This window comes from Mesorhizobium sp. M5C.F.Ca.ET.164.01.1.1, assembly GCF_004792125.1.
GTDB lineage: Bacteria > Pseudomonadota > Alphaproteobacteria > Rhizobiales > Rhizobiaceae > Mesorhizobium > Mesorhizobium wenxiniae.
The window spans coordinates 1-57671 of sequence record NZ_SRTG01000010.1 but is presented as its reverse complement, the minus strand read 5'-3'; the positions used below and the strand labels follow the sequence as shown (position 1 = coordinate 57671).

The following is a 57671-nucleotide window of genomic DNA, read 5'->3' as shown; positions in this document are numbered from 1 at the left end:
GCTTTCTCGGACTGCCGGATCACCGTCTCGATACATTTGTCGGCTGGGCGAAAGATCTGCTCCACGGCGACGATGTGAGACGGCCGGCGGCGGCTCGGACGATCGTGTCGTTCATTGACGAACTGGCGGCGATGCGCCGCAAAAAGCCCGTCGACGATTTCATGAGCTTCATCGTGCAGGCACAGGTCGAGGGTCGCGGCCTGACAGACGAGGAGGTCCGGGGCATTGGCGTGCTTATCTTCGTGGCGGGGCTCGACACGGTCGCTGCAGCCATAGGCTTTGACTTGGCCTATCTCGCGCGCAACCTGAAAGATCAGGAATTGCTGCGCAACGAACCGGACCGGATCGTGCTCGCAGCCGAAGAATTGCTGCGCGCCTATCCAAGCGTTCAGATGATCCGCGTGGCAAGGAAAGATGTCGATTTCGAAGGCGCGCCGATCCGCAAGGGAGACTATGTTTCCTGCGCCACGATGATTGCAAATCGTGATCCGACGGAATTCCAATCCCCCAATACGGTCGATCTGACGCGAGAGGACAACCGCCACGCCGCCTTTGGCTATGGTCCCCACCGTTGCCTTGGCTCACACCTTGCCCGGCGGGAGATTGTCATTGGCCTGGAGGAGTGGCTGGCGCGCATACCGCCCTTTCGGATCAAGGAGGGAACAGCACCCATCACCCATGGCGGCCATGTGTTCGGGATCGAAAATCTGGTCCTGGACTGGGCTTGAGTAACCCCCCGCCCTGAGCCGGGCCACAGACGTTGGAGGTAGCTGTGCGCATTATCGTTCACAAAGCCAGATGCGAGGGTCATACGCGATGCGCGGCGCGAGCACCGGCAGTCTTCAGGCTCGATGAGACGGGCTACATCTTACCAGGTAACATTGATGTTGCGGATGGGGAGCAACTGCTGGCCTCAGATGGCGTGCGATCCTGCCCCGAACTTGCGCTGGAACTCGATGATCCACCCGCCGCGCGAATCCTATCGGAGGCCACCCGCAAACCGACGGCCGGCGTCCCGGAGCACCTCAGAACCACGGAAGAGCCGATGGACCAAGCGAAAATTACCGAATTACTCAACCGTGAGGCGATCCGTGACTGCCTTTATCGGTACAGCCGCGGGATAGACCGCGCCGATGAGGCGGCACTGCGCAGCGCGTACTGGCCTGATGCGCATGACAGTCATGGGGCCTATCGCGGCTCAGCCGAGGGCTTCGTTCGGTTTGCGCTCGGTGTCTTCAAGACCGGACTGCGCAACGTCCATCAAATCACGAACATCCTGATTGAATTTATCAACCCGGCAGAAGCTGCTGTCGAGAGCTATTTCTCCGCGCTCCAGCGCGGGCCAGACAATGACGGAGAAGTACGCCAGATGCTGCTATGCGGCCGTTACTGCGATCTGTTTCAGAAGAGGGAAGGGGAGTGGCGGATTGCCGAACGGACGGTGGTCTACGATTGGGTCGAGGAGCAGATCCCACCGGCGGTACTTGAGACAGAACGGTTCGGGCCGCGACAGCCCATTGGAGCACCGCACCCGGACGATCCGGTCTACGCGCTCGGGAAGCGTCGCATTGCTTCCCGCGACGATGCCTTGTCAGCTTCCGAACGGGAGATACGCATCAGTGGGGACGACGGGCTATGACAACTTTGCAACGCCAAAGCGGTCCCCAAGACCAACCCTGCCCGGTGAAAGATGCGGCCGGCAGGGTTGCCTTTCCGCCCGCGACAGCGTGACCGCGACAGCGATCCGCTCTACCGCCACGAGCGCGCCGAGGACGTCGGTCTGCCTCGATTGGCTGGACCTAGGCAGCGCCGCTCATCGAGGTAAGCGTCTGTACCTCGAGGGGCCCCTTATCACTTTCGGCTATCCAACCGGGAGTTGGACTGCAGCCGAAGCGGACGACCTCTATCCGGTAACGCAACCGACCGTCACCAGCACATATTGCTCTACTGCGGCGCATCGATCCGCACGCACAACATCGAGGGCAGAGATTCTGAGCCTCCTGGAGAAAGTTCTCATGACGCAGGCAGGACGCATCGTCATCGTAACAGGCGCCGCTGGCGGGATCGGCCGTGCCCTGGTCAATATTCTTGCCGCAGACACTGTTATTGCGGTGGACCTCCCGGGGAGCGGCGTGGTTGAACTGGCCCGTGGTCTCGGCGAGCCGCATCTCGGCCTCGAGTGCGATGTCTCGCGAGAGGAAGATATCGTCGCGCTCTATGGCCGGGTCGAAGCACAGTTGGGGCAAATCAGCGTCCTCATCAACAACGCCGGAGTGGGACCCACTATGGCCGCCACTGTCGACACCGATGTCGATGACTTCCGACGCGGCTTGGCGGTAAACCTGATTGGGCCGTTCCTCATGGCGCGCGGAGGGGCGAGACGCATGAGGCCGGGCGGTGCCATCGTGAAGCGCAATGCGTACGCAGCCTCGAAAGCGGGCCTGATCTCGTTGACGAAGTCGCTTGCATGCGAGTGGGCTTCTCGCGGTATCCGGGTGGCTGCGGTAGCGCCGGGCTGCGTGCGCACGCCGATGATTGCAGAACTGGGCCGAGCGGGCAAAATTGACCTCGCGGCGATGCGCCGTCGTGTGCCGATGGGGCGCCTGGCTCGTCCCGACGAAATCGCAAGGGTTGTGAGTTTTCTGGCCAGCGTGCAGGCATGCTACGTCACTGGATCGGTGCTGGCGGTCGACGGCGGCTGGATGTCATTCAACCAACCCGGGGATGCCAGCCCTGAGGTGGAAGGAGCCCTCAGAACCGAACTCTCCCGTCCGGACGAACGCACCGACGCGCGAGTCGTGCTCGTCACGTGCGGCGCAAACGGTATAGGCGCCGCTGTTGCTCTCCGTTTTGCCGCGAACGGTGACACTGTCGTGATCGCCGATAAAGATAGCGCCGCAGCGACACTCCTGGCTGCATTGCTCGGCGGAAAGAACACAGCGAAATCCGTCGATGTGGCGATCGAGAGCGAGGTGGTGGCTCTGTTTGAGGGGCTGCGGGGGCGCTTCGGCCGCCTTGATATCCTTGTCAACGGTGCTTCTATCGACGCTTTTGCGGCGGGCGTCGAACAAATGCCTGCAGAGATCGAACGTGTCCTGCATGTCAATCTCACCGGCGCCTTCACTTGCGCGCGTGAAGCGATCAAGATGATGCGCCCCGGCGGCGTGATCCTCAACCTAGGATCGATCAACAGCTTTCCGCCCTTCGCATGCCTATGGCGCCTCGAAGGCGGGGATGGACATGCTGACCCGCTGCATGGCGGCCGAACTGGGGCCAATCGGCATTCGCACAGCCACCGTCGCTCCCGGCTACATCCGCACGCCTGCCATTCGTGAGTTGGCGAAGGCCCGCCGCATCGACACGAAAACGATCGGACAGCAGATCCCCTTGGGTAGGATGGGACGGCCGGAAGGTGTTGCAGATGCTGCTTTTTTCCTGGCTTCGTCCGACGCCTCATACATCAACGGCTCGATCCTCTATGTGGACGGCGGCTGGACCGCGTTCGGTGACGCAGGAAGCGCCAGCCAACTCTACGACGAATGCTTTGCGGAGGCCGCTGGTTGAACATCGACCATTCGCCAGGCGACCGGGTGCCGTTCATGAAAGCGGAGGCCCCGGCTTGGGGGCGCCCGCAGCGCGGCCCCAATCGAAGATGTCGGCGGGGCAACGTCCCTCGGGATGGGGACAAGCTCTCCGGGCGTGCCCGCAACCGCGAATCGCACAGGGGCCTAGAGCAACGCGGTGCTCTGCCAGGCGCCTGATCCGAGGCAATCGGTGTCTCGGACGAGCGCATTTCCAGATCCGCCAACCAGCAGCAAACAAGGAAACACAGTGGAATTCGCCACCTTCATCCTGGCCGCCCAACGTGGCTATCATCAATCCCCCGACATCGTCATCCGAAACTCCATCGAACAGGCCGTCGTTTCGGAGCAGGCCGGCTTCGGCACAACCTGGTTCGCAGAACACCACTTCAACAATTACAGCCTGATTCCGTCGCCTTTGATGATGGTGGCGCACTGCGCCGGCGTGACGAGCACCATTCGCCTCGGCACTGCCGTCTGCGTGCTGCCGCTCTACAAACCGCAGCGCCTGCTCTCCGAGATCGGCTTCGCCGGTATCGTTGCGAACGGTCGCCGGGATCTCGGCGTCGGCTCGGGATACCAGCAGTTCGAGTTTGAGCGCTTCGGCGTCAATATCGATGAGGCGCCGGCCATCTTTTCGGAATACTTGGACATCCTTCTGAAGGGTCTCAACCACAATATCTTCGAGCACGATGGCCCCTACGAGAAGATACCTCCGACGGCGATTTCGGTACGCACCGTCCAAAGGCCTGCCCCGCCGATCTGGATGGCCGGCGGGCCGGCCCCATGAAACGGGCCTACCGCGAGGGCCACAATTACTTTGTCACGGCATTCCACGACGGCCTGGAGACTTTGAGAACGTTGCGCGGAGCGATCGAGAAGGCAGCGGCTTCCGAGGAGCGGAATGTCGCAGATGCCAAGGTATCGCTGCTGCGTTGCTGCTATGCCAGCGACAACGAGGAGGAGATCAACAGCTATCTCGACAACGCCCGTTTCCAGCGCCGCCTGTCGGAGGCGCTGCATCAGCGCCGCCAGCAGAGCCATGACGGCTATCTCCTGCGGGAAACGCCCACCCAGCAGGATCTATCGCTCGAGGCAATGCGCAAGAACCTGCCGATCGGCAGTGTGAATCGCGTGATTGATCGCTTGCTGGAAGAGATCGACATTCTGAAAACGGATCAGATCGCAGTCCAGACCCAGTTGGGAGATTTCGACCAGAAGACAATGCTGCGCCAGCTCGAACTTTGGGGAGACAAGATCATTCCCGCGATCAACAAGGCGATGGGTAATGCGCGGGTTTGAATTCGCGATGGGTTATGCTCCTTGCCCGCAGCTGTTAGTCGTTCAGGTGGCATAACGCACGTTCAACGGCCGGCTCATGAATGGAACTTGTATGCTTTCGATGAGTAGCGCTTTCGTTACCCTGGACGGCTCCAGGTGGTGCCCGAATATCTCACCTTTCGAGGGCTCCGCTTGTCCGGGCTAAGGCCGCTCTGCTGGAAAGTCTGCTCGCGCGCAGCGCTTTCACGGCGTCGTTTTTCTGGTGAAATCCTCGCACTTGCGACGGGTAGCGCGGTGACTTCGAAGGCGAGCTAAATCGCATAATTATGGCGCCGACCCCGTCGGCCGCTGCACTGGGGTTGAGCCTGCGCAGCGTGTGCCCGAAAGACTGCCAGACCATGTTGCTGCTGGCAGAGCCGCTGTGGACGAGACAAACCAGGAGAACGGGACCATGTCCGCTCAAAACGATGTGTGTGTCGGCGCCGGCCAACGGCCTGCGATCGGGCCGGAGAAGGGGTTCGACGAGCATGTGCTTGCCTGCGTCCTCTCGTGTGCGCTCAAGGAGGTCGAGGCCGGCGAGGCGACAGCGACGGAGTCAACCGGCCTTTCCCTTACCGAGCTGCGCGAGATCCTGCCCCGCAGTTTCCCCGCTGCCGCTATGGCAGCCTTGGCCTTCAAAGACGTCAGCGACCCTGAGCCGCTTATGGAGGAAGAACTTCTGCGCGGCCTGCTGCTGGCGCATGCCCGGCCAAGCGACCCGGCGAGCGCCCGCTTCGCTAAGATCCTCGCCCGGCGCGCTATGCGCAATGGCCATCTGTGGCAAGACCTTGGGCTTCTCAACCGGGCCGAGCTCAACCGCCTGCTTGCTATGCATTTTCCGACGCTAGCGGCGGGCAACGCCCAAAACATGAAATGGAAGAAGTACTTTTATCGCAAACTCTGCGAGGCCGAAGGGTTCTCGCTATGCGCTGCGCCCAATTGCCGCGAATGCAGTGATTTCGAAAGTTGCTTCGGCCCGGAGGAAGGCGAATGCGAAGAACGCGTCACATTGATTTAAGGGCCGCTTTCGTCACGAGGCCTTGAGGCCTCGATCGCCGTCGCGCCACAAGCGCTTTTCCCTGCGCCGCTGTATGGAGGAGGGGATATTCATCGCCTCGCGATATTTAGTGACGGTGCGGCGAGCGAGATGGATGCCGCATTCCTTGAGCCGGTCAGCGATGTCATCGTCCGAAAGCACGTTATCAAGGGATTCTTCGGCGACCATCGCTTTGATCCGATGGCGGACGGCTTCGGCGGAGTGCGCGTCACCGCCTTCGCAGGAGGCGATCGCGACAGTGAAAAAGTACTTAAGTTCGAACACCCCGCGTGGGGTAACCATGTACTTGTTCGACGTCACCCGGCTTACAGTCGACTCGTGCATGTTGATCGCGTCAGCGACCGTCCTGAGATTGAGGGGTCGTAGGTGGGCGACGCCATATTCCAGAAAGGCCTCCTGCTGGCGCACGATTTCGGTCGCGACCTTAAGGATGGTCTTGGCTCGCTGATCGAGGCTGCGGATTAACCAGTTCGCGTTTTGCAAGCATTCGTTGATAAATGTCATGTCTTTCGATTTTTTGGCGGCTCGGCATGAAACCTCCGCGACATAGCTTTGGTTGATCAGCACCCTGGGCAGCGTGTTCGGATCGAGCTCGATCTGCCATCCACCTCCGGGCGAGGGCGTGACCCAGACGTCCGGTACAACGCATTCCGGCGCGCCCGATTGGAATGCGTTTCCAGGCTTGGGATCGAGCGCACGGATTTCCTGCAGCATATCGAGAAGATCCTCTTCATCGACGCCGCAACGCTGCTTCAACGTCTGAAAATCGCGTTGCGCAAGCATCTCAAGGTTGGCAATCAAAACCGCCATCGCCGGGTCGAACCGGTTTCGCTGGCGCAGCTGTATCTCAAGACATTCGCCGAGAGTTCGTGCGAAAATTCCCGGCGGATCGAAGTGCTGCAAGGTACCTAGAACCCGTTCCACATCGGCCGGAGGAATGTTCTTGTACCCAGCCAGGTCCGAAGGACTTGCCTGAAGATAGCCAGTGTCATCCAGATGACCGGCAAGCTGACTAGCAATCAGCCGCTCGTGCGGTGTGAAGGCAGTGAGGGAGATCTGACGAGCGACATGGTCGTGCAAAGTTTCGGCTAAGGCGACAAACTCCTCGAAGGCAGGACGATCACCAGGCGCGGTGTTGGTCTCGTTCGGCTGGGATTTCCCTTGCCGGGGATGGTCCGGGGGCCCGCTCCAGGTCGGTCCTGCAGCCTCGCCAGACAGCCCGTCGTCGTTTGGCGCATGCTCCAGAAGCGGATTCTTCTCGAGCTCCTGGTCCACGAACTGATGCAGTTCGGCATGCGTCAGTTGCAGCAAGCGAATCGACTCGATGAGTTGAGGCGATGCTGCAAGAGACTGTTTCTGAAGTAGGCCAAACGATGATTTCATGGTCAGCTCGGTATTCCTGTCAAAGAAGCTCTTGGCCGCGGCTAATTGGATCTCTCACAGGTCGACGCTTCTGACGCGCGTCACGTTTGGACACCTCACGGGACGCGCCTTAGAGTTTCGCCTTTTGTGCTCGGTCTCGTCCAAGACACCGCTGCACATGGTCGATGTACACCAGGTCATGCAGCGGTCTTCAATTTGTGAAGGACGTTCTGCGGGGATGAGACGCCATAGGGATCGGTCTCGCAGTTGTCGGAGAAACCTTCCTCCTCAAACCACTGCTCCACCACGCCATCATTGACCAGAGCCGCGTAGCGCCAGGAGCGCATACCGAAGCCGAGATTGTCCTTGGCAACCAGCATGCCCATTTTGCGCGTGAACTCGCCTGAACCGTCCGGGATCAACTCGACCTTCTGCAGCCCCAAGGACTTCCCCCATGCATTCATGACAAAAGCATCGTTGACGGAGAGGCAATAGACCGCGTCAACTCCTTCCTTCTTAAATTCCTCATAGAGATCTTCGAAATTTGGCAGCTGGTAGGTCGAGCAGGTCGGGGTGAAAGCGCCAGGGAGCGAGAACAGGATGACGCGCTTGCCGGCGAAGTAGTCGTCGGATGTTCTTTCCTCCCAGCGGTATGGATTTGGCCCCTGGACTGAATCATCGCGAACACGCGTGAGAAACGTGACGAAGGGAACCTTCTTTTGACCGGTCATCAACTTGCTCCTTTAGAAAAAACTGGCGCACCGGATTTTGGCTGAGGCTGGCGCCACCGCGCCAGGGCCCGCATGCCGGTCACGAGGTGAGATCCTCGCGGCTCCAAATCTCACTTCCCCATCCGGGTGTATGAGAACGGCCCGGCTCACCAGCCATCCGCAAAGCAGGTACCAACAACTGACCACGCAACAGACCGGCGCGACTGAACTGGTTCAGCGCAATTGTCTGGACTTTTGCCGCTGCCCCTTGCTCGGCCTCGGGCGATCGTAGAGAGCTTCGTGTGTCAGCCATGGTTCGGCAAATAGCTTTCTTGTGATTTGATGGGCTCTAGCCACGAGCAGCAAGCGGCATGCCATTTCCAATGAAGCTGCTCCCGCACCAACGCTTTCGCTTCAGGACGACGTCTTCGCCAAGCCGGATACGCGCTATAACCGTCGCGTCATCACACTGAACAAAAGTCCTGTGTAACGCGGATACTCACGCTCCGCACCGGCTGGCAAAGGACGGACCAGACAGCGCAAGCCGATGCAATACCGCACACCGGCGGGCACTGCAGCAACTGCATAGTGTCTGCCCCGGCGTGTTTTTGTGCGACTAACGCCAACGCAGGCCCGGGGCAGCAAGCCGTGGGCATCGGGGATCGCCCTGGTCCAGAGTCGATGAGGATCGAATTCGAATCGGATACGATTTTTACATGCTTGGCGTTCCAATTAGTCTCGCCGAGCGTCTCTATCGAAACCTCTCGTGTCGGAAACTCGACAAGAATTGTCGCAACCGACCGAAAGGTCGCCAAGCCGCTGGTTAGCGGGAAGCGGTGGAACGCAACGGAGCGCCAACCGGGCACGCAAATTGCTCCGATGATCTTATCGGTGGGACGTCCGCAATTCGAGGGAGATCGGCGGCGCCGCAACGACGCTCGATGCAGGAGCGCATTGATCTCCCGCTCAACTCGACCCGCAGAGGATTCTGCTGTGACCGATATCGATCGCTTTGCCTGGCAGGCGGCTCGGCGACCCAAGTCTGTGGTTTCCGTAGGCTATAGCCTTGAAACAAAACACAAATTTCTGTCGCCGGCTCGACTGCCAGATTGGCACGAGCTTTGCTCCCTTCGGGGCGAGACGACGGCAGCAGCCGACCGGCCCTCCTGTCGCGGGTCCCGCGATAGACAGATGGAAGGAACCCACCATGGCACGGCCGCACCGCACCCTCCACAATGGGTTGCGAGATGGGTGGGCTGCAGCTCGGCCGGTCAGCATCGACCTTGCTCGCGGCTTGGCTGTCTTCGGCATGTTTGCCGTGCATGTCGGTCCCGACAGCGGCGAAGGACTGGTCGGGCGTGTGATGGAATTCGCCTATGGGCGCTCGTCCGTCCTGTTTGCCGTGTTAACGGGTTTTTCGCTCATCTTGATTACCGGCCGCAACGCGCCGAAATCGGGGGTAGCCAGTAGACAGGCCATTGCCAAAGTCGCAGTTCGTGCCCTTATTCTGCTCGCCCTTGGCTCAACCCTGAAATACCTCGATGTGGCGTACGAGCCCATCCTGGCATACTACGGGGTCTGCTTCATGTTGGTCCTGCCGCTCTATCGGCTCAGCGCACAGCAACTCGGTTTGCTCGCCGCGGCGACAGCATTGGTTCTCCCGCAAGTGCGCTTCCTGCTTCTCCCAATGTTTGGCTCCGAGAGCTCGGCCCCCGAGGTGTTCAAGCTCTTGGTCAGCGGCGACTATCCCGCGTTGACCTGGGTTCCTTTTTTGATCGCAGGCATGGCCATTGCGCGCTTTGACCTTCGCAAGCGCGCAATGCATTGGTGCCTTGGTCTAGCTGGCGTCGCGCTGGCCGTGTTAGGCTTTGGGGGATTCTCGCTCGCGCTGCATTTGCTGCCTGGTGTAAGCGCCGATGGCCGATTTGCAGGAACTTGGCCTGGCTCCCGACTTCTGGTGGCAGCACCTGCACGCTCTCAAAGCGAGTTGGCTATGGCATGCCTCACCTCATAGCGACCCGACGTTCTGGATCCTTGGCAGCACCGGTTGCGCAATGTTCGTCTTGGCGGCTTGCTCGCTCGCTATGGAAGCGCTCCCGCTTGTGCGAAAGCTGGTCTCGCCAATAGTCGCGGTAGGCTCGATGCCTTTACGGCCTATCTCCTGCACTTTCAGGGAATCTACCTGCTCGGAGAACCTCACTCGCTGTCCGCGCTCCTTGGCTTTATCGTGGTTGTAAGCGCTTTTGCGGTGCTTTGGCTGCGCTTCTTCCAGCGAGGACCGATGGAAGCGCTGGTGGGTAGGATCGCAAATCTGGCGCGTCACTCCCCTGAGCCCCACGTCGCCCCCGACCTCCGGATCGCAGTGACGCTCGCCAAAGAAAGCGCCTGACCGAGGTCCGACATAGCTGATAATACAATGTCGCGCTTCGTCGGTATCATCCTGGGTGCCACCGCCGAGCCTTGCGACCATTGCCGTTCGCGCGGCTTTTGAGGACACGAAATCCGAGTACTCTGGCGGCGATGTATTTGATTTCATCGCCATAAAGTCCCTTACTTTCCGTCCGAACGCAGACCTGTCGATCTCCACGATGGGAGGCTGTGAAACTAGCGAGCACGGCCGTGCCGACGCTGAAGACGAACTCGCATTGAGATCAGGCTGCGCCATGTGCGCAAGTGCTTGCCAAAGCCGTCGCTGTCCTTTGACCGCACCCGCGTCATTAGCTTGGCTGAGCTTGCGGATGAGCCACCGATCCGATCCGTACATGGCATTCGTTCCCTTCTTTGGCGGAAGTCTTTCGACATGAGTTTGACCTTATTAGATCGCTCTCGAGGAGAGGTACTCGAACGAGCTGACAGAGAGCTGAGGCGCCGTAAGTTCGTTCCGGCGGGCGACGCGCATTTTGCGTGCGCTTTTTCCCTCAGGGCCGTCGAATTCCTTGGTCTTCAGCACTCGCGGCACATCGCGGGTTGGAAAACTTTCGGGTGATGCAGGCGTACTGTCGGGAATGCCGCCCTCTCAGCGACTACGCACGTTGATGGTGGCGGGTGGCCGGCCCGGCGTTTCTCGGGGCGGGATTTCCAATCGAGACTAGAACAAGTCGACGCTCCAAGAACGGCGCCCGGTCACCCATCAGCTGCCAAGCGCGATCCGAGCTCGCCCGGGATGCGTAACCTGACCAACTCCGCCCGGCCCGCTCCCTGTAGAATCAGCGCTGAGCTGAAGGCCCCCGTCAGGAGATCAGGTTTGCGCGTTTCGGGCCGAGTAGGAACACTGTGAGGGCGGCGAGGAACGTGGCACCCGCGCTGTAGGCAAGGACACTCGTGACGCCGGCATTTTTCACAAGCAGTCCGCCAAAAATCGCGCCGGCTGCGATGGCAACCTGGAACGTTGAGGTCATTAGCACACCGGCGCTTTCGGCCTGCTCGGGAACAGCGCGCAGCACCGTCCACGTCTGTAGCCCCACCGGTACCGCGCCGAAGGCAAAGCTCCATATGACAATCGCAATCGCCCAGGCCCAGGCCGATGGTCCCAGCATCAGCAACGAGATAGCGGCTATCGCCATGAGCAGGGATGGCAGGGCCGCGACTGCCTTGAGGCTGTGTGGGGCCAGGAATGCGCCGGCTAAATTGCCGAAGAAGCCGCCTATGCCAGAAACGAGCAACAGTAGCGAGATCATCTCGATATTCAACGCGGGAACCTTCTCGAGGAAGGCCCGGATATAGGTGAAGCTGGCGAAGTGCCCAGAAGCGACCAGGACTATGACTAAAAGGGCGACCTTGATGGTCGGCTTTTTGGCCACATCTAGCAGACTTCGGCAATCCAGCCATTTCAACCGGAGGCATCGTTACGAGTTGCACCAGCAGTGTAATGGCATTGACGACCGCAGTGATCATGAAGGGCGTTCGCCATCCCCAGATGTCGCCGACATAGGCGCCGATTGGAGGCGCGCATACGACAGCGACCGAAACGCCGGTGAGGATGATTGACATGGCGCGCGGCAGAAGGTGATTTGGAACGAGCCGCATCGCCAGCGATGCCGAAATCGACCAGAAGCCTCCGAGCGCAATGCCGAGCACGACACGTGCCGCCAGGAAGACCGGAAGCGACCACGCGACTTCCGCCAGAAGGTTGGACAGGATCTGAAGCAGCATCATCGCACACAGGACGATCCTGCGGTCCAGGCGCTTTGTGATGATGGCCATCGTCGGCGCCGAGATCGCCGCAGCAATCGCCGTCGCTGTCATCGTCTGTCCAGCGGCGCCCTCTGTGATACCGAGATCATGCGCGAGCGGCGTCAGCACGCTGGCAGGCAGAAACTCTGCCGTCACCAGCCCGAAGGTGCCCAAGGCAAGCGAAATGACCGCACCCCATGCGGGACGAGACCGTTGATCCGGCTTTTCTGGGTCGTGCTGAACAGCACCCATGAAGCCTGTCGCGGATCCGGTCATGAATAAGCCCCGCCAGTTTGGGTGCCCTGCAACATGGGTTGGCTGCGTTGACCCGCGTTAAAGACAGAGGGGCCGCCGTTGCCGGCGGCGTTGCACGAAGATGAATGTTCATCGCTGCCCGACACGTTGTAATAGTGCGGCGTGCAACATTGGTGCCGGTTACTCCGAGCCGGATGAGGATGTCATCGTCGGAGGCATCCCATCAGGCTAATCCATCCGACTTCGCCGGTCGGTCTCGAACCAGGCACGCGCAAAGCAGCTACCGAGCACCGACGTCTGATGTACGGCGGCGGGAACAGGCAGGGTGTCCTCAAACGCCTCTGCGGCAAAGCGGCGGGAGGTCAGGGTCGCCCCACTCCCCTCGTTCAGGTCACCCGCACCTTAGCCTGGGTCGTGTCGGCGAGAACCCGCTCCAGCCATTCCAATGCGACGCGCGCCCTCCAGGGCGGGATCGGCTCCGCAAAGTCGTTCGTTGATGAGGGCGCTATATTCAGCGTCCTACCGTGGAAGCCGCCGCAAATCGATCGCTGGCCAGAGTAGTGTCGTGGATCCTTTGGAGCAGGGCTACTTCTCGCAAATGACCGGTAGCGTTGCTAAGGCGCTGGGGCTGCGAGGCACCGCGGCCGTAGCCGGAGCACACCAGCTCCGCGAGCCATTGCTCAACCCGAAATAGTGCCGACAGCGGATGTGAAGGGTAACCGACTCCTCAATTAGCGCTCATGCAAATAGCGGCACATTCTTTCGACGCCGTTCGGTGGCGGCCCGTGTTTAATCTACCGCTCAGATGGATACCAGCTGCTGCACGGACTGCAGGGCCGATTCCCCTGTAGCCGTTTCCCTACCAAGTCGCCTCGGCGCTGCCCCATTAGTCAGCCGTAGCGGCCTCGAGGATCGCTATCCGACGCTTTGTGTCGGGCATTGTCGGGTCCGCTACACGGCTTGTTCCGACAATCACCTATTCTGGCAGCAAGCACTTGTTAGAGCTCAAGCTAACTCGCGGAAGAGAAAAGACAAAAATTCTTGTTGGCTATCAATCGGTCAAGTTGGCACGGGTCTTGAGACCCTTCGGTGTGAGGCGGCAAGAGCTGCCCATCGGCATTCATGTCGCGGGCAGCCGTGACGGATGGAACGAAGGAAGGAAAGCTATAATGTCAGGTCTGCGTCAGATCGCCTTTTACGGCAAGGGCGGCATCGGCAAGTCCACCACCTCCCAAAATACGCTCGCCGCCCTTGTCGACCTCGGGCAGAGAATCCTCATCGTCGGCTGCGACCCCAAAGCCGACTCCACCCGCCTGATCCTGAACTCGAAGGCTCAGGATACGGTCCTGCATCTCGCGGCACAGGAAGGTTCGGTCGAAGACCTCGAGCTCCAGGACGTGCTCAAGGTTGGCTATAGAGGCATCAAATGCGTGGAATCCGGCGGCCCGGAGCCGGGTGTTGGCTGCGCCGGTCGCGGCGTTATCACCTCGATCAACTTCCTTGAGGAGAACGGCGCCTATGACGATGTCGACTATGTCTCCTACGACGTGCTCGGGGACGTGGTGTGCGGCGGTTTCGCGATGCCGATCCGCGAGGGCAAGGCGCAGGAAATCTACATCGTCATGTCCGGGGAGATGATGGCGCTCTATGCCGCCAACAACATCGCCAAGGGCATCCTGAAATATGCCCATTCGGGCGGCGTGCGGCTCGGCGGACTGATCTGCAACGAGCGTCAGACCGACCGTGAGCTCGACCTGGCCGAAGCACTGGCTTCCAGGCTCAATTCCAAGCTCATCCACTTCGTGCCGCGCGACAACATCGTCCAGCACGCCGAACTCAGAAAGATGTCAGTGATCCAATATGCGCCCGACTCCAAGCAGGCCGGCGAGTATCGCGCGCTGGCCGAAAAGATCCATGCCAATTCGGGCCAGGGCACCATCCCGACACCGATCACCATGGAGGAGCTCGAGGAAATGCTCCTCGACTTCGGCATCATGAAGACCGACGAGCAGATGCTTGCCGAGCTTCAGGCCAAGGAAGCGGCGAAGGCGGCCGCCCAGTAACGACGATATTGGGCGCCTCCTTGAGTTGGCGCGCCTTGCAAAAAACGGCGCCTCGTCGGTGAGGCGTCACCAGACACCTTGAAAGGGGTCCCATGAGCCTGGAATACGAGAATGATGGTGCTCTCCATGCGAAGCTTATTGAGGATGTACTATCGCAATATCCCGACAAAGCGGCGAAGCGCCGCAAAAAGCATCTCAGCGTCGCAAAGAGCGGAGACGAGGCTGGCGAGGAAAGTGAAGTCATTTCCGAATGCGACGTCAAATCGAACATCAAGTCCATTCCTGGTGTGATGACCATACGCGGCTGCGCCTATGCCGGCTCAAAGGGCGTGGTTTGGGGCCCAGTCAAGGACATGGTCCATATCTCGCACGGGCCCGTCGGTTGCGGCCAATATTCCTGGTCACAGCGCCGCAACTACTACGTCGGCACAACGGGCATCGACACGTTCGGGACAATGCAGTTCACCTCCGATTTCCAGGAGAAGGACATTGTCTTCGGCGGCGACAAGAAACTGGAACAGATCATCGATGAGATCGAGGTACTGTTTCCGTTGAACAAGGGCATCACCGTGCAATCCGAATGCCCGATTGGTCTCATTGGCGATGACACCGAGGCAGTTTCTCGCAAAAAGGCCAAGGAGCACGAAAAGACTATCGTGCCAGTGCGCTGCGAGGGCTTCCGCGGCGTTTCGCAATCACTCGGCCACCACATCGCCAATGACTCGATCCGCGACTGGGTCTTCGACAAGAAGGACGTCGAGTTCGAGGCTGGTGCCTATGACGTGAACGTGATCGGCGACTACAATATTGGCGGCGACGCCTGGGCCTCGCGCATCTTGCTTGAGGAGATAGGATTGCGCGTGGTCGGCAACTGGTCGGGCGACGCCACACTCGCCGAGATCGAGCGCGCACCAAAGGCTAAGCTCAATCTCATCCACTGCTACCGGTCGATGAACTACATCTGCCGGCACATGGAGGAAAAGTATGGCGTCGCCTGGATGGAGTACAATTTCTTCGGACCGTCCCAGATCGAAGCTTCCCTCCGCAACATCGCCAAGCATTTCGGGCCGGAAATCGAGGAGAAGGCCGAGAAGGTCATCGCCAAGTACAGACCGCTTGTTGACGCGGTCATCTCCAAGTACCGACCGCGCCTCGAAGGCAACACCGTCATGCTCTACGTCGGCGGCCTGCGCCCCCGTCACGTCATCACAGCTTACGAGGACCTCGGCATGGTCATTGTCGGCACCGGCTACGAGTTCGCCCATAACGACGACTATCAGCGCACCGGCCATTACGTAAAGAACGGCACACTGATTTATGACGACGTTACCGGCTACGAGTTGGAGAAGTTCATCGAGGGAGTTCGCCCCAACCTCGTTGGCTCTGGCATCAAGGAAAAATACCCGGTGCAGAAGATGGGCATTCCGTTCCGCCAGATGCACTCGTGGGACTATTCGGGACCTTATCACGGCTATGACGGCTTTGCCATTTTCGCGCGCGACGTGGATCTTGCCATCAACAATCCGGTCTGGGGCCTCTACCAGGCGCCTTGGAAAGAAAGCCCGCCCCATGGGCAGGCGATAGCTGCCGAATAGACGCCCGTCCCCTGGCCTATTCTCCCCCCAGAGAGACGATGAACCCCCGCGGCTTGTGAGCCTCGGGAAACCGCAAACGTCTCGACGTACCTGAGCTGCCGTATGGCGCGGCCAGATGTAAAAGAGGTAACACCAATGCCGCAGTCGGCTGAAGAGATTCTCGACCACGCTCCCCTGTTCCGCGAGCCGGAATACAGGCAGATGCTTGCCGAGAAGAAGCTGAATTTCGAATGTCCGCACCCGGATCAGATCGTTACCGATCAAGGCGAATTCACCAAGACCTGGGAATACCGCGAAAAGAACCTCGCCCGAGAAGCGCTTGTGATAAATCCCGCCAAGGCCTGCCAGCCGCTCGGCGCGGTGTTCGCGGCCGCGGGCTTCGAGCGGACCATGTCCTTCGTCCACGGCAGCCAGGGCTGCGTAGCCTACTACCGCTCGCACCTGTCGCGCCATTTCAAGGAGCCTGCTTCGGCGGTTTCCTCCTCGATGACCGAGGACGCGGCGGTATTCGGCGGCCTGAAGAACCTGGTAGACGGGCTCGCCAACACCTACCAACTTTACGACCCGAAGATGATCGCAGTCTCGACGACTTGTATGGCGGAAGTCATCGGCGACGACCTGCACAGCTTCATCGAGAACGCCAAGGACGAAAATTCGGTCCCGCGCGATTTTGACGTGCCCTTTGCCCACACGCCGGCCTTCGTCGGTAGCCATGTCGATGGCTATGACGGCATGCTCAAAGGCATTCTGGAGCACTTCTGGAAAGGCCAGCAGCGCACGGAAGCCAAGGGAACCATCAACGTCATTCCGGGCTTCGACGGCTTCTGCGTTGGCAACAACCGGGAACTCAAACGCCTGCTCGATGTGATGGGCGTGTCCTACACCTTCATCCAGGACGCGTCTGACCAGTTCGACACGCCATCGGACGGGGAATACCGCATGTATGACGGTGGCACGAAGATCGAAGAGGTGAAGGGAGCACTCGACGCCGAGGCGACGCTTTCACTGCAGCACTACAACACCCGAAAAACCCTGGACTACTGCCAGCAAGTCGGGCAGGCCACGGCTTCGTTCCATTATCCGCTCGGCGTCCAGGCGACTGACGAATTCCTGATGAAGGTCTCGGCCCTTTCCGGGAAGGAAATCCCCGAGGCAATCCGCCTGGAGCGCGGCCGACTGGTTGATGCCATGGCGGACAGCCAGTCCTGGCTGCACGGGAAGAAATACGCGATCTACGGCGATCCGGATTTCGTGTACGCCATGGCCCGCTTCGTCATGGAAACCGGCGGCGAGCCGACACATTGCCTCGCCACCAACGGCACCTCGGCGTGGGAAGCCGAGTTGAAGGAATTGCTTGCATCGTCGCCCTTCGGCAAGGACGCTCAGGTCTGGCCGGGCAAGGACCTTTGGGCGATGCGGTCGCTGCTCTTCACCGAGCCAGTGGACCTGCTGATCGGCAATTCCTATGGCAAGTATCTGGAGCGCGACACCGGCACGCCGCTGGTCCGGCTGACGTTTCCAATCTTCGACCGGCACCACCACCATCGCTTTGCGCTCATGGGCTACCAGGGCGGGTTACGCGTGCTGACGACGATCCTCGACAAGATCTTCGACAAGCTCGATCGCGAGACGAGCCAGACGGGTGTGACGGACTATTCTTATGACCTCACCCGCTAGAAGACACTGCCGGCTATTCGCCCAGGTCCGTTCATTGCCGAATGGACTTTGGGGACTGACCCAATGACCTCGCTAAGTGCCAAGATCCAGGACGTTTTCGACGAGCCCGCCTGCGATAAGAACCGTGGCAAGGATGCTAAGGCGCGTAAGGAAGGCTGCGCACGGCCGCTGACGCCGGGAGCGGCAGCGGGCGGTTGCGCCTTCGACGGGGCCAAGATCGTCCTGCAGCCGATCACTGACGTTGCGCACCTGGTCCATGCGCCGCTCGCCTGCGAAGGCAATTCCTGGGACAACCGCGGTGCAGCTTCGTCCGGGCCAACCTTGTGGCGCACAAGCTTCACGACCGACCTTACCGAACTCGACGTGGTGATGGGGCAGGGCGAGCGGAAGCTCTTCAAGGCGATCCGCGAAATCAAGGAAACTTATGCGCCGCCGGCGGTCTTCGTCTATTCGACCTGCGTGACGGCGCTCATCGGCGACGATATCGAGGCCGTCTGCAAACGCGCCGCCGAAAAATTCGGCTTGGCCGTGGTTCCGGTCAATGCGCCGGGACTGGCCGGCTCCAAGAACCTTGGCAACAAGCTCGCCGCCGAGGCGTTGCTCGACCACGTCATCGGCACGGTGGAACCCGACGACACCGGGCCGTACGACATCAACGTCCTTGGAGAGTTCAACCTTTCCGGCGAATTCTGGCTGATAAAGCCGCTCCTTGATCGGCTCGGGATCCGGGTGCGCGCCTGCATTCCGGGCGACGCGCGCTATCTCGACGTTGCTTCCGCGCACCGCGCCCGGGCGGCTATGGTGGTGTGCTCGACGGCCCTCATTAATCTGGCCCGCAAGATGGACGAGCGCTGGGACATCCCTTTCTTTGAGGGCTCCTTCTACGGCATCTCGGACACGTCGCAAGCACTCCGAAGCATTGCTCAGCTGCTGGTGAGGAAGGGCGCCGATCCGGAGATCCTAGACCGCACAGAGACGCTGATCGTCGAGCAGGAGGCGGTGGCATGGAAAAAGCTCGAAGCCTACCGGCGGGGGCTGCAAGGCAAGCGCGTGCTGCTCAACACGGGCGGTGTGAAGTCCTGGTCGGTCGTCCATGCGCTGATGGAGATCGGCATGGAGATCGTGGGCACCTCGGTCAAGAAATCCACGGTCGAAGACAAGGAGCGGATCAAACAGATCCTAAAGGACGACAACCACATGTTCGAGCAGATGGCAGCGCGCGACCTTTACGCCATGCTCTCAGAAGGCAAGGCCGATATCTTGCTGTCGGGTGGGCGCACGCAATTCGTCGCGCTCAAGGCCAAGACGCCCTGGCTCGACATCAACCAGGAGCGCCAACACCCTTACGCCGGTTATGACGGCATGGTGGAACTCGTACGCCAGATCGACCTCGCCATTCACAACCCGATCTGGTGCCAGGTGCGCGAGCGGCCCCCGTGGGATTGCCAGCCCAATGGGAAGGACGAATTGCCGAGCACCAAGAATGACACGACGACAATGCGCGCTGTCCAGGAATTCGCGGGCACGATGCCGACGATTTCGGCTGGTGTTGAGGAAATTCGATGACCCGCATCCTTTCCCAGACCAAATCAGCCTCGGTAAACCCACTGAAATCATCACAGCCGCTGGGTGCCGCCCTGGCATTCCTCGGAGTCGAGGGCGCAGTGCCGCTGCTCCACGGCAGCCAGGGCTGCACCAGCTTCGCGCTCGTGCTCTTAGTGCGGCATTTCAAGGAAACGATCTCCCTACAGACCACCGCGATGGATGAAGTGGCGACCATCCTCGGCGGGGCGGACAATCTGGAAGAGGCGATCATGAATCTCAAGACTCGCACGAAGCCAAAGCTGATCGGGGTCTGCACGACGGCCCTGGTGGAAACCCGTGGCGAGGATTCCGCAGGCGACATCGCCGACATCAGGCTGAAACGGGCGGAAGAACTCGCGGGTACTGAGATCGTGCTGGCCAACACGCCGGATTTCAGCGGCGCCCTCGAAGAGGGCTGGGCTACCGCTGTCACCGCGATGATCGAAGGCATTACACGGCCAGGCGAGCGGGCGCGGCAGTCAAAGACGATCGCGATCCTGCCCGGCTGGAATCTCACCGTGGCTGACGTCGAGCATTTGCGTGAGATGGTTGAAGGCTTTGGGCTGCAACCGGTGATTTTGCCGGACGTCTCAGGCTCGCTCGACGGCACTGTGCCCGATCACTGGGTGACGACTACCTATGGAGGGACGAGCGTCGAGGACATCCGCGAGCTCGGCGCGGTCGAGCACTGCATCGCCATCGGCGAGCATATGCGCCGCCCGGCCGAGGTTCTGCATAAGGTGACCGGCGTCCCTTACGTGCTCTTCGAGACGCTGACCGGATTGAAGAGCGCCGATCAGTTCTTTTCCCTGCTGTCAGGGATTTCTGGCGAGCCTGTGCCGACAGGCGTGTGCCGTCGACGGGCGCAATTGCAGGATGCGTTGCTGGACGGACATTTCCATTTCGGAGGCAAGAAAATTGCGATCGCTGCTGAACCAGACCAACTCTATCAATTCGCAACCTTCTTCGTGGATATGGGGTCGGAAATCGCGGCGGCAGTCACGACGACCGATATGTCGCAAATTCTGCAAGAGGTACCGGCGGAGTCGATTCAGATCGGCGATCTCGGCGATTTGGAAGCGCTTGCCGGCGGCGCTGATCTTCTGGTCACGCATTCACATGGACGCCAAGCGTCGCAACGACTTGGCATTCCCCTCATGCGCGTCGGCTTCCCCGTCTTCGACCGGCTCGGCAGCCAGCACAAGCTCTCAATCCTCTATCAAGGGACCCGTGATCTGGTTTTCGAGGTTGCCAACATGCTCCAAGCCAACCGGCATGCGCCGACGCCTCAGGAACTTGATCCATTCCGCAAGCGCGAAACGCCGGGTGCTCCCCGTGCGTCGCCTCTCACTCGTCACTGACGAGGTTCATGGTCCGATGCGTGAACGACGAGCAGGCGCTTTGCGCGTGGCAATCGCAACCCAAGACATGAGGGAACTCAACGCGCATTTCGGGTCGGCCAGGCGCTTTGTCATCTACGATGTGACGCGCGAAAAGTGGAAACTCGTGGAAGCCGTGGCCTTCGACGACGTTTCCGACGAAAGGGGGAAACATCGGACCGGGGGCGATGACCGTATCACACCGAAGGTGGAAGCGCTGAAGGGCTGCCACCTCCTGTTTTGCCTGGCGATCGGCGGACCTTCGGCAGCCAAGCTTGTTTCGGCAAAAATTCATCCGATCAAGGTGCGGCAGCCTCAGAGCATCCAAGAGGTGCTGTTGCGCACGCAGATGATGCTCAGGACGAGTCCTCCCCCCTGGTTGCGCAAGGTGCTGGCTGAGGCAGGCGTCGCGGAGAAGAAACGGTCCTTCGAGGACGAGTGACTGAAAGAGGAGAAGGCGAAATGTCTGGCCCTGCGGTTAGCCCTGCTGTCGCTGAGGACGAGGTGGCACTTGCCAACCCGTTCCTCAAATGCCTCGTACGGCTGATCCGTGCTCAGGATTCCTACGGGGGGTGGGAAGGCAAAGCGGACGCCGAGCTGCTGGCCGCCTTCATCATCACTAAGGAACAGCGCCGTGCAATCCCAATCATCGGCGATCCCGATCCGGACGTGCTGTGGAGACTTGATATGTTTTACACCGCCGTTGGGCTTGCGATCGAGGAGCGCTGCGGCCTGATGGCGTCGCCGATGATAGAGCTGAGCCATGAAGGCTTTGGGCGCGTGCTTTTCACGGCGGGGCGGTTGGTCGCTCTGTCGAAGACGCTGCGCGACGTCCACCGGTTCGGCTTCGAGACGCTCCGCAAGCTCGCCGAGGCCGGCACGAAACTGGTCGGCGACGCAATCGCAGCCATCGAAACCTATCCCGAGGTAGCGCGCGCGTGATGGGAGCAGGTGTCGAGCAAAGGGGGCATGACAGGTCTTGAGCGAGCGCGATAGCCAGCCCACGCAGGCCGAGGCGGACCAGGCCGGTGATGGGCTCTTGGGGTAGCGCTGATGAAGCCACTCGTCCTGATCTGCTCGCAAGATGCCGAGTTCTATCTGTTCCTCAGCCACATACTCGAGGTGGACGGCTTTGCCACTGAGCCGGCAGGCGGCGCTAAGGAAGCGCTTGCATTGGCCGACGAACGGGAATTCCGTGCCGTGGTGCTGGACTGCGGGCCAGCGAGCATAACCGGGTCCCCTATCTGCGCCCGGCTCAAGCGGCAGCCCCGGACCGGCGGGCTGCCCATTATTGCCCTGATCGCGCCCGGCGCCGAGAACCAGCACCTCGATCTCCTGAAGGCTGGCATTGACGAGAGCTTTGTGCGGCCGATCGCCCCGGCCAAGCTGCTCGACTGTCTACGGGCGAGACTGGCGCTGACGAAGCGGGGTGCAAATGGTCTTGAAAACGGCGGCTGGCTCACCTGCGGCGGCCTCGAGATGAAGCTCGACGCCCACCGGGTTCGCGGCAATGGCCACGACATCCACCTCGGACCCATCGAGTTCAACGTGCTGCGGCTTCTGATTGAAGCTCCCGGGAAGGTCTTTAGCCGGGACGAGCTTATCGGAGCGGCCTGGCCGGCCAACATCCATGTCGGTGCACGCACGGTCGATGTCCATATCAGCCGGATCAGAAAAGCCCTGAAGACAGCTTCGCCCGGCAGCGTCATTCGTACCGTCAGGTCGGCCGGCTATTCGCTCGAGAAGCCGGACGGCTGAACCAAGTGCCGGGTGTGGCGCCACTCCCTTTCCCTTGCGCTGTGAGCCGGTCTTGCGGCCTGAAACGCCCCTAAACGAATACTCAGAAGAAGCAGGCAAATGGGCTTTAAAAGCGTACTCTGTGTGACCGATGCTGACCATTCCGATCAGGACGTCAGAACTGCTGCCACCTTATGTGTCGAAGTCGGCGCGCACCTTTCCGTACTGATTACACCGCCTCAGATGCTCGTTATGTCACCTCTGCCGATTGGAGATTGTGTCCCCGAGTGGCATGTAGGAAGTTCACAGGCAATTGCCAAATTGAACAATCGGTTTCGGCAAATCGACAGATTCACACAGGACGTGGCCAGACAGGAAAAACGCTCTCAGGATATCCAGAAACTGCTGAGGGCCATGTGCCTTTCCTATGACGTCGATACGGATTATTGCGATGCGACCCGCGTAGGTGAGGTTGTGCGACAGCGGGCGCTCTGCGCCGACCTGACAATTGTCGGCCCCGCACTTCTCAACGACAGTATTGTCGGACCTCTCGTCATCAACGGCAGCTTATTCGATACGGGAAAGCCGGTGCTTATTGTGCCGGACGGCGCTGAGCCGACGCTGTGGCCAAGGCGCGTCCTGGTCGGTTGGGATTCACGACTGGAGGCGAGCCGTGCGGTTCGGGAAGCTCTCGGTCTCCTTTGCGCTGCTCAGGAGGTTTGTGTCGCCCTGGTCGATCCGAAGGCGTACAACGCGAACGGCACGGAGCCTGGAGCCGACATCGCTGCCTATCTCACTCGGCACGGTGCTCGGGTGTCGATTGACCTACTGCCAAGTGCCGGCAAATCGGCTGCCACGGTGCTTGCGCAGCACGCAATCGACACGTCTGCCGAAATGATAGTAATGGGCGCTTACGGCAGCCGTCGGCTGCGTGAGCGGCTGTTTGGCGGCGTCACGAGGTGGATTTTCGAGAAGCCCACATTGCCGCTGTTTTTGGCTCGCTGACTGGTTGCGGAGCCGCACCGATGCTGTTCGAGGGTACGGCGATGCCCGCATTCATACCGTGGATGCGCTCCATCGAAACAATCGATTTTACGGAGAATAACGTACATGAAAAAGCGTTGCTCGGGAGGCGACGCCCACCGGAAATCTCTCCAGTCATGCGCAAGGCGGAAGGTGGAACGGAGTCCTCCCAGTTCTTCTGATGCCCAAGGTACACCACTCAATTTAGTCGCTCACTTTCCTGGCGCATCCTGCAGCACCACGAGCCTGACGATTGTGCTTGCGACCGCGAGACGCATTCGGTCCGCAGCTTTGTCGAGGCTTGCCTTGCGGCGTGTCGGGAGGGAGATCGTCTGGAAGGGGGAAAGCATTGATGAGCTAGGCCGCTAACGCAGGAGTAACCATGCGCTGATCCGGATAGACAAGCGGTTATTTCAGTCCGACTGGACCTACCGATTGGCGACGCCTGCTAAGGCGGCCACCAAGCTCGGTTGGAAGCCAAAGAACACTTTCGATGAGCTCGTCAAATGGTCGAGGCCGATCGTCGGGCCTACAGAATCACGCTCGAATTAAAGTGAAATGATCTCGCTGGAGGGCAAACGCGTCTGGTCTCCGGCCACGCCGGCATGGTTGGGGTGCGCAGTGGTGCGCGGCTGTCCGGCACGCCCGAGGCGAAGGCCCTACGGTGGACAGTCGTTATCGGACCTATTCCCGGTAGCGTTGAATTGCCAGCGCACTTTCGCGAGTGAGGTCTATGGAAAACAGACGCTATTGCCCCCCATAGCGTCCGATGAGCAGGAAAGTATGGGGGATCGATGGTCTCGAAAAAGCTAATCGCCAATGCCGAATCAGCGGCTGCGTTTCTGGCGCTGATGGGCAACGAGAAACGACTGTTGATCATGAACTATCTTGCTGAGGGTGAAATGTCGGTCGGCGCTCTCGCCGAGAAGGTTCTGCTCAGCCAATCGGCCCTGTCACAGCATCTGGCCAAACTGCGGGCGCTCGATCTCGTCGAGACCCGGCGCGACCGGCAGATGAGATACTATTCCAGCAAATCCGATGCCGTACGCGAACTTCTCAACATGCTGGACGGGATTTTCGGCGAGGGGGAGCTATGGCAGATGGCATACCGCCCGCGTCGCTCCGGCACTTGACGGCCAGCGCATGTCGCCCAAAGCCTGCCCTTGGGCCTGACCCGAGGGAGCAAAGCGGTTTTGGGTAACGACATGCATGCAAGAACTGGCTGGGTCGCTAACGATTCTTAGTTTAAAACCGCGCAGCGACGACTGTCTGGTCCGGGCGAACGTTCCGACGTGGTTTCGTGGCTGCCCCAAGTCGGAGGCATCCCAGAACAATGTCACGATCGAGCCGCTTTTTCGCGGTTCAAATGTCCATCGTACCGGAGCGATCGGCGCGGTGTGGTGACCTCTCCGTTTCGGATACTCCGCAAACGCTTCCATTAAAGTCGCTTCGTGCCCGAGAGGCGCCGTCAATCATGAATCACAGAGGCCGCTATGCGATGGCAGTAAGGGACCCCCACTCCCACATCATCAAAGCCGGCAGTAGGGCGGGCGCGCCTTACCGTCATTTCGCGCGTGCTGGCGGCTTCAACGCAATCGCTGCTCGATCGGTTCAAGCCGCTTTCGGGTTCCACTGTGATCGACGCCGGCTGCGCGGGCGGAATGTAAGCATCGAGTTGGCGCCGGGGGCGGGACTAATGGCCGCGTCGTCGGCATTGACCTCGACGAAAGCAAGCTAGTGCTGGCGCGAAGATGCCGCTGCGCGAGGGATCGGCAGACGCGGACAAACTCCATCCCTGGCCGGCAGACAAAGCCGCGCTGGTTTACGCCGCTTCGTGCTCACGCATCTTGCAGACCTGAGCGACTTCTCGAACGGGCATGGGACCGGCTCCTGCCAGGCGGTGCTATCGTTACTGAGGACATCGATTACGGCAGTCAGTTCTGCGATCCACCCGGCCCGGCTTCGACCGCTACGCCTGCTCTATGTCGAAGCAGCCCGTCGGCGCGGCGCCGATCCTTTCATCGGGCGCAGCCTTGGTGCCTCGGTCGCCCCAACCCGCGTGCAGACCTGAGCGGTGGCACACCCACAACTTTCGGCAATACCTGGTCCAAGGGTGGCCTTGCCGTTGTAAAACCAGCTCGCCGGATAGCCGGACACTAGGCTGGCGTTGTCGACGAAGTTCGGCCAAAACCGTTTCATAGAACCCCACCGTATGAAAGATGAAGGTATCTCGTTCGATATCGACGAGAGCGATGATGTGCGGCTTCCACCCGAACCTCGGGTCGAAGCCGCTCATGCGATCCTGGAGCCGTGTGTCAACGCCCGCGGTCAGATAATCCTTGCTGCTTCCAGCGTAGAGAACATCTGCGCCGGATCCGCAGAGCTTGTCATTGTCCCTCCCAAAAATGCGCGGTTCGTCGCGGCCATTGTCACCGGAGAGTTCGTCCCATGCCTTCTCGCCGCAGGATCCGTGATCGCTCTCCCGGGTCCAAGATTGGTCGTCGCCTCCGCAATCGGCGATCCGGTCGATCCATTAGAACCCAAGCTAACATCGTGAACGCTCGTTGCCGAAGGTTTCGGAAGCTGGTTGACCGCAAGAAACCAGCTGCACTGCGGCGGCCCCACTGGGGGGCCAATCATCTGAACATTCGACATGCCGAACCTCCAACCGTGAGGTGGTCATGTATCTCGGCCACATCGTCGAGCAGGGCACCACAGACCAGATATTCTCGCCGCCGTACCACCCCTATACCGAGGCACTTTTCCCGGCCATCCCGATTCCCGACACCTGTGTCGTCAAGAAACCACATTGTGCTCGAAGGCGACATTTCCCCGGCGAGGGGTCCGCCGAGCGGCTGCCCCTTCCAGACGCGCTGTCCGCGCAAGAATCTGGTTCCCAGAGGAATTTGTGAGCGCGAGGTTCCGCCGTCCGCCCATCCGAAAGCCGGACGCGGTCTTCGCAGTGATTGAGCCGGTCATCAAACTCAAGCCTTAGCCCGAAGAGGAGGCGGAGTGAGAGAGGCGGGATCGGGATAGGATCAATTCGCGGCCGTGTGTGCGGAGCCGCTGTGCGGCCGTGTCGACGTCTCTGCAGCCTCCATCGCTGTTAGATTAGGTCGACATGGCTAGGCGCCCTGCCGTTGCCCCTCCTCACCGGCAGGGGCCCCTTTCAACCAAACCAATGACCGAGACGAATTTCCCGAAGGCCCCCACGGGATCTTCTTGGGTAAGGATCGCCGGAAGGCGGCTTGGCGCCGAAGACAACGGCGTCGGCAACGCACGCCGACGCCAGGAACAAAGGATTGAGGGGGAACGGCAAAAAAATTCAGACAGCCGTTCGATCACTTTTCTCCAATGGTGCTGATCCGGGACATCCCGTCCCGTTGCACATCGTCGGCAATCCCTCCGAGCATTAGGGTAGGCTAACCCTTGGCACAGGAAATGCTGATTTTCGCATTTGGGTCCATTTAGTATCGAGAATCAGACCGCCGCCGCATTCGCAGAGAACTGGGTAGGAAGAACAGGACGCAAATATGACTCTTGAAAAAGTGGAGACGCTTGTCGTTGGCGGCGGCCAAGCGGGAGTGGCTATGAGCGAGCACCTGAGCAAGTGCGGGGTGCCTCATCTAATTCTTGAACGCGGCCGGATTGCCGAACGCTGGCGCTCGCAGCGGTGGGACTCCCTCGTTGCCAATGGCCTGGCCTGGCATGACAGGTTCCCGGGCATGGAGTTTCCGCGGACCGGTCCCGATGACTTTGCCTCCAAGGAGGAGGTCGCCGACTATTTTGTCGCTTATGCAAAGCAAATCAATGCGCCGATCCGCTGCGGCGTGGAGGTCAAGCTCGGGCAAAGAAATGTCGGGCGGCCCGGATTCCGCGTCGAGACGTCGGACGGCGTGGTCGAAACCAACAGCATCGTCGCCGCGACCGGACCTTTCCAGATCCCCGTCATTCCGCCCGTCGTCCCTGGGGATGCGGGCATGCTGCAAATCCATTCCAGCGCGTACCGCAACCCTGAGCAACTGCCGAAAGGCGCGGTGCTGGTGGTCGGCGCGGGATCCTCGGGTGTGCAGATCGCGGACGACTCCAGCGCGCTGGCAAGCGCGTCTACCTTTCGGTGGGCCCTCACGATCGCCCGCCGCGGGCCTATCGCGGGCGCGACGTCTGCTGGTGGCTGGGCGTCCTCGGCAAGTGGGACGCCGAGACCCCGGGATCCGGCACCGAACACGTCACAGTCGCGGTGAGCGGCGCGCGCGGCGGCGAGACGATCGATTTCCGTCGTCTGGCCGCGCAGGGGCTTACGCTCCTCGGTATGACAAGCACGTACCAGGACGGCGTGATGAGCTTCGCGCCCGATCTGGCGAAAAACATTGCCCGTGGCGACGCAAGCTTGATGTCGTTGCTGGATGAAGCCGACGCCTATGTCGCTCGCGACCGTCTCGACCTCTCGGAAGAGCCCGCGGCCCGTCGGATCCACCCGGATCCGGAATGCGTGACCAATCCGATCCGCGAGCTCGACCTGTCCGAGGCCGGGATAGCGGCGATCGTCTGGGCGACAGGCTTTGCTGTCGACTACAGCTGGCTGAAGGTCGACGCCTTCGACGAGAAGGGCCGGCCAAGGCACCCCCGTGGCGTCTCGAGCGAGCCCGGGCTCTATTTCCTGGGTTTACCTTGGCAGTCGCAAAGAGGATCCAGCTTCATTGGGGCGTCTGGCATGATGCCAAACACGTGGCCGACCGTGGTTCGATGAAGCGAAAATATCTGGCCTACCATGCTGCCGCGAAGGGCCAGCCCCGTGGATGCCTGACCTGATCCTGCCCGGCCCGCGGTGTGGAATGGTCACTGCCGCGAGCATCCATCTGCCCGCATCCTCGGTCCATGCGCCGGCACGCCGCTGGCGATCGATGACGCATTGCCGACGAGGCTGCTCGTTCCACGAAAAAAGCGATAAGCGTTAATGGGCAACCTCGTCGGGACCGAAAAGAGCGCTAAACCGGGTTGCTAGATCAATCCAGGGTGCCGCGTCGCCGCTCTCTGAAGCTATTCGAACGACCGCCGCCAGATAATCGGTGAAAGCCTTCAGTCTTATGGCGCCTTGCTCTGAGAGGTAGTCAACGGCGTCAAGCCGCTGGTGAACGGCAGCGAGCATATGTTGCACCAAAAGCAGGGAGGATGGGCAAGGGCAATCGCTCTCACTCGCGAGGCGCCTGCACTCGCTGCAAAGCGGCGGAATGTCCTCTAAGGCTAGGTCGCCGGAAAGACGTTGTATGAGATTGTCAGTGGCGTTCCACAAATTCGCTCGCATGCAGTACGGAGTGCAGCGTGACGCCATGTTGGGCTAGCAGCGCCGTTGCTCCCTCGTCACGGTCCACAAGGCAAGCAGCGTCACCCACAATGCCGCCGACGCGGCGAACCTCTTCAATCGCCTTCAATATCGACTTGCCGCTTGTGGCAACGTCGTCAACGATCAGGACCACTTTTCCCTCGAGATCTTCTTTAGGCCCAAGACCTTCAATTACGTCCCTTGTGCCATGGGGCTTTGAAGCCTTGCGAACGAAGATCGTGTTTATGGGTTTGTTCATCACCGAGCTGACGGCCGCCATCGATCCGATTACGGGGACCGCTCCCATTTCAAGGCCGCCGACGTACTCTGCTTTCACTTGCTCAGCTATTTTTAGGAACTCAAGAGCGGCAAGTTGCGCGCCTCGCGCCACCATCATGGTAGGCTTCATATTGAAATAGATGTCGCTCTCTACGCCCGACGAGAGCGTGTAGCGTCCGAATCGAAAAGAGCGCTCACGGACAATCTCGCGGAGTTCGTCCTTGTCGTGTTGGCCGGAATCAACTGGTCTGAATTTCGCCAGTGCCGCCATAGATCAGACCTCGCCCCTAGGAAAAAATTGGGTGCGGCATGCACCTAGTCACTACCGCTATGTGGCTTATGCAAGTGTTCGCGGGGTGTGTCAATTAATGTCAATACCGGTGCGACCGTTTCGCGCAGATTTTTCCATTATCGTTATTCGTTGCCTAAAGCGTGATCACGGGCTTCGCTACGGCTTGGTAGCCTTGGCTACCGGCCCTTGCCCGTCTCGGCCAGACACGGGTTTTCTCGACGAGGGCCGTCTCTGAGCGTTCATCTTGGTCCGCTCGAGTTCCGCCTCGCTCGGCCCCGTTTGCGCCAGCTTCTTAACCAGGTTGCGCATGAGGTGAGCGTTTCGGCCGCCCTCGCGAGGTCGGCGGTGCTTGTAGCCCATGGTACCCGTCGCGATGCGGGCCGGCGCGTAAATCCACCGTGCCAACAAGGGGTGTAGCAGGAAGGCCTGCGACGCCACCAAACCTCTATCGCGAAAATATGGAGGTGGCGCGGTATCCGCCGTCTAGCGAAACAGCATACGCAGCATCCGGCAGCACGCACTCGACGGCCTGGCCTCATCGCCGGCTTCAGGAGAAAAGATCAGCTATGAGCCGGCAGGCAATCGCTGCACGCGGCGGTCAGGTCGTGTAGATCTTCCGCGCACACAGCCGGCACTGAAATAATGCTAGATGATGAGCCGACGCCAACATTACCGCAGGGGAGACAGCCAACTCTGTCCTCGAGCGTTTGACGATAAGTGATGCATGTCCAAAAGCTGAACAGCGACAAAACATGTCTGGTCCAAAACAACGGCCGCCTTGAGGATTCTCGAAGCTTATTCATGCAATTGTTGCGGCTAAGCGCCGGCACGGCCTTTGCTGGAGATGCGGCAATAGTGTCTGCTACGCCATCTCGGCGGCGCGCCCGCTCAATGGTCACGGCTACACCTTTGGCAATGGCTGACACGCGACATTGCGGTTGCGCCGCCCTGCCGCGCCGATGCGCCCAAAGTTCGTTGATAGTTCGCTCGGCAGATTGAGGAAGCCGGCTGTTGACTGCTGCCCAGGCGGAGATGGCTGGGTTCATTCGGAACGTACTGACCGCCGGTGTCATGAAGCCAAAGACACCATGCTGGACCTTATGCATGATCAGACGAGTGGGAGTCCTAACGAATGATTTTACCGGAACTGCGCTCTGCTATCCCAGCCGGCAGAGTTTTAGAGATAACGACGACCACAGGATGCATCGTGGGATGTTCATATTGTCCGCAGGACAAGTTCGCTGACCGGCAAAGAAAATTATCTGATACGAAGCATCTTAGTCTTGGAGATTTCAAGCGCTGTCTGGCGCGCGTACCAACCTCCGTCGACATTAGTTTTGCGGGGTATTCTGAGCCATGGCTCAATCCGGATTGCACCGAAATGGTCGAGCACGCTTCCGCCAAAGGCCACGGCATCAGGATTTTCACGACGCTTGTGGGAATGAAGGGGCGGGATCTACAACGCTTGCAGGCGCTGCGGTTGGGGGTATTCGTGGTTCATGTTTTTGATGATGGCGCTTACATGAATAGCCACCTTGTCGGAGACAAGTATCGCGATTTGGTTGGTCAACTCGTCGACGCCGACATCCCATCAATTCGATTCGTGGTTTTGGGCGAGGCCCATCCCGATATCGCGGACATTATCCCTGCCGAAGCCCTAATTCGCGCGCGACCGGTGAGCAGCAGGGGTGGAAGCGTAGATCCTAAGATTGTAAAACCACGGCAGCCAGTCGTTGGAGCGCTGATATGCGTGGACGAACGACAGTATCGGAATGTTCTCCTTCCAAACGGCGAGGTTACTCTCTGCTCCATGGATTTTGAGCGGCGTCACGTACTGGGCAACCTTCTATGCGACGAATACGGCGATCTCTTTAAAAGCCCAGTTTTTTGCGAAATCGTCGATCGCATGAACGGAGCGGATGGTTTCTGCTCTGTAGGATGTGTGAATTTGCCGATCCGAACGACCGGGTGTTGACTGGGTGCCGGTCGCCCCCCTGAGAGAGGCGGGCCGGCGAATGCTGCTTTGGACTGCAAATGTCCGGCGAAATCATTGCGTTTTTCGCGTCACGCGAGCGTGATCCCGTACGCGCGGGAGTTGCCCTCGATCATTTACGAGGCGAGCTCATCGAAAGTGGTCGTCGGCTTCCAATCGAGCTTGATGGCCGCCTTGGAGGCATCACCGATCAGCAGGTCAACCCCGATCGGCCCGAAACAACGTTCGTCTATTTGGATCAGCGCCTGGTTATTCCTGCGTTCGCGGCCCAACTCGTCAACACCTTCGCCTTCCCAGAATATCTCCTTCCCGACCCGCCTGAAGGCCTGAAGGCAGCCTCGACAAAGCTGCGGACCGAATGGGTCTCGCCGGTCGCGAGCACTGTCAGGCTTGTGGTGCTGGGGCACACGGCCTCACATAGCTGTGTGACCGTCTTTAGCTGGATTCTGCGTCTCAAGGGATGTGAAGAAGTATCCGGATCTCGCCTCCATCTTCCGCAAGAAGACGGGAGAGACCTACTGGAGGCCCTGGCTTCCGAAGTCGTCGTTTCAGATTCGCGCCGAGAGAAGGTGGCAAGAGCCTCTTTCCGCGCCACAGTCCATAAACCTGGGTTGCTGGCCGTCCTAAGAGAAAATTCCGATGCGGAGCTGCCCTATTTTTATCGACTATCGGCAAGAGGACGGCGACGCGCAAATCGGCCGCCGGCGCAATGTTTCGCCCCTCATTGTCGGATACCCGACAGGATCACAAACCCGCTAACCATTGCTTTCATGATAATTTCCGTCTGGCACGTTCGATGCAGGGCATCTTCCGAACACATCAGCGGATGTCCTCCTATGGTCAGGCTCACGGAAAAATGCTGTCGCCGCATTCGAGACTGCGCCCTCGCTGATCCCCAAGCCGGTCAAAGGTCGGCGCATCGTGTTGGAGGCAGGCGACTGCGCCCGATTAAAACACGGAATAAGGTTGGAAAGCATCTCGCTGAAAGAGACGCGACCATGGAAGCGGGCGGAGATACGTCGATCCCGCCCACGCCCCACAAGTCGCCGAAATGAGTGTCGATCTCATCACTTGGCTGGGATCCATGGGCTTCACAACCGACCACACGAAAGCGGGGACAAAATCTAGCAAATCCAGCGGCACCGAAGTCGAGAATGCCCGGGTGGAGCGTGAAGCCTATGGCCATGCCGATATTCCCCGCGAACGTAGCCTAATTTGGAAGCACCTATAGGAGCAAGATAAGTGGAGCTCTCTTGCATTGGAGTGGGTGCTGGGCCGTCTAATTTGAGTCTTGCGTGTCAGATACACGAGCAAATTGGGCAAGGGGCCCTGTTCTTGGATCGGCAAGTCGACTTCCGCTGGCACCCAGGCAGCGCATTCGATTCCTCGGAGCTCCAGGTCAGCCACTTCAAGGATCTGGTCACGCTGGTGAATCCGCGATCAGCCTACACTTTCGTAAACTACTTGCACGAGAACGGGCGTCTGTACCACTTCCTGAATGCACAGTTCGAGGCTGTGCTCAGAACTGAGTTCGAGCAATACCTGAACTGGGCCTTCCACAGGAACCCGCTTGTCCGCGGCGGCGAAGCGGTGCGCGAAATCCGCTTTGACGGCGAGTTTCGGGTGCACACCGATAACGCGGTTCTCGGCTCCAGAAACGTCGTGGTCGGTATTGGCAAGCAGGCGCATATTCCGCCTCAGTTTCAGGGCTGGACTGGACGCAACCTGTTCCACTCATCTGAATTGCTGCACATTCATCCTGAGGTGCACAAAAAGCATGTCTGCGTGGTCGGTGGGGGACAGTCCGGAGCCGAGGTGCTGTTGCACCTTGTTGGGCGGACGAAAGGCCGGCGGCCTCGATCGATCACTTGGGTTTCGCAGCGCGAAAACTACCTGCCGATCGACAACAGCCCGTTCACAAACGAGTTGTTCATGCCCTGCTTCTCGGATCGTTTCGCGGCAATGAGCGAGTCGCAGCGCAAGCTGTTCCTGCGGCGTTTCGTGCTTGCTTCGGACGGCATTTCGGAAAGCACGTTGCGCGCGATCTATCAGGCGCTATACCGCCACGCGTTTCTAGAGCCAAACCGATGCGAAATCAAACTGCGGCCGGGCTGCACCGTCTCGCACTGCATCAACGCCGGCGCGGGCCACAGACTCACCCTGCAGCACGGCATGGAGGAGGTCGAAGAAGTCACGGCCGACATCGTCATCCTGGCCACCGGTTACGAGAACGCGGTGCCAGGCTTCTTGGAACCGATGGCGGACCGGCTGGAAAAGATCGACAACGAATTGGCTATTCGCGAAGATTTTTCGGTGTGCTGGGACGGACCGCGTGACAGACGCATCTTCGTACAGAACGCGAGCCTAGGACAGCGTGGGCTGGCTGATCCGAATCTAAGCCTGCTGGCCTGGCGAGCGCGTCGCATCCTCGACAGCCTTCTGGGGCGCGCGCCGCGCGCCAACCCCGAGCATCCCGGCTTCATCAGCCCTTCCTCTGTCGAGAGCTGGTCCGACACCGTCGCAGAAGAAATGGGCAGCGGGATATGACCGGCCGACTACTGATCATTGGCGGTGGCATCCAAGGAATGATTCCGCCTTCACTGCAACGGAGGCCGGAGAGCGAGACGCACTTAGCGTCGTCCGATATGCCGTGGAGTACTGTTTCCGTCGACCCACAACCTGACCAGCGCCCGATTGCCCTAACCGGAATGTTCGACCAACCAGTCTTTCCAACAGGAGGCTTTTCGCATGTTGACTGATGCACAAAGAGAAAAGTGGCAGAAAGACGGATATGTCAGGCTCGAAAGGTTCTTCGATCCCGGAGCTCTGGAACGCATCTCCAGCTTTGTTGAAGATGTATCACGCTGGGATGTCAGCGATGATAAATGGCTCATGTGGTTCGAGAAAACGACGGACAATCGAAAGATCACCTCTAAGGTCGAGAATTTTCTGGACTTCCATGATCCATTGCGTCGTTTGCTCCTAGAAGATCGGCGCATACAGTCTGCGGTCGAGGATTTGCTTGGCGAAGAGTCGCGCAGGCTCAAGGAGTTGCTGATTTTCCACTATCCCGACAGCGGCGGCTATCGCCCGCATCAGGACATTTACCACATTCCACACAGACTGCCCGACCGGATGGTCCATGCGGTCGTTGCGATTGGCATTGACGACTCCGACCCGGACAACGGCGGGCTTTTCTTCAGCGCCGGCAACCACAAAAAGGGGGTATTTCCCATGGATGCCGGCGGGGTGATCGATCCTGAAGTCGCCGAAATGTTTTCCTGAGAACCCGTAGTATGGAAGGCTGGCGACATCTTCATCTTCGACGATTACGCACCACATTACTCAAAACCGAACAAAAGCAATCGTTCGCGGCGGACACTCTACTTGGTGTTCCAGCGTGCTTCAACCGGTGGACCGACCCGCGCTGAATATAACGTGCTTAAGCGCGCCCTCAACCCTCCCGAGGGCAAAGTGGCCGATCTCAACAAACTCAAGCCCCCAAATGGAATTTTCTATCGTGATTGAGCTCACGGTGCCAAACGAGGCATGCACACGGAACTGATCGACCGCAAAAAAATGCGCGGGAGCATGGGTTCTGATTGCCGGCTAATTGAGCATCACCCGCAGCCCGTTACGACGCTTGGGCATGTCGATTGTGAGGTGGTCGCCGGGTGGTCTTCTGTGACGCGTACAGCCCTACTGGCGCACCCGTCGTCGGCCCCCTGGGTTCAGAGCCGGATTATTCTGGCCGGGGCCGCCAACGGGTCGAGCTACCGCCTCTCTTCGCAACTTGCAGCAGAGGCTGTTGCGTTGGCAGCCGAAGAAACCACTGCTTCAACAGTTGAGGTTCGTCATGCGCAAATCCACGTTTTCTCGAACGGAGCTGTCGCGGGCGTTCGGTATCGACATGGCCACGCTTGGAACGGGAAGCGCTGGCACGGGGTTTTCATTCGGAAAGGTTGGACCGGGCGTCACATCCGAGCCCCATCGCCACGACGAAATCGAGGCCTTCGTGGTCCTGTCTGGCGCGGGCAAGGTCAGGACCGACCTTGGAGAAATCCCGGTCGAGGCCGGCGATGTCGTTCTGTTCCACCCTTTTGAAGCGCATGTGCTGCGCAACGATGGGGACGAAGACCTAAATTTCCTCGATGTCTGCTGGCGTGACGGCAAGGCTGCCCTCGATGCCGCTGCAAAGGTCGCGGCTCCCCGCCGGCCGATCTTCGTCTTCTCCACGCCGCCGACGCCTAATGGCGATCTGCATCTAGGGCATCTTTCTGGCCCTTATTTAGGCGCCGATGTCTACACGCGTTTCCTGCGCATGAAAGGGGTCGAAGCCTATCACCTGACTGGAAGCGACGATTACCAGAGCTACGTCGCCACGCGTGCCGATGCCGATGAATCGACACCTGCAAAGGTAGCGCGCCACTATGCGAACGAGATTCGCACCACGCTTGCACTTCTTGACTGCGAGGTCCACAGCTTCCTACCCACGTTGGGCGATGACGCTTATGCAGAGTTTCAGGCCGCGTGTTTCCGTAGTCTTCTGAGCAGCACGGCGGTAGATCTGCGCCAGAGCCCTGCGCTTTTCGATGCAGTGACAGGCGATTACCTTTACGAACCGGATGTAAGCGGCCTCTGCCCCGATTGCGGCGGCTCCACTAGCGGCAACATCTGTGAGGAATGCGGCTCGCCGAACCTATGCCACGATTTGCGCGCAGCCCGGTCACGTCATTCGGCCGAGGCGCCGGTGGTCGGCTCCGTGCTCCGTGCCGAACTTGCGCTGGAACGATGCTACGACAATATCGACCGGCATTTAAAGGCGTCGGGAGCCCCCGTTCGGATCATGGACCTGTTCGCGCGTCTACGCCAACGCGGCGACTTTTCCGTGCCCGTTACCCACCCCTCGGAATGGGGCCTGCCGGCCGAAGGGCTCCCGGGGCAAGTGATCTGGGTTTGGCCGGAGATGGCCTTCGGTTTTCTTTACAACATCCAGGCGCTAGCTCGCTTGCTTGGTCGCGACTGGAATGCGGCGATGCCCAGCAATGACTGGCAGATTGTCCATTTCTTCGGCTTCGACAATTCCTTCTATCACGCGCTACTCTACCCCGCGATTTATGCCGAGGTGTTCTCTCATTGGACGCCGCGCATCCGCTATCATGTGAACGAGTTCTACCTGCTGGATGGCCAGAAATTCTCGACCAGCCGCGGCCATGCGGTCTGGGGCAAGGAGATTCTTGGCCCGAAGACAGTCGACATCGTGCGTCTTCATTTGGGCCTGACACGCCCGGAAGGTGAGCGGACGAACTTCACGCTGGACGCGCTACGTCGCACCGAGAAAGAGATATTCCAACGGATATGGCTGAATTGGCTTGATGAGCTGGACCAGGAAATCAAGCAAGACTTTGATGGCCGTGTGCCCGACGCAGGCGACTGGGCTCCGGCCGACCGCGATTTTTTTACTCGGATAGAGATCCATCGCGCGGCGATCGAACGCGCCTATTCGGACGATGGCTTCTCGGTCCGGCGCGCGGCCGCACAGGCATGCGATTTCGTGCGCGATTGCGTGATCTACCGTCAGGCGCAAGACTATGCAGCGGCGCGACGTCTCTATCCCGCCAGCACCCGGACTTCGCTCGCGCTTCAGGCTACGGCCGCTGCGATCCTGGCGCAGACACTCGCACCGCTGACGCCCCGATTTGCCAGCACGCTGGCGCGAGGCATCGATGGCGTCTCAACCGAAACATGGCCCACGTCCGTCCGGCGCCTTGCGCCGGGGGCGATCTTTGATCTCGGACCCGTGCTAGGGTTCTACGCCAAATCCGACAATTCTATTCTCAAGCATCAGGAAACGATATGAACACCTGGCATCCGGGTTGTGAGCTATGTCTACGAGGCTAGCAAACCACCATACGCGGCGGCGGCCGCGCTTCTGGACAGCTTTGACCCAGGCGGCAAGGTTCACGCCCGCTCTGGCCAATGACTAGGGCAAGCGCGGTCTTGGAAACGTCGGAAAATCCATGGTGCGTTCCGCTTTCGCCTGATCCTTATGTCGTGGCCGGCCTCCATCTGTCTAATACCCGCAACCGGTTCAAGGAGCGGAAAGTAAGCTCCGTGAGCGATGATGCGAGCGCTTGCGCGCGCGAAGGAATAATGGATACTTATGCCCGGGCGAGAATTGCTTGCTTTGCTCAGCTGATCTTTAACCAGAGGATCTGTGAGTCCTCATACCGGACAAGCTCATTCAGCGGACTGGCCGGACGCCCAGGCGGCAGCTGAGACAATCGCGTTGGATGGAGACGCAGACCCTCCGCAGTGCGAGCCGCTAGGTTCGGCGAGATCACGTCCGCAGACGGAGCAAAGCTCTCCACAAAGCACCCGCCTTTGGCATGAGGAAAGCAGTTGATCGCTCGCCCGCAAGGAGGAGCGCCGGATCGAGATGGCCAGCAAGATCGCCCATTTTCCCACCGTGCGCGATCTTAGCGGCTTCGACTTCTCAGCCCAGCCCTCGCTCGATCCCGGGCAGATTCGTGATCTGGCGGTCTGTCGCTGGATCGCGCACGGCGACACGCTGCTGCTGCTCGGTCCACCCGGTGTGGGCAAGACGCCTCTGGCCATTGCGCTCGGCCGCGAAGCCATCCGCGAAGGATACTCGGTGCTGTTCGTCGCCGCCCCGGCCTTGGTCGCCGCCCTCGGCAAGGCTCATCAGGAGGGCCGCTTCGAAGAGCGCTTGGCGTTCTATGCAAAGCCCAAGCTGCTGATCGTCGACGAACTCGGGTATTTGCCGTTCGACCCCAACGCGGCGCACCTGTTTCTTCCAGCTCGTCTCCAGACGTTACGAGCGCGGCAGTCTGCTCATCACCTCGAACCGGTCCGTCGGCGAATGGGGCGAGATGTTCGGCGATCCGGTCGTGGCCCCAGCCTCGACCGGTTGCTCCATCACAGCCATGTCATCACCATCCGCGGCGACAGCTACCGCCTGCGCGAGAAGCGCTGTGCCGGTATTTTCAACTCAGCCAACCTCAACCTGGAGAAGCTCATAACGCACGATAGCCGACAGATTTGCGCCCCGGCGTGCCGGCACCTGTGGGCCCACAGGTACCTCCCGCGCTCCGCTCCGCCAGCCGCGTGGAGGCGCTCCGCTACGCGCGGGTCCCTCCTGTGGACTCCGGCACCGAGCCACACTCCATCAACCAAAGGGGGGCGGTTTTACCGAGGGGTCACTTCCGGATGTCGCTTGATACGCATGGGCCGGGCGAGATCCAAGGGACTCCTCGACGGCAATAGCAGGGAAAAGCAGGCTGGGCCGCATCATCATCGTCGGGCTTACCCCTCATGGCGACGGCGGCATCCGCTTCGCCCACGAGCGGAGCAGATGCTAAGCCGAGCACCGCAGTGGTGGAACCTGCATTGCTTCGTAAGCTAAGGTCTGTGGCGAAAAATCAGATCGCGAATGCTGGTTCTGCGTTCAGCGAAACAGCATACGCAGTATCCGGCTCGCACCCGACGCGCTGGGCTTATCAACTCGGGTCTAGGAGAAAAGATCAGCCATGGCGGGGGGGGCATTCGGTGCACGCGGGAACCAGTCGTCCGCGCACTTTCGAGGGGCGCCGAAGTGCTCCTGCTTTACGAGCCGGTGCCAATCTCACCGTGCGCAAGATGGCCAAGCTCTTCGCTGTCCGAGGCGACTGACGCATGAGCGATGCGTGTCCAGAACTCGACAGCGGCAGAAAACATGTCGGGTTCAAGACAACCGGGCCCTTGGACCTTTTTCCAAGCCCGATCATATACTTGCGGCGCGCTAAGCGCGCTGGCATGGCCTTTGCTGGTTGAGATGCGGCAATAATGGTGAGGGCTGACCGCATTTCGAACGGGCAAGACGAACGATGGTCTTCCTAACCGGTGTATTCCGTCTCTTAGAGAAAAGCCAACTCGCGCATAAACGCCAGAAAAGGCGTGGGGAATGGAGCTTTGGAGAACAACATGGTGTTGCGTATGGAGTCCCCGGCTCCTCCGATCAAAGTGGACGACTGGCTGCGTGGCGAGCCCCTAGCCAACTTTCAGCCCGGCAAGGTGTACCTTGTTGAATTCTGGGCGACTTGGTGCGGACCCTGTGTGGCTGCCATGCCGCATTTGGTGGAACTGAAAGAGAAATATAACGACCGCGGGTTTGAGGTCGTTGGAGTCGCAGCTAGCGAACAGGCTCCAACGGCGGACGAGGCGCGGACCAAGTTGGATGCGTGGCTGACCGAGAGGTTCCCGAATCTGAATTATCGGATCGCGTTCGATTACACAGGCGAAATGAACAGACTATGGATGGAAGCCAGTTCTTCTCTCGGGATTCCCACCTCGTTCGTGGTCGATCGCGACGGCCACATCGCTTTCATCGGACACCCGTCGGAACTCGATGACATTTTACCGAATGTTCTCAACGGCAGCTGGCGCAGCAGCGATGAAGCCAAAGCCGCCGATATTGGCCGGATCGCTAGTAACCAACGCACAGCGCGCGAACTATCGGTGACCAAGCCGATATACGCCAAACTTCAGCCGGCGATGCAGGCCGAGGATTGGACGGCAGCACTCTCGGCCATGGACGAAGGCCTCGCATTGATGCCCGATTATATCGGGTTCCGGGAAACTCATGTGGACCTACTGCTTCACAAGCTGCGCGACATGCAGACCGGCTTGCCAGCTATGCGACAGTTAGTCGAGGACGCGATCGACAAAAAGTTCGAGGCCGTGTCTTGGATGGTCATGGCCCTGAACCAACTCTTCGATCCCGCGAAGGACAACTCCCATCTACCCCGTGCTGAGCGCATTGCAATGGGCGACAAGCTCTCGCAACAGATCCTGACACTAAATCCTCCGCAAGGCGACGGACCCCTTAAATTCCGTTGGTACGTCCCGGTCGCTCAATATTATTACGAGAGCGGCAACAAAGATCGCGCGATCGAGTTGATCGAGGTGGCACTGAAATCTCTGGGTGATCCGGAGACGATGCCGGACCACATCAAACAGTATTACCTTACCCCATTGCTCCAAGCCCTGGCCAACTACACGGGTGAGAAGGCCTGCTACGCGCAGCTTTGCGTGGTTCCGCAAAACAAGGCTCCTGAAAATCAAAGCACAATCGCCTGATGAGCAAAGATCGCAAAGGCATCACATGTGGAATGGAACCCTGGTCAATTCACCAGTTCTGCGGCGTGCCCGCTGTAAGTGTGTCCATGCAGCACAGGGTGGATCGATCGCTGCAGGTCAAGGCTCGGGTCTTAGTGACCGTCAACCGGATCGCCGCGGGCGCGATGTTCGACGCGAATTTGGCCCGTCGTGGAAGACGTCACAGTCCAGGACTTGCTCATGGTCGGCCAAAAGGACGGCATTTACGTGGAAACGGCCCGGCCAAGCCGGACGTCGGCTGCGCAAGCGGACCCGAAGTACGCGTACCCGAAAGCACAAATCGTCTTTCGATGACGAGCACTGAAATTGAGGAAAGCGAAATGTCTCACACCGCGTCTGGCCCTGCCGTCAACAAGGACGGCGAGGCCCTTGCCCGTCCGTTTGGCAAACATCTCTTGCCGCAGGCCGGGGCTCAGGACTTCCATGACTCGTGCCGGGGGAAATCGGACACCGAGCTGCTCGCCTACTTCATCATCACGAAGGAACTCCGCCGGAAGACCCGATCCTTGGCGATCCGGATCCGGACGTGCTGTGGAGGCTCGACTCCTTTTACGCCGCAGTGGGGTTCCGATCGAGGAGCGGCCCGGCGTGATGGCATCGCCAACACCAGAGATGAACCAATGGAGCAACGGGCGCGTGCTTTTTACGGTCGGCAGTTGGTCGTTTGTCGAGACGTCCACCAGTTCGGCTCCGAGACTAACCGGAAACTCGCGGATGCCGGTACGAAACTGGTCGACGATGCGACTGCTGCTACAGCCGACCTGGCGCGGGCGTGGAAGAAACCGATTTTGAGGGAGGATCATGTCGAACCTGGATGAGATGGTGAAGAAAGTCCGAAAGCTTCAGCTGCGCGCGGCAATTGCTAAAACGAACTTGCGCGACCTTGCTGAGAGTCTCCCGGTCAAATGGACTGAGATAGAGGAGGTCGCCGAGAAAACGCACGCCGTTTATGCCGAGTTGGATGGCGCCAGGAGAGAGCTCGCTACAATGAAGAAATTAGGATGAAGAGCACATTCATCAGCCGCGACGGCTCCGTATGGGTGCCGGACTATCTGACCGCCATTGATGGCAAGCTCTGTATCGGCTGCGGCCGCTGTTTCAAGGTCTGCTCGCGCGAGGTCATGCATCTTTACGGAGTCGACGACGCGGGTGAAATCCTCTGCGCATGCGACGGCGGTGACGACGAGTTCGATAGTGAGCTCAATCGCATGATCATGGTCGTCGACTATGCAGGCCGATGCATTGGTTGCGGAGCCTGCGGGCGCGTCTGCCCTAAGAACTGCCAGACCCATGTCGCGGCCGACCAGATCCGAGCATGAGCAGCATGACTTTGACGGCACAAAACCAGGAGAACGGAGTTGCCCTTCATGATCTTTTGTCGGCTCTTAGGTCTGGTCCTTTGCGGCAACGCGATGATTGTTTACTTAGCTTCGCATTCGATCCATCTAGCAGTCGTCGCGACGCTGGCCTGCTCGCTGCTGCTTCAGGTGGTCTATTTCGGCAGCGTGCTCTTTTTGATCTGGCGGTCCAGCTGTGCTTGTCGAGCAGGTGAAAGGGCGGACCATTTCGGTAGGGCACGGAAGTTGGATAGCAGCCAACAGATCTTCATAAAAAGCCCCTTCTCATTTGCTGAAATGCTCGGATGGCCGTTCGTGTAGTGTTCGCCGAAGGACCGATACCCCCCAGTTCAGCACCCGCTGCGGTAGGAAATCTGATTGTCGAATCGCCGCGTTCGCATAGCCGCGTTTACTTCAGCCCAGTCCGGTATTCTCCCGGCGGTGAACGGTATGAACAAGCTCTTCAGCTCCTGGCGACCTATTTTCACATTGACACAGCAAGCTGCCAAGTGGTCGAACGGTGGACGGCATTTCGCTAACATCCGCGAATATGAGTGCCTGCAACGGGCCGCGCGCGGCAACGTGCGAGTAGACGTATTCTGGTGTGGACGCCGGGGTTTATACGTTTGCCAGCAGTTGCTCAACGGGCTTCATCGCCGGCGAGCTCGTCGCCCGTTGTCGATGACGAGGACGGCGCGCCGTCAACGGCGCTGCCATGCCTTGCAAAGGTCCTGTTGGCGGGCACGCTATCTGTGTTCCGGTGCCACAGTGGAAACTAGTAGCGTCGGCATTGCCGGCGCTTACATTCCTGTTTGTGGCGAGGAAGGCTCTTAGTCGCCTTTGATTAAGCGCGGGACATCATGAAATAGCCCCGAATGACTCGGACACGGATCTCCATCTTGATAAGGGATAGGAAGTAATGTCGTGTGAGCATGGACGCCCTCCGTCACCGCGTTCAATCTCGTGAGAGATGCTCGCTTTTGTCGAGGATTTAATGGAAAACGTCACGACGGTCGGGTTGGATTTGGCCAAGCACCTATTTCAGGCTCACGGGGCAGGACTGCTGCGCGGTGGCTTTTCGAGAGAAACTGCGCCGTGACCATGTCCCTCATCGACATACGCAGCAACCCGCCTGCGCAAGTCAATTGGTAGACTTGCCGATCGCGGTTTCCTTTCAATCGCAATGAATCACGAGCTCGATTCAAGCGAATCTGGAGGCTTCTGTGAGGTCAGCATGCTCGACGGAGCGGGCCGGCTGGTTGTCGGACCTCAATGCAAGCTGGATTGAACGAAGCCGCGGTACGGCCTGGCGCTATGGGGATTGTAGCCGGGAAGGAAGTTCGGGATCGTCTTCGCCAGGCTGATCAAAGGCGTTCACGACGCGACCACAGCGAAGGATGGTACGATGGAAGGCGTGACCGCGATGTCGGAAGCCGTCGAATAACCTGTAGTGCTATGCCGAAATACACCGCGGCCGGGCTGCACTGGCTCGCACTGCATCAACGCCGGCGCGGGTCACAGACTGACCCTCATGGCATGGAGGAGGTCGAGAACTCACGGCACAGAGGCGGCTGTCGTCATTCGAGGTTCCGCGCTCTCATGTTCAGCTGTGTTCAATTGAAGGACGTCTATGTGCGACTCGATACACTGAGGGCGCAAGTATTCCGCCAGCGCAAGGCGAAACACACCGGCTTTTCTCCCTCTGTTCGCACAACCACTTCGGTGGCACGCCGATTGCATGGGACTCTGTGTAAGCGCGCGGGGTCCTGACGAGCTGTTCCCGAGAAGGGACCAAATCCGCGAATGAACGTGACAGCAGGCAAACATTAAAGGAGTAGCTCATGCGGGTAGCGGTCGTGTGGAACGGTGATTTAACGGGCGTGATTAACCGGTTCGGTCTGCCCCCGGAGCCTCCGCAGCCTTGGCCTTATTACGCCGAGACAGTCGAAAGCGTAGTGGTGGCACTGCAAGAAGGCGGCCATGAGACGCTGCTGTGCGAAGGCGATAAAGGATTGCTTGCTGCGCTCGAGAAGTTCATGCCACCCGATCCGCAAGCTCGCCCTTCGGGCATGGTCTTCAACTTGGGAGAGGGAATTCAGGGCGAGTTCCGTTTCACCCACGTTGCGGCCATGCTCGAGATGGCCGGTGTTCCATACACCGGATCGAGCCCACTGGGACATGGGCTGACGAACGACAAAGTCACTACAAAAAGGGTCATCCGCGATCAGGGCCTGCCGACGCCGAACTTCCGCGTGATGCGGCGCGGCACAGAGAGTTCCGGCGACATGCGATTCCCAGTGGTGGTGAAGCCGCGTCACGAGGATTGCAGCCTCGGGTTGCAGCTGGTACATGAGCCCGTTCAACTGAGAGAGGCAGTGGAAATGATCGTCACGCAGTTTGCGCAGGATGCACTCGTGGAAGAATACATCGAGGGGCGAGAAATCAATGTCGCGCTGCTGGGAAACGGAGAATTCGAGGTGTTGCCTCCGGTGGAGTATGATTTCAGCGGCCGCCAAACGCGTCTTCTGACTTGGGAAGTGAAGTACACGGCGGTCGCGGCGGTGCCGAAGATTTGTCCGGCGCAAATCGGGAGTAGGCTTGCGAGGAAGATCCAGGATATTTCGGTTGCGACCTTCCGTGCCTGCCAGTGCCGGGACTATGCCCGCGTCGACCTTCGGATCGATCGCTCCGGCCAGCCCTTTGTCCTGGAGATCAACTCCATGCCGGGGCTTGGTATGCGCGGCGCTTCCGCCTTAGCCGCGAAGACTGCCGGACACAGCTACTCGAGCTGGATCAATCGCATCCTCGATGTCGCCCACACCCGGTACTTCGGAATCGGCATCTCCTAGTCCCTATGATTGGTGGGCCTGAGGGTGGCCCGTCATCCGATATGCAACGGTACGAGGGTTAAGCCGGCTGGCCGGCGCAGAGCCTCATGCATAGGAGACGGGCCCTATGGAGCATATCAGATTTGTCGGTTTGGATATTCACAAGGAGCGGATTTCGATCGCGGTGGCAGAGAGCGGACGCGGCGAGTCGGTGGAATATTTCGGCGAGATTGCCAATGACCCTGATGCCACCAAAAAGCTATGCGACCGTCCGGGGCGTTCCCGCAGGCCGCTGGCGTTTTGCTATGAGGCCGGCCCGTGCGGTTATGGCGTTTATCGCCAACTCACAAGCCTGGGCCATCGCTGCGACGTGGTGGCGCCATCGCTGATTCCGAGGAAGCCTGGCGATCGGGTGAAGACGAACCGTCGCGACGCCACCATGCTCGCCCGCCTCACTAGGGCCGGAGAGTTGACTCCCGTCTGGGTGCCCGATACCGATCACAAAGCCATGCGCGACCTGATCCGGCTGCGCAGCGTCGTGCGCCAGGTGGTGACGCGAGCGCGTCGACATCTTCCGGGATTTCTGCTGCGTCACGGGCATAAGCACGAGCGTGGGACGGCCTGGCGAATGGCTTACCGGCGATGGCTTTCGACATTGGCCTTCGAACATCCCGCTCAGCAGATCGCATTTCAGGATTACGTCGATGCCGTCATGGATGCTACGGCGCCTGCAGCAGGTCGAGGAACAGATACTCAGCCTGCTCCCGGAATGGAACGAGCGCCCGGTGGGTTGACGCCTTGCAGGCAATGCGCGGCATCGCGCTGATCAATGCCGTGGTGCTGGTCGCGGAGGTCGGCGACTTCAACGCTTCTCCAATCCACGCCAGCTCATGGCCTTTTGCGGCCTGGTCCCTGGCGAGCAATCGAGTGGCTAGACCGTCTGGCGCGGCGGCATTACCAAGACCGGCAACACCCATGCCCGGCGCGCGCTGGTCGAGGGCGCCTGGGCATACAGGATAAGGCCGCGCATCGGCCGGCACAAGGTCGACCGGATCGAGGTGCTGCCAAAAGTCGTTCGCGATATCGGGTGGAAGGCGCAGGTTCGGCTTTGCACCCGATACCGCCGTTTGAGCGCGCGCGGCAAGAACGCCAACGTCGTCAACGTCGCCATCGCACGCGAGATGGTAGGCTTCATCTGGTCGATCGCCTGCACGGTTCAATCCGCGCCAAAGGCGGCGTCACCGGGATGAAAGACAGCCAGCACAGGAGACCGCAAACCCATTATCAGCCTCGGCGCGATATGCGGTGCTAGAGGCGAGACAATGCCGGGGAGCCCTCGACTCCACTATGAGCCGCGATGCTCGCCACCTAGACAGAGGCAGCCCCAAACGAAACAAGGTCATGCGGCCCCCACCCGCGGATGAGAGATTGTTGACCGACGTTCAAGTCCCGCCTCTTGCACGCGTACAAGTGCCTCGACCGCCGATCGGGTCGGCGGGCAAGTTTCTACGCCAAAGGCCGTTGTCAGCAATTGAGAGTGGAAGGAATCTAACGCTTGGTGCCCGCGTTTGACGGCAGCGATGATTTTGTCCGGATCGGCGGTCCAGGTGAAGGGTTTGGGGTGATCGCTGCGCTAGGCGAGGAAGCGGTTGATGGCAGCCTGGAGATCAACGACCGAATGGAAGACGCCGCGCTTGAGGCGGCGTTTGGCGAGTCTGGCGAAGAAGCCTTCCACCGCGTTGAGCCACGAACACGAGGTCGGTGTGAAGTGGAAGGTGAAGCGCTGATGCCGGTCGAGCCAAGGCGCGCACTTTCGGGGGGACTTGTGAGCACCGTAGTTGTCGAGAATGACGTGGACGGCCTTGCAGTCCGGCACTTCGGCGTTGATGGCATGAGGAAGCGAATGAACTCCTGGTGGAGGTGCCGCTGCAATGTTGCGGCCGATGATGGAGCCGTCGAGCACGTTGAGCGCGGCAAAGAGCGTGGTGGTGCCGTGCCGCTTGTAGTCGTCATGGTGCCCAGCCGTCCCCGCTTCATGGGCAGGCCAGGCTGGGTCCGGTCCAGCGCCTAGATCTGCGATTTTTCATCAACCGACAGTACGATGGCGTGGGCCGGCGGATCAACGTAAAGCCCGACGACATCGCGCAGTTTATCGACGAACTTTCGGATCGTTGGAGAGCTTGAACTGCCGCCAGCGGTGGGGCTGAAGCCCGTGCGCATTCCAGATGCGCCGGACGGCGCTGGCTGATGTCGGCTACCTTCGCCATCATGTCGGCCGTCCAGTGCGTCGTATCGGCGGGTGGGTTTTCGAGCGTGAGCGCCACCACGCGTTCGGCGACATCCGGGACGAGCGGCGGAATGCGCGAGGGCCGCGTCTTGTCGCGCAGCAGCCCTTCAAAGCCTTCCTGGACTGTCAGGAATTTCGTGTCTGAGGCCATGATGATGGAAAGGAGAATCATCACATGGCCATTGAGAAAGAACCTTTGGACCAATTGCTTGCTGGGCGCGCGCGGGACGAAGTCTTTGCCAAGGAGGGTTTGCTCGACGAATTGAAGAAGGCGCTTTCGGAGCGCATTCTGAACGCCGAGTTGGATGAGCATCTGGACGCTGAGCGTGAGGCCGGCGGCCCTACCAACCGGCGCAACGGCGTGTCGAAGAAGTCGGTCCTGACCGGAACGTCGAAGATGAAACTGACGATCCCGCGCGACCGGGCTGGCACCTTCGACCCGAAGCTGATCGCCAGATATCAGCCGCTCTTTCCTGATTTCGACGAGAAGATCATCTCCATGTACGCGCGGGGCATGAGTGTGCGCGAGATCCGCGGGCATCTCGAAGAGCTCTACGGCATCGACATGTCGCCGGACCTGATCTCGGCGGTGACCGACGCCGTCCTGGAGGAAGTTGGCGAATGGCAGAACCGGCCGCTGGAGGCCTGCTATGCGCTCGTCATCTTCGACGCCATCCGGGTCAAGATCAGGGACGAGGGCTTTGTCCGCAACAAGGGCGTCTACGTCGCGCTCGGCATTCTGGCCGATGGCACCAAGAAGGTTCTCGGCATCTGGATCGAGCAGATGGAAGGCGCCAAATTCTGGCTGCGCGTCATGAACGAGCTGAAGAACCGCGGCGTTGGCGACATCCTGATCGCCGTGGCCGACGGCCTGAAGGGCTTTCCCGAGGCGATCAACGTCGTCTCCCCACAAACCGTCGTCCAGACCTGCATCGTGCATCTCATCCGTCATTCGCTGGCGTTCGTGTCCTGGAAGAACCGCGGTGATGCCGGCGCTCAGGGCCACTACGGGCCAGTGACGCCGAGGCCGGCATGAAGGCGCTGGAGGAATTCGAGGCCGGTTATTGGGGGCAGCGCTATCCGGCCATCACGCAGAGCTGGCGACGCAATTGGGAGCACGTCGTGCCCTTCTTCGCCTTCCCCGAGAGCGTGCGCCGGATCATCTATACCAGGATGACATCGACAAGTCTGACGTTGGCTCATTCGTTTCTTTGTTGTTCCGGTGAGCCCGTTTCTTCGTCCCGGCCGACGCATCGCCATCGGCTCCCGCGTCGAGACGCGGTCAAGGCTGGCCGTCGCACTGACGGTTCGGCACGTCACGACGCTTCGAGCAGGGCTCCGAATCCAGGTTAACGGCATAGCTCTCCCAGGGTTGCGGCGAGGTAGTTCGGATCTCAGCCGGCCTTTTCGCGTCTGAGTTTGAGGAGTGCCTGTCGCTGACGGCTCTGACAAGGTTGAGAGCGAAATGGCGCACGATGGCCATGTTGAGAGCGCCGTGGCCTTTTCTGAGACGCGACTGGTCGTCGTTGAAGACGACGTCGAGGGTCCAGTGCAGAGCGTTCTCGACAAGCCAGTGGCCGCGCACGGCATGAGCGGCCCGTTCGGCCGTCAGTTCGGCGGAGGCGATAAAGTATCGCGTGTCGAAGCGGCTTTTGTCCTTCAGCCCGGTGCGCGAGCTGACGGCGATGGTTGTTGCGGCTGGCAGGCGCAGTTCGCCGGGAAAGCGGAGTTGGCCTTCGAGCCAGCCAGTCTCGCGAGAGACGGTGACGGTGCGCTCCATCGATGCAGCCATGGGCCTTGTCGAGATCGACGAAGCTGTCGAGGCAATCGGCGGGATGCTCGATTTCGGCTCTGAGCGTCGGCTGGTTGGCCTTGACGGCGAGCAGGTAGGAGGCGCCGGCATTCCTGATGGTGGTAGCAATGGCGGCATTGGTGGCGATGGCGTCGGTCCAGACGAGCGAGCCCTTGATGCCGTCATTTGCCGCCAGGCGCTCGACAAGCACCGGAATCGCGGTCGTCTCATTGCTCTTGTCACTGACGGCCTCCTAGCCGAGCACGAGACGGGCATTGGTGGCGATGGCGTCGATCGAAGACGAGCGTGCCCTTGAGGCCGTCATTTTGCCGCCAGGCGCTCGACAAGCACCGGAATCGCGGCCGTCTCATTGCTCTTGTCACTGACGGCCTCCTGGCCGAGCACTAGACGCGCGGTGGTGGCGAAGGCCGAGAGAGATGCAGTGCGGCCTTGCCGGCGCCGCGATCGTGGCTGCGCCGTGACGTTTTGCCGTCGATGGCGACGAAGTCCGGCTTGTCGGGCCATGTCTGGGGCACCCATGCGGTGAAGGCCGCCGAGAACAGGCCGGGATCGATGCGGTTCATCAGCATGGTCAGCCAGCGCCCGGCACGTCGTGATGATAGGGCAAGTAGCGGCGCAGAAAGTCGAGACGCGTCGCGCCCCAGTCGGCAATCAGATCATAGTCGTCGCAGTCGCAGATGGTGCCGCACACAACCAGAAGCACGACTTCCGGCAGCGGATGCGCCACCCCCCATGGCGCGCGGGTCTTCGATCGCGGCGAAATGCTCCAGCAGCGCCTTAAGGTGTGGCTTTTCAAATCCTTCGAGGGCGGCAATCGTCATGACAGGGGCTCCGAATCATCGAAGCCCCCATGGAATCAGATCAACCGCAATGCGTGTTAACCCGAGTTCGTTGCCCTGACTCTTCGAGGCCATGCCTTGACGGCGTCCAGCACGGCCAGTCTGGAGCAGACCGTGTCGGCGATTGTCGTGACGGCACATTCTTTGTGCTAATGATCGCCCAGCACGGACGACTACGTGGCGAAGAGTGGTGCGAGAGGATGAGAGCGTCGCCGCGCATCCTATAGTCGCTCCTCCTTTGTGGCGTCCGTGCGCCGCTTCGGCCCTCGTGATCGCCAGTGCCGGACCATCAGCTCGTAGGCACGCTCGCATTTTCGGCTGCGGCCTTCTCCCGGTTGCGCAACTCCTTGACATTGTAGGCGTAGGCCGCACCGCGCTCGTTCGGCGCGCCGGCCATGAGGGCGAGTTGCCGTTGCTTCGCCGCCACCAGCGCAGGGCGGACCCAGAAGTAGTCCTGCTCCTTGGTCAGCAAGTGCCAGATCAGCACAGCGAGCTTGCGGGCAACGGCGACCGCCGCGACCTGATGGCGACGTTTGCTGCGGATGCGCAGGAAGAAGGCTCTGAGTGGGCCGGGCGCCTAAGCGATGCCAAGGCCGGATTGGCGGACACGCGTGAGGCCAAAGTAGCTCACCAGTTTCTGTGGCTTGTTGAACCGCCGGATGCCGCCGATGGCGGCGGTGATACCGGTTGCCACGTTGGCATTTGTGGCGATCTCATTGATCACGTTCTCACATCTTCACAGGAGCAGCCGCCCTCAATCTGGGCACCAGCGATGAGTTTCGGCAGCCGCACCAGATTGGCGGGGCGGCAGCGAAGGTGAAGGCCCATCCGAGACGATCGTGGCCGCGGAACCTGGTCTTGTGCTGGCCGGTCACGGCCTTGATCCAACCGAATGCCTCTTAGATGCGCTTCCTGATGCGCTGACGACCGGATATCCGCCGTGCCGGGTGGTGCGCCCGTCGATGGCCGAACTACGTCCGCTGGTGTTCTGCGATACATGCGGTCTCACCCTCATCGAGCCCAGCGCGTCGTAGGCTTTGTCCAAGCCGGTGATCGCCAGTGGCTGCTCCGCGCGAGGTTCGATCATGTGCAGTGCGGCCGCCCGCTCAGTATGTCGGTCGGCCAGTATCAGGCAGGCGTCGGCCAGCAGGCCGTGGCCGTTCTGCATCAGGCCATGCCCCATAAAGCCTAGCTTGGCCTCCTTGCCTTTGCCCTTGCGATGGAGCCAGACATTCGGATAGGTGGTCGAGGTATGCGTATCGTTCGACCGCTTTTGGCCATGGAAGTCCGCTTCCGCGTTTCGTCGGCCGCCCTGTGGATCACCCTACCTACTGATCCGGCCGAGGCGGTCCTTGCCGCTCGATGAATTTCTGCCGCGGCACAAGAGCTTCCCACGCCGCCAATTGTCGGCTGGATCTGAACAGCGACGCGTCTCTCACCGTCGTGCGGCGATCGCGCTGGCGGTGATCGGACCAATTCCGGGGATCGTCTCCAGACGTCGCTAAGCTCATTCGAGCGATGCCAGGCGTGAAGCTGACGATCCAGCTCACTAACCTGCTTGTGCGCCACCCGTAGCGGCTCGACCAAGGGAGCAGCCCGGGCAAGCCGCGGGCTCGCTGTCCCGGTCTTCAACGAGCCAGATCAGCATCCCCACGCCGACAATGCACTGACGCGCACGACCCCACTCGGCCAGATGGCCGCACAAAGCGTTGACCAGCATGATCCGCTGCCGCATCAGGAGCTCACGGACTCGATGCGGCATCAGCACACTCTGCTGCTACTCGATCTTCACCGGAACGAAGCGCATCAATGGCCGCGTCACCGCTCCGCAGATCGCCTCGGCATCGGTCGCATCATTTTTCTGTTACGGCTGTAACGTACGATGCTGGCATCAGTCGGACCTCATGACCCAGCCGCATTAGAACACGGCCCGTGCCCCACCGCGCATGCCGATGCCAATCAGGCAAGAGGGCAAGGCCTCGAAAATCGGGCGACATCATCGCGCCGTAGCTTCCGGCGAATGACAACTCCACCACCGGAGTCGAGGCCATGAACCTGCTCGGCAATAATCCAGACTGATTCTAGTAATCTTCTCCATGGACGGCTCTCCCCGATGTGACTTGCGACGGCCACACTTAGCACTTCGATGCCGGAACGGAGGCCGTCCATCGCATCAGGTCACCGCCAATCACTTCTCCGAACGCCGGCCGAAGGGAAGGCAGTTTGTCATGGTTATCGATTATCGGAATATATAAACTGATTAATCGATTTTTATTGTGGACCTCAATGAGCCGCCTGTGAATGATGAGACAGATGGTAATTTCGTATGGAGGGCTTCGATGAGTCCAACGTCCGCCGCGTGGCCGTGGTAGCCAGTCCGATTATCTAGTTCGATCTCGGCTCCAGAAACCCTGTCGCGCACGATGAAGAAGAGTTCGAAGGCCTCCTGTGCAAGCTAATCAGGCAGCTGGACCGAAGACCGGGTGGCTTGAGCACATACAAGCGACACGCGCCAAAGTCGCGCAGCTATTCAATGCCGCCCGAGGAGATCGCCTTCACCAAGACTGCGCCGGAAAGCATGAACATCGAAGCTCAGGCGCTACTCTCGCATTTCGGCCGCCTGACTGCAGGCTCGAACATAACAAGCTAGATATTGAAGCTCAGCGCCAATTCGCCAAGGGAGTATAAAATGGAGTCGTACGCCGGAAAATCCTTGTTCTTGCCACGGGGGGCTCCATAGCACAAACATCACCAAAGGATCCGACCTTGCTTGGCGACGCCTTGATTGATGCCGTGCCGCAGCTCAGGGATATGGCCAACATCTCGGTGGAGCAGATCGCTCAGGTGTCAAGTCCCGACATCTCTATTGATAATTGGCTGAGACTGGCACGCCGCATCAATTCGGCCCTGGTGGAAGATCACGTCCAAGGTATGGTGATTACGCATGGCACGGACCATTGGAAGAAACAGCATACTTCCTCAATCTCGTCGCCAAAAGCGAAAAGCCGGTCATTGTGGTGAGAGCCATGCGCCGCCCTTATTCCCTGGTGCAGACGGGCCGGTGCTGTGGCCAATCGCTATCAACCCCGAGGCGAAGGGAAAGGGTGTGCTGGTGAGCTGAACGCTGAAATTTGGTTCGTCGCGTGACGTCACAAGTCCACATTCAATTTGGACGCGCTCAAGGCGCCGGATTTCGGCCCCCTTGGCTACGTTAGGCATGGAAAGCCGCATTTTTGTCGTTGGTCGAAACGCAAACACACAATAGAGATCGAGTTCCACCTCAATGCTGAATGTTTCGCTCGTGTTGCAATCCTACAGCCACGTCGGCGTGACGCCTGATATACTCGAAGTCGTGGCGGCGTCCGGTTTACAAGGGTGTCGTTTGGGGCGGGACCGGCAACGGCAACCTTCCAGAGGTGATCCGGCCTGCAGCTAGTGAAGCTGTGAAGAGGGATTGGTGTTTGTCCGCTCCTCGCCCGCCATTGCGGCATTGTCGCGCGAAACGACGAGCTTGATGATGACGCACTTGGCTTCGTCACCGCAAACTCGCTTAATTCAGAAAAAGCTCGCATCCTGCTGATGCTGGCGCTTACCCAAACCTCTGATCCAGCGAAAATTCAGGAAGTATTTGACGCCCACTGATTTGACAGTCGTCACACTCCAGCCCCGAGGCGATACCATTTGGGAGGTCTGACCATCTTTACGTCAAAGCCACAGCGGCATTGGCCACTCCGCTGCGTACCATCTCACCATCGAGATTGGTGATCCAAGAGAGGTTCATAGATCGCTACATCAGCAGCGGATGTCGGCTACTGATTGCAATTTGAAGTAACCAACATGCTATGGCGGGCATCGCTCCCGGCAATGAAAGGAATGTAATATGTTATTGGAGGAAAAACCTGACGTGGGGGTTAGCCACGGAGTACCCCAGCAACTTGTCGTAAAGGTCTTGGCACACGCGGACGCCAATCTGAATGATAGCCTTGATAGGCTGTTCCAATTCCTACGAATACCTTCTATCTCATGCGACGCATCGTACGCACCACAATGTCGCCAGGCGGCTTCCTGGATTGCAGATGAGCTGTCAGGCATAGGATTCTCTGCGTCCGTAAGAGCCACTATAGGAAATCCGATAGTGGTCGCGCACAGCAAGGAAGCGAACGGCCCGCATGTCTTGTTCTACGGCCACTACGACGTTCAACCAGTAGAGCCTCTTGAGGCGTGGAACTCCGATCCGTTCGAGCCGAGCCTCAAGGAGCAGCCCAGCGGCGAAACCCATATTGTTGCCCGTGGTGCATCGGACGATAAAGGCCAGCTTCTAACCTTCATTGAAGCGTGCCGCTCATGGAAGGCGGTGACAGGACATTTACCAATAAACGTGTCCATGTTCTTCGAAGGAGAGGAAGAAAGCGGTAGTCCAAGTATGGAGACATTCTTGGACGAGGCCGGTGAGGAAATGACCGTTGACGTCATGCTGCTTTGCGATACCTATCTGTGGAGAGATACGGTACCGGCGATCACTGTAATGTTTCGCGGCATTTTGGAAGAAGAGATCGAAGTAAGCTGTGCTAGCCGGGACTTGCATTCAGGTGCGTATGGCAACGCTGCACGCAATCCGATCCAGGTCCTAGCCGAGCTTATCGCCAGCCTAAGAGGTGCAAATGGTGAAGTAGCAGTCGACGGTTTCTACGACGATATACAGGGCTTAGACGAAGAAATCAAAGAAGATATATTGAAACTTGATTTCGACGCGGATGCATTCCTGAGAAGTGCGGGGCTTTCTCAATCATCCGGAGATAATGCCTATTCCGTTCTAGAGCAGATTTGGACGCGTCCGTCCTGCGAAATTAACGGAATTTCAGGGGGGTACTACGGGGAGGGTCTGAAAACGATCATCCCATCCAGCGCTCTGGCTAAGATATCCTTCAGGTTGGTCGCCGGTCAAGATCCAGAAAAGGTTCGATCCAAGTTTCGTGATCACATTCGTGCCAGAACACCTGCCGACTGCAAAGTGAAGTTTACCGGTTTCGGTGGCAGCCCTGCATCCCTCATCTCGTCGAGGAGCGAATATCTTGCCTGTGCACGCGCTGCGCTGAAGCAGGAATGGAACTGTGAACCTGTGCTGATCGGAAGTGGCGGGTCGATTCCCATTGTTGGCGTGGTTAAGCGTCGACTGGGCCTTGATTCCCTGCCTGTTGGTTTCGCGCGGTCTGATAACCGGCACCACAGCCCGAACGAAAAATATGATCTGTCTAGCTTCCACAAGGGAATTCGTTCGTGGATCCGGGTGCTCGCCGAGCTATCTCGCTGCGCAGCCGAACGTTCGTAGCAAAAGAATGCCGCAAAGTCACGCACACTTAAAAGGCACGGTTCGGCAATTCGCCCAGTTCCTGACCTACACGCCTGAGATGGTGTCGAACTGCATGTCCGGTTGGTGCCAACTCGATGACGCAGGATGCGAAAGCGTCTGCCATCGACCAACGTGTAGGAGACAAGTCGCGGCTCCGGCGCGAGCTCGGGTTCTGGGGATCGCCATCGTCGCCGCGTAACCAAGGCTCGCTTGCCGCCTCCTGTTAACCGTGAGCCGTTCCTGGCAATAGAGCCGAAAAGCCCATCGTTGGGATGACGCAGCAGGTTGACGGCTGCGTGATCGCGTCATTGAGTGGCGGCGTGACCAATGCCGGAGCATCTTACGATCGACACCGACAACAGGCGCGCCCGCCACTCCGGCAGGCCTTCCACGGCCCTCATATTTGAGACAGTTTCCCCTTGCAGATCGTCACATTGAGCTGGCAATACCGCCGCCGGGCGATGAGGATGAAGAGGCCCGTCACTCGGCTAACTAGCCCGTCCTATTCATGAGCCTTCTGGTTCGAGCGCCGCTGAGCGTTCGATCATGCAGGTAGGAGGCGTCTTTCTCACCGCAGCTGGAACTGGACTTTGGAACGCGCTGGACGATCAAGGTTTGGGTTTCGGCGGGGCCTTGATGCCCCGGCGCTTATGGTGCTCCGGGCTGCAGCGTGAGAGCGATTTGTCGGAACAGGCTGGCCTCGGGACAGGCGGCGCGAAGGCCAGGCGGATGCGCGAGACGTTTTCGATGACGCGGGCGCCGAGCTTGAGGAGTTTGAGCCGCAGCGTGGCGAACTCGGCGTTGCTGAGATGATTGGTTTTGGGCACCGCCTCGCGCAGGGTGATCAGCCAGTATGCGGCGGTGTGCAGGACGAGGCGCACCTGGTTGGCAAAGGTGAGCGGCAGCTGCTGCGGTCGGAGGCAAGCTGGCTCTTGTGCACTTGATCAGCTTTTCGGCCTGGCCACGGGCGCGCAGTAGATCACCTCTTAGCATTTCGAGCGTCACGCTTTTGGGCGGAGCGGCATAACCTCGCCGCGACTGGAAGTCCGTCGCCGTGATCCTGCGTCCTGGCAAGACCCCCAACCGGCAAGGAGATTCGCGGCCATTCGCGCCGGCTTGTCTGGCGCATCCGCGCTCGCAGAAGCCGGTGCTGCGCGGTTATTCCGAGACCCGATACGAAGCGAAATCCTGGAAGACGCAACTTCGCGTCTGCGCCCGCATCGAGGCAACCATCCGCGGCCTCGACGTGCGCTTCGTCGTCCCCAACCTCGGCAAAGGCTCCGCGGCGAATGGTGTCATAGATGTGGACGGTAGGAAGCAGCGCTCGTCATAATGGGCGTTGACGAGCGAGAGCTGCTGATGGCCATGTTCGACATCAAGCGTGTCGTCGAAGCATGTCCAGTGTCCGAACGGTGCGTCGGGCGAATTGAGAAAACTGCCCCCTATCGCCTCACCGGAGAATGTTACCGAGCGTGGTGCTGCCGACCCGCGCGATTGATCCAGTCGCCGTCGCGGATGATCCGCTCCGCCGTTTCCACGCGCCATGCCTCCACAGCCAGTGCACTATCCGCAGCTCTTCTTCGTGAAGCGCGACGGATCGGCAGTCATGAGGCGCTGGAGCACCGTGACTGCCGAAAGTGATGGCTCGGCCGCATGCGCCAGCACGTTCCTCATGAAATGGACGCGGGGGGCTGTTGAAGAAGTCTCCTCCTGCTGATTCAATTGTGAAATCGTTGATTCTCTGGAGGGGTTCGCGATGCTGGGACGGAAGGAGCGCGATCAGCTTGAGCTATTCATGACTGGCTCGCTGCGACAGCTTATCCCTGATGATCATATTCTCGCGCGGGTCGATCGTGTGCTGGATCTGTCCTGGCTGCGCGACGAGGTGGCGAACCTCTACTGCACCGACAATGGCCGCCCCGGCATCGATCCCGAGGTGGCTGTACGCCTGATCCTCGCGGGTTTCCTGCTTGGAATTGTGCATGATCGCCGGCTGATGCGGGAGGCGCAGGTCAACATCGCGATCCGGTGGTTTGTCGGCTACGGCCTCCATGAGGCATTGCCCGATCATTCTTCGTTGACGAGAATCCGCCGGCGCTGGGGTGAAGAACGGTTCCACCGGATCTTTGAGAGCACTGTACAAGCCTGTATCGACGCCAAAATCGCCAAGGGCGAAGTCATTCATGTCGATGCTTCGCTAATCCGCGCCGACGTCAGCTGGGATAGCTTGGCGCTGCGCCACCTTGAGGCGGTGAGCGCGGCGAATGCAGATGAGGAGGCAGCGATCAGAAAAAGCCGCAAGACAGGAAAGTTCAAAAAAGTCTGCATCACGGATCCCGATGCGAGCATGGCGACAAACGCCCGCAACCGCCGTCTTGAGCCCGCCTACAAACAGCAGACCATCGTCGATGATCTGCGCGGGGTAGTTCTCGATGTTGCCGTGACCACGGGGGAGATCAACGAGGGACAGATGATCGTCGAACGGATCGAAGCCGCCATGGTGTCGACCGGGTTATCTGTTAGCACCGTCACTGCCGATGCCGGCTATGCCTACGCGAAAGTGTTCGGGGCGCTCGAGCGTCGCGGCATTGATGCGTTGATTCCGGCCAAGGCAGAGCCGATCCGTAGCCCGGTCCC

Annotated in this window: 41 protein-coding genes and 15 pseudogenes (1 of these 56 running past the window's edge); 41 read left to right on the top strand and 15 right to left on the bottom strand. The window is 59.7% G+C overall.

Translation table 11 applies throughout. The annotated features are described in order from the left end of the window. From EN807_RS29955 to EN807_RS29935, 7 genes and pseudogenes are all read left to right on the top strand, one after another. Nucleotides 1–728, top strand: partial view of a cytochrome P450 gene (locus EN807_RS29955; protein ID WP_128248115.1) — the 3' portion only. The gene continues 490 nt to the left of window position 1, outside the view; 728 of the gene's 1218 nt are visible here — the last part of the coding sequence; the start codon falls outside the window, past its left edge; it ends in the stop codon at nt 726–728. Between the two features lie 44 nt (nt 729–772). Next, nucleotides 773–892 (top strand): annotated as a pseudogene (locus EN807_RS36890) (ferredoxin); the annotation flags it as partial. A 153-nt stretch (nt 893–1045) separates the two neighbouring features. Next, nucleotides 1046–1639, top strand: a complete 594-nt coding sequence (locus tag EN807_RS29950) for a nuclear transport factor 2 family protein (RefSeq protein ID WP_246684444.1) — start codon at nt 1046–1048, stop codon at nt 1637–1639. 376 nt (nt 1640–2015) lie between these two features. Beyond that, nucleotides 2016–3335: an SDR family oxidoreductase gene (locus EN807_RS29945; RefSeq protein WP_348640277.1), complete on the top strand. Its 1320-nt coding sequence runs from the start codon at nt 2016–2018 to the stop codon at nt 3333–3335. Beyond that, nucleotides 3235–3564 (top strand): SDR family oxidoreductase, encoded by a 330-nt coding sequence (locus tag EN807_RS37710; protein ID WP_348640276.1) that lies wholly within the window; start codon nt 3235–3237, stop codon nt 3562–3564. Before EN807_RS29945 ends, EN807_RS37710 begins: the two co-directional genes overlap by 101 nt. Before the next feature lie 267 nt (nt 3565–3831). Continuing rightward, a pseudogene (locus EN807_RS29940) lies at nt 3832–4883 on the top strand (LLM class flavin-dependent oxidoreductase). Nucleotides 4884–5313: 430 nt separating this feature from the next. After that, on the top strand, nt 5314–5919 hold the full coding sequence (locus EN807_RS29935) for a nitrogen fixation protein NifQ (RefSeq protein ID WP_128176714.1): 606 nt from the start codon (nt 5314–5316) through the stop codon (nt 5917–5919). A gap of 12 nt (nt 5920–5931) precedes the next feature. Here the strand turns inward: EN807_RS29935 and rpoN are convergent, their stop codons facing one another. Together rpoN and EN807_RS29925 are read right to left on the bottom strand one after the other, a co-directional pair. Beyond that, nucleotides 5932–7341 (bottom strand): RNA polymerase factor sigma-54, encoded by a 1410-nt coding sequence (gene rpoN / locus EN807_RS29930; RefSeq protein ID WP_127207992.1) that lies wholly within the window; start codon nt 7339–7341, stop codon nt 5932–5934. Nucleotides 7342–7517: 176 nt separating this feature from the next. Beyond that, on the bottom strand, nt 7518–8051 hold the full coding sequence (locus EN807_RS29925; protein WP_127207993.1) for a peroxiredoxin: 534 nt from the start codon (nt 8049–8051) through the stop codon (nt 7518–7520). Nucleotides 8052–9237: 1186 nt separating this feature from the next. On the opposite strand from EN807_RS29925, the gene EN807_RS29920 reads away from it, so the two are divergent. Then, entirely contained in the window at nt 9238–10044 is an 807-nt protein-coding gene (locus EN807_RS29920) for a heparan-alpha-glucosaminide N-acetyltransferase domain-containing protein (protein WP_210240003.1), read from the top strand. Here the strand turns inward: EN807_RS29920 and EN807_RS36885 are convergent. Further along, nucleotides 10039–10794, bottom strand: a complete 756-nt coding sequence (locus tag EN807_RS36885) for a hypothetical protein (protein ID WP_246684440.1) — start codon at nt 10792–10794, stop codon at nt 10039–10041. The genes EN807_RS29920 and EN807_RS36885 overlap by 6 nt on opposite strands. A 466-nt stretch (nt 10795–11260) precedes the next feature. Beyond that, nucleotides 11261–12479 (bottom strand): annotated as a pseudogene (locus EN807_RS29915) (MFS transporter). Between the two features lie 1148 nt (nt 12480–13627). Between EN807_RS29915 and nifH the strand changes: the two are divergent. The 14 genes and pseudogenes from nifH (at nt 13628) to EN807_RS29845 (ending at nt 28328) form a co-directional block, all read left to right on the top strand. Continuing rightward, nucleotides 13628–14521, top strand: a complete 894-nt coding sequence (nifH, locus tag EN807_RS29910) for a nitrogenase iron protein (RefSeq protein ID WP_127211486.1) — start codon at nt 13628–13630, stop codon at nt 14519–14521. 92 nt (nt 14522–14613) lie between these two features. Next, complete coding sequence (nifD, locus tag EN807_RS29905; RefSeq protein WP_127211487.1) at nt 14614–16116, top strand: nitrogenase molybdenum-iron protein alpha chain; 1503 nt, start codon at nt 14614–14616, stop codon at nt 16114–16116. A 135-nt stretch (nt 16117–16251) separates the two neighbouring features. Beyond that, nucleotides 16252–17793, top strand: a complete 1542-nt coding sequence (nifK, locus tag EN807_RS29900; protein WP_135937760.1) for a nitrogenase molybdenum-iron protein subunit beta — start codon at nt 16252–16254, stop codon at nt 17791–17793. 63 nt (nt 17794–17856) lie between these two features. Continuing rightward, nucleotides 17857–19359 carry a nitrogenase iron-molybdenum cofactor biosynthesis protein NifE gene (gene nifE, locus EN807_RS29895; RefSeq protein ID WP_135937759.1) on the top strand — a complete coding sequence of 501 codons (1503 nt, stop codon included), beginning with the start codon at nt 17857–17859 and terminating at the stop codon, nt 19357–19359. Beyond that, nucleotides 19356–20738 (top strand): nitrogenase iron-molybdenum cofactor biosynthesis protein NifN, encoded by a 1383-nt coding sequence (gene nifN / locus EN807_RS29890; RefSeq protein WP_135937758.1) that lies wholly within the window; start codon nt 19356–19358, stop codon nt 20736–20738. The genes nifE and nifN overlap by 4 nt, the downstream gene beginning before the upstream one ends. After that, nucleotides 20704–21198 carry a nitrogen fixation protein NifX gene (gene nifX, locus EN807_RS29885; protein WP_189522622.1) on the top strand — a complete coding sequence of 165 codons (495 nt, stop codon included), beginning with the start codon at nt 20704–20706 and terminating at the stop codon, nt 21196–21198. Before nifN ends, nifX begins: the two co-directional genes overlap by 35 nt. A gap of 20 nt (nt 21199–21218) precedes the next feature. Beyond that, a complete protein-coding gene (locus EN807_RS29880; protein WP_135937756.1) occupies nt 21219–21698 on the top strand; it encodes a NifX-associated nitrogen fixation protein in 480 nt (159 codons plus the stop codon). A 111-nt stretch (nt 21699–21809) separates the two neighbouring features. Beyond that, the gene (locus tag EN807_RS29875; RefSeq protein WP_246684439.1) at nt 21810–22514 is read left to right on the top strand and encodes a response regulator transcription factor; all 705 of its coding nucleotides are present in this window, start codon (nt 21810–21812) and stop codon (nt 22512–22514) included. Nucleotides 22515–22613: 99 nt separating this feature from the next. Continuing rightward, nucleotides 22614–23498, top strand: coding sequence for a universal stress protein (locus EN807_RS29870; protein WP_135937755.1), 885 nt, complete (start codon nt 22614–22616; stop codon nt 23496–23498). Nucleotides 23499–23518: 20 nt separating this feature from the next. After that, nucleotides 23519–23698, top strand: a complete 180-nt coding sequence (locus tag EN807_RS35810; RefSeq protein ID WP_128176662.1) for a hypothetical protein — start codon at nt 23519–23521, stop codon at nt 23696–23698. Nucleotides 23699–24310: 612 nt separating this feature from the next. Further along, nucleotides 24311–24649 (top strand): metalloregulator ArsR/SmtB family transcription factor, encoded by a 339-nt coding sequence (locus EN807_RS29860; RefSeq protein WP_127209745.1) that lies wholly within the window; start codon nt 24311–24313, stop codon nt 24647–24649. 1079 nt (nt 24650–25728) lie between these two features. Beyond that, nucleotides 25729–26073 carry a hypothetical protein gene (locus EN807_RS29855; RefSeq protein ID WP_127209743.1) on the top strand — a complete coding sequence of 115 codons (345 nt, stop codon included), beginning with the start codon at nt 25729–25731 and terminating at the stop codon, nt 26071–26073. A 106-nt stretch (nt 26074–26179) separates the two neighbouring features. Beyond that, a pseudogene (locus EN807_RS29850) lies at nt 26180–26444 on the top strand (oligopeptide/dipeptide ABC transporter ATP-binding protein); the annotation flags it as partial. A 605-nt stretch (nt 26445–27049) separates the two neighbouring features. After that, nucleotides 27050–28328, top strand: a pseudogene (locus tag EN807_RS29845) (NAD(P)/FAD-dependent oxidoreductase). Nucleotides 28329–28792: 464 nt separating this feature from the next. Here EN807_RS29845 and pyrE read toward each other — a convergent pair. Continuing rightward, entirely contained in the window at nt 28793–29389 is a 597-nt protein-coding gene (pyrE, locus tag EN807_RS29835; protein WP_128176655.1) for an orotate phosphoribosyltransferase, read from the bottom strand. 1153 nt (nt 29390–30542) lie between these two features. On the opposite strand from pyrE, the gene EN807_RS29830 reads away from it, so the two are divergent. The 14 genes and pseudogenes from EN807_RS29830 (at nt 30543) to EN807_RS36865 (ending at nt 45680) form a co-directional block, all read left to right on the top strand. After that, on the top strand, nt 30543–31385 hold the full coding sequence (locus tag EN807_RS29830; protein ID WP_246684438.1) for a radical SAM/SPASM domain-containing protein: 843 nt from the start codon (nt 30543–30545) through the stop codon (nt 31383–31385). A gap of 59 nt (nt 31386–31444) precedes the next feature. Continuing rightward, complete coding sequence (locus EN807_RS36880) at nt 31445–32458, top strand: hypothetical protein (protein ID WP_246684437.1); 1014 nt, start codon at nt 31445–31447, stop codon at nt 32456–32458. Nucleotides 32459–32645: 187 nt separating this feature from the next. Continuing rightward, complete coding sequence (locus EN807_RS29820; protein WP_128248490.1) at nt 32646–33950, top strand: lysine N(6)-hydroxylase/L-ornithine N(5)-oxygenase family protein; 1305 nt, start codon at nt 32646–32648, stop codon at nt 33948–33950. Between the two features lie 201 nt (nt 33951–34151). Beyond that, nucleotides 34152–34931: pseudogene (locus EN807_RS29815) on the top strand (phytanoyl-CoA dioxygenase family protein). 280 nt (nt 34932–35211) lie between these two features. After that, nucleotides 35212–37263: a class I tRNA ligase family protein gene (locus tag EN807_RS29810; RefSeq protein ID WP_246684436.1), complete on the top strand. Its 2052-nt coding sequence runs from the start codon at nt 35212–35214 to the stop codon at nt 37261–37263. A gap of 549 nt (nt 37264–37812) precedes the next feature. Then, nucleotides 37813–38409 (top strand): annotated as a pseudogene (gene istB, locus EN807_RS36875) (IS21-like element helper ATPase IstB); the annotation flags it as partial. 977 nt (nt 38410–39386) lie between these two features. Further along, nucleotides 39387–40541: a TlpA disulfide reductase family protein gene (locus EN807_RS29800; RefSeq protein WP_135937754.1), complete on the top strand. Its 1155-nt coding sequence runs from the start codon at nt 39387–39389 to the stop codon at nt 40539–40541. Nucleotides 40542–40900: 359 nt separating this feature from the next. Then, nucleotides 40901–41398 (top strand): annotated as a pseudogene (locus EN807_RS29795) (DUF269 domain-containing protein). Continuing rightward, nucleotides 41382–41585, top strand: a complete 204-nt coding sequence (locus tag EN807_RS29790) for a CCE_0567 family metalloprotein (protein WP_135937753.1) — start codon at nt 41382–41384, stop codon at nt 41583–41585. The pseudogene EN807_RS29795 and the gene EN807_RS29790 overlap by 17 nt, the downstream one beginning before the upstream one ends. Continuing rightward, the gene (fdxB, locus tag EN807_RS29785) at nt 41582–41899 is read left to right on the top strand and encodes a ferredoxin III, nif-specific (RefSeq protein WP_135937752.1); all 318 of its coding nucleotides are present in this window, start codon (nt 41582–41584) and stop codon (nt 41897–41899) included. The genes EN807_RS29790 and fdxB overlap by 4 nt, the downstream gene beginning before the upstream one ends. Nucleotides 41900–41947: 48 nt before the next feature. Beyond that, entirely contained in the window at nt 41948–42238 is a 291-nt protein-coding gene (locus EN807_RS29780) for an exopolysaccharide production repressor protein (RefSeq protein WP_348640278.1), read from the top strand. 1520 nt (nt 42239–43758) lie between these two features. Then, nucleotides 43759–44766, top strand: coding sequence for an ATP-grasp domain-containing protein (locus EN807_RS29775; RefSeq protein ID WP_135937750.1), 1008 nt, complete (start codon nt 43759–43761; stop codon nt 44764–44766). A 106-nt stretch (nt 44767–44872) separates the two neighbouring features. Beyond that, nucleotides 44873–45571 carry a transposase gene (locus tag EN807_RS36870; protein ID WP_246684435.1) on the top strand — a complete coding sequence of 233 codons (699 nt, stop codon included), beginning with the start codon at nt 44873–44875 and terminating at the stop codon, nt 45569–45571. 64 nt (nt 45572–45635) lie between these two features. Next, nucleotides 45636–45680, top strand: a complete 45-nt coding sequence (locus EN807_RS36865) for a hypothetical protein (RefSeq protein ID WP_246684443.1) — start codon at nt 45636–45638, stop codon at nt 45678–45680. Here EN807_RS36865 and EN807_RS36860 read toward each other — a convergent pair. The 3 genes from EN807_RS36860 to EN807_RS29760 form a co-directional block, all read right to left on the bottom strand. Continuing rightward, nucleotides 45677–45958 (bottom strand): hypothetical protein, encoded by a 282-nt coding sequence (locus tag EN807_RS36860; RefSeq protein ID WP_246684434.1) that lies wholly within the window; start codon nt 45956–45958, stop codon nt 45677–45679. The two genes, EN807_RS36865 and EN807_RS36860, sit on opposite strands and share 4 nt — an antisense overlap. Nucleotides 45959–46378: 420 nt before the next feature. Further along, nucleotides 46379–46708 carry a transposase gene (locus tag EN807_RS29765; protein WP_246684433.1) on the bottom strand — a complete coding sequence of 110 codons (330 nt, stop codon included), beginning with the start codon at nt 46706–46708 and terminating at the stop codon, nt 46379–46381. Between the two features lie 70 nt (nt 46709–46778). Beyond that, nucleotides 46779–47345, bottom strand: a complete 567-nt coding sequence (locus EN807_RS29760; protein WP_246684445.1) for a hypothetical protein — start codon at nt 47343–47345, stop codon at nt 46779–46781. Here EN807_RS29760 and EN807_RS29755 point away from each other — a divergent pair. After that, nucleotides 47229–48202, top strand: a pseudogene (locus EN807_RS29755) (IS256 family transposase); the annotation flags it as partial. The gene EN807_RS29760 and the pseudogene EN807_RS29755 overlap by 117 nt on opposite strands. A gap of 224 nt (nt 48203–48426) precedes the next feature. Here EN807_RS29755 and EN807_RS36855 read toward each other — a convergent pair. From EN807_RS36855 to EN807_RS29730, 6 genes and pseudogenes are all read right to left on the bottom strand, one after another. Further along, nucleotides 48427–49119: pseudogene (locus EN807_RS36855) on the bottom strand (ISAs1 family transposase); the annotation flags it as partial. A gap of 4 nt (nt 49120–49123) precedes the next feature. After that, nucleotides 49124–49666: pseudogene (locus EN807_RS29745) on the bottom strand (ISAs1 family transposase); the annotation flags it as partial. Between the two features lie 307 nt (nt 49667–49973). Continuing rightward, nucleotides 49974–50171: a hypothetical protein gene (locus tag EN807_RS37705; protein ID WP_348640275.1), complete on the bottom strand. Its 198-nt coding sequence runs from the start codon at nt 50169–50171 to the stop codon at nt 49974–49976. 90 nt (nt 50172–50261) lie between these two features. Further along, a complete protein-coding gene (locus EN807_RS37700; protein ID WP_348640274.1) occupies nt 50262–50408 on the bottom strand; it encodes a transposase in 147 nt (48 codons plus the stop codon). Beyond that, nucleotides 50405–50993 (bottom strand): annotated as a pseudogene (locus EN807_RS29735) (IS5/IS1182 family transposase); the annotation flags it as partial. The pseudogene EN807_RS29735 and the gene EN807_RS37700, both read right to left, overlap by 4 nt. Nucleotides 50994–51011: 18 nt before the next feature. Next, a pseudogene (locus EN807_RS29730) lies at nt 51012–51782 on the bottom strand (IS110 family transposase); the annotation flags it as partial. Nucleotides 51783–52393: 611 nt separating this feature from the next. Between EN807_RS29730 and EN807_RS29725 the strand changes: the two are divergent. Together EN807_RS29725 and EN807_RS29720 are read left to right on the top strand one after the other, a co-directional pair. Continuing rightward, nucleotides 52394–52705 (top strand): asparaginase domain-containing protein, encoded by a 312-nt coding sequence (locus EN807_RS29725; RefSeq protein WP_135937746.1) that lies wholly within the window; start codon nt 52394–52396, stop codon nt 52703–52705. An 859-nt stretch (nt 52706–53564) separates the two neighbouring features. Next, on the top strand, nt 53565–55013 hold the full coding sequence (locus EN807_RS29720) for a M20/M25/M40 family metallo-hydrolase (protein WP_135937745.1): 1449 nt from the start codon (nt 53565–53567) through the stop codon (nt 55011–55013). Nucleotides 55014–55682: 669 nt separating this feature from the next. Here the strand turns inward: EN807_RS29720 and EN807_RS29715 are convergent. Next, a pseudogene (locus EN807_RS29715) lies at nt 55683–56003 on the bottom strand (transposase); the annotation flags it as partial. A gap of 73 nt (nt 56004–56076) precedes the next feature. Here EN807_RS29715 and EN807_RS29710 point away from each other — a divergent pair. Next, nucleotides 56077–56319, top strand: a pseudogene (locus EN807_RS29710) (transposase); the annotation flags it as partial. A gap of 471 nt (nt 56320–56790) precedes the next feature. After that, nucleotides 56791–57671: transposase (locus EN807_RS29705; protein WP_135937744.1), on the top strand; the 881-nt coding region annotated here is incomplete at its 3' end.

Coding starts and splice junctions, on each gene's coding strand:
- EN807_RS29950 (WP_246684444.1), top strand. CDS start 1,046: ATGGACCAAGCGAAAATTACCGAATTACTCAACCGTGAGGCGATCCGT.
- EN807_RS29945 (WP_348640277.1), top strand. CDS start 2,016: ATGACGCAGGCAGGACGCATCGTCATCGTAACAGGCGCCGCTGGCGGG.
- EN807_RS37710 (WP_348640276.1), top strand. CDS start 3,235: ATGGACATGCTGACCCGCTGCATGGCGGCCGAACTGGGGCCAATCGGC.
- EN807_RS29935 (WP_128176714.1), top strand. CDS start 5,314: ATGTCCGCTCAAAACGATGTGTGTGTCGGCGCCGGCCAACGGCCTGCG.
- rpoN (WP_127207992.1), bottom strand. CDS start 7,341: ATGAAATCATCGTTTGGCCTACTTCAGAAACAGTCTCTTGCAGCATCG.
- EN807_RS29925 (WP_127207993.1), bottom strand. CDS start 8,051: ATGACCGGTCAAAAGAAGGTTCCCTTCGTCACGTTTCTCACGCGTGTT.
- EN807_RS29920 (WP_210240003.1), top strand. CDS start 9,238: ATGGCACGGCCGCACCGCACCCTCCACAATGGGTTGCGAGATGGGTGG.
- EN807_RS36885 (WP_246684440.1), bottom strand. CDS start 10,794: ATGTACGGATCGGATCGGTGGCTCATCCGCAAGCTCAGCCAAGCTAAT.
- nifH (WP_127211486.1), top strand. CDS start 13,628: ATGTCAGGTCTGCGTCAGATCGCCTTTTACGGCAAGGGCGGCATCGGC.
- nifD (WP_127211487.1), top strand. CDS start 14,614: ATGAGCCTGGAATACGAGAATGATGGTGCTCTCCATGCGAAGCTTATT.
- nifK (WP_135937760.1), top strand. CDS start 16,252: ATGCCGCAGTCGGCTGAAGAGATTCTCGACCACGCTCCCCTGTTCCGC.
- nifE (WP_135937759.1), top strand. CDS start 17,857: ATGACCTCGCTAAGTGCCAAGATCCAGGACGTTTTCGACGAGCCCGCC.
- nifN (WP_135937758.1), top strand. CDS start 19,356: ATGACCCGCATCCTTTCCCAGACCAAATCAGCCTCGGTAAACCCACTG.
- EN807_RS29880 (WP_135937756.1), top strand. CDS start 21,219: ATGTCTGGCCCTGCGGTTAGCCCTGCTGTCGCTGAGGACGAGGTGGCA.
- EN807_RS29875 (WP_246684439.1), top strand. CDS start 21,810: ATGAAGCCACTCGTCCTGATCTGCTCGCAAGATGCCGAGTTCTATCTG.
- EN807_RS29870 (WP_135937755.1), top strand. CDS start 22,614: ATGGGCTTTAAAAGCGTACTCTGTGTGACCGATGCTGACCATTCCGAT.
- EN807_RS35810 (WP_128176662.1), top strand. CDS start 23,519: ATGCTGTTCGAGGGTACGGCGATGCCCGCATTCATACCGTGGATGCGC.
- EN807_RS29860 (WP_127209745.1), top strand. CDS start 24,311: ATGGTCTCGAAAAAGCTAATCGCCAATGCCGAATCAGCGGCTGCGTTT.
- EN807_RS29855 (WP_127209743.1), top strand. CDS start 25,729: ATGAAAGATGAAGGTATCTCGTTCGATATCGACGAGAGCGATGATGTG.
- pyrE (WP_128176655.1), bottom strand. CDS start 29,389: ATGGCGGCACTGGCGAAATTCAGACCAGTTGATTCCGGCCAACACGAC.
- EN807_RS29830 (WP_246684438.1), top strand. CDS start 30,543: ATGATTTTACCGGAACTGCGCTCTGCTATCCCAGCCGGCAGAGTTTTA.
- EN807_RS36880 (WP_246684437.1), top strand. CDS start 31,445: ATGTCCGGCGAAATCATTGCGTTTTTCGCGTCACGCGAGCGTGATCCC.
- EN807_RS29800 (WP_135937754.1), top strand. CDS start 39,387: ATGGTGTTGCGTATGGAGTCCCCGGCTCCTCCGATCAAAGTGGACGAC.
- EN807_RS29790 (WP_135937753.1), top strand. CDS start 41,382: ATGTCGAACCTGGATGAGATGGTGAAGAAAGTCCGAAAGCTTCAGCTG.
- fdxB (WP_135937752.1), top strand. CDS start 41,582: ATGAAGAGCACATTCATCAGCCGCGACGGCTCCGTATGGGTGCCGGAC.
- EN807_RS29780 (WP_348640278.1), top strand. CDS start 41,948: ATGATCTTTTGTCGGCTCTTAGGTCTGGTCCTTTGCGGCAACGCGATG.
- EN807_RS29775 (WP_135937750.1), top strand. CDS start 43,759: ATGCGGGTAGCGGTCGTGTGGAACGGTGATTTAACGGGCGTGATTAAC.
- EN807_RS36870 (WP_246684435.1), top strand. CDS start 44,873: ATGGAGCATATCAGATTTGTCGGTTTGGATATTCACAAGGAGCGGATT.
- EN807_RS29760 (WP_246684445.1), bottom strand. CDS start 47,345: ATGCTCATCCAACTCGGCGTTCAGAATGCGCTCCGAAAGCGCCTTCTT.
- EN807_RS29720 (WP_135937745.1), top strand. CDS start 53,565: ATGTTATTGGAGGAAAAACCTGACGTGGGGGTTAGCCACGGAGTACCC.